At 72.2% G+C, this 57,239-nt stretch carries 47 protein-coding genes (2 of these 47 only partly in view); 25 read left to right on the forward strand and 22 right to left on the reverse strand.

Annotated elements, in window-relative coordinates; genetic code table 11:
• The 9 genes in view from LCN96_RS36450 to argC are tightly spaced (at most 32 nt apart) and all read right to left on the reverse strand, a layout consistent with a single transcriptional unit that may run on beyond the window.
• On the reverse strand, positions 1-331 hold the beginning of the coding sequence (locus tag LCN96_RS36450; protein WP_225266964.1) for a DNA-3-methyladenine glycosylase. It extends 491 nt beyond the left edge of the window; only the first 331 of its 822 coding nucleotides appear in the window; it begins with the start codon at positions 329-331; its stop codon lies off the left edge, out of view.
• Complete coding sequence (argH, locus tag LCN96_RS36455) at positions 313-1,734, reverse strand: argininosuccinate lyase (RefSeq protein ID WP_225266965.1); 1,422 nt, start codon at positions 1,732-1,734, stop codon at positions 313-315. The genes LCN96_RS36450 and argH overlap by 19 nt, the downstream gene beginning before the upstream one ends.
• Positions 1,735-1,766: 32 nt before the next feature.
• On the reverse strand, positions 1,767-2,966 hold the full coding sequence (locus LCN96_RS36460; protein WP_225266966.1) for an argininosuccinate synthase: 1,200 nt from the start codon (positions 2,964-2,966) through the stop codon (positions 1,767-1,769).
• A 20-nt stretch (positions 2,967-2,986) separates the two neighbouring features.
• Positions 2,987-3,493, reverse strand: coding sequence for an arginine repressor (locus tag LCN96_RS36465; RefSeq protein ID WP_225266967.1), 507 nt, complete (start codon positions 3,491-3,493; stop codon positions 2,987-2,989).
• Positions 3,490-4,413 carry an ornithine carbamoyltransferase gene (gene argF, locus LCN96_RS36470; RefSeq protein ID WP_225266968.1) on the reverse strand — a complete coding sequence of 308 codons (924 nt, stop codon included), beginning with the start codon at positions 4,411-4,413 and terminating at the stop codon, positions 3,490-3,492. Before argF ends, LCN96_RS36465 begins: the two co-directional genes overlap by 4 nt.
• Positions 4,410-5,576 (reverse strand): acetylornithine transaminase, encoded by a 1,167-nt coding sequence (locus LCN96_RS36475; protein WP_225266969.1) that lies wholly within the window; start codon positions 5,574-5,576, stop codon positions 4,410-4,412. Before LCN96_RS36475 ends, argF begins: the two co-directional genes overlap by 4 nt.
• Positions 5,573-6,448 (reverse strand): acetylglutamate kinase, encoded by an 876-nt coding sequence (argB, locus tag LCN96_RS36480; RefSeq protein ID WP_225266970.1) that lies wholly within the window; start codon positions 6,446-6,448, stop codon positions 5,573-5,575. Before argB ends, LCN96_RS36475 begins: the two co-directional genes overlap by 4 nt.
• Positions 6,445-7,596: a bifunctional glutamate N-acetyltransferase/amino-acid acetyltransferase ArgJ gene (argJ, locus tag LCN96_RS36485; RefSeq protein ID WP_225266971.1), complete on the reverse strand. Its 1,152-nt coding sequence runs from the start codon at positions 7,594-7,596 to the stop codon at positions 6,445-6,447. Before argJ ends, argB begins: the two co-directional genes overlap by 4 nt.
• Positions 7,593-8,630 carry an N-acetyl-gamma-glutamyl-phosphate reductase gene (argC, locus tag LCN96_RS36490; protein ID WP_225266972.1) on the reverse strand — a complete coding sequence of 346 codons (1,038 nt, stop codon included), beginning with the start codon at positions 8,628-8,630 and terminating at the stop codon, positions 7,593-7,595. The genes argJ and argC overlap by 4 nt, the downstream gene beginning before the upstream one ends.
• Before the next feature lie 212 nt (positions 8,631-8,842).
• Between argC and LCN96_RS36495 the strand changes: the two genes are divergently transcribed.
• Positions 8,843-9,307 (forward strand): hypothetical protein, encoded by a 465-nt coding sequence (locus LCN96_RS36495; protein WP_225266973.1) that lies wholly within the window; start codon positions 8,843-8,845, stop codon positions 9,305-9,307.
• On the opposite strand, the gene LCN96_RS36500 is transcribed toward LCN96_RS36495, so the two are convergent.
• The 4 genes from LCN96_RS36500 to LCN96_RS36515 all read right to left on the reverse strand — a co-directional run bounded on the left by LCN96_RS36500 (position 9,308) and on the right by LCN96_RS36515 (position 14,895).
• Positions 9,308-11,350: a bifunctional aldolase/short-chain dehydrogenase gene (locus tag LCN96_RS36500; RefSeq protein ID WP_225266974.1), complete on the reverse strand. Its 2,043-nt coding sequence runs from the start codon at positions 11,348-11,350 to the stop codon at positions 9,308-9,310.
• Positions 11,351-11,356: 6 nt separating this feature from the next.
• A complete protein-coding gene (gene rhaI / locus LCN96_RS36505) occupies positions 11,357-12,508 on the reverse strand; it encodes an L-rhamnose isomerase (protein WP_225266975.1) in 1,152 nt (383 codons plus the stop codon).
• 10 nt (positions 12,509-12,518) lie between these two features.
• Positions 12,519-12,836, reverse strand: a complete 318-nt coding sequence (locus tag LCN96_RS36510) for an L-rhamnose mutarotase (RefSeq protein WP_225266976.1) — start codon at positions 12,834-12,836, stop codon at positions 12,519-12,521.
• Between the two features lie 130 nt (positions 12,837-12,966).
• Positions 12,967-14,895 carry a beta-galactosidase gene (locus LCN96_RS36515; protein WP_225266977.1) on the reverse strand — a complete coding sequence of 643 codons (1,929 nt, stop codon included), beginning with the start codon at positions 14,893-14,895 and terminating at the stop codon, positions 12,967-12,969.
• Positions 14,896-15,297: 402 nt separating this feature from the next.
• Between LCN96_RS36515 and LCN96_RS36520 the strand changes: the two genes are divergently transcribed.
• The 6 genes from LCN96_RS36520 (at position 15,298) to LCN96_RS36545 (ending at position 23,494) form a co-directional block, all read left to right on the forward strand.
• The gene (locus LCN96_RS36520; RefSeq protein ID WP_225266978.1) at positions 15,298-16,299 is read left to right on the forward strand and encodes a LacI family DNA-binding transcriptional regulator; all 1,002 of its coding nucleotides are present in this window, start codon (positions 15,298-15,300) and stop codon (positions 16,297-16,299) included.
• Positions 16,296-17,711: a rhamnulokinase gene (locus LCN96_RS36525; protein WP_225266979.1), complete on the forward strand. Its 1,416-nt coding sequence runs from the start codon at positions 16,296-16,298 to the stop codon at positions 17,709-17,711. Before LCN96_RS36520 ends, LCN96_RS36525 begins: the two co-directional genes overlap by 4 nt.
• Before the next feature lie 62 nt (positions 17,712-17,773).
• Complete coding sequence (gene fdh, locus LCN96_RS36530) at positions 17,774-21,001, forward strand: formate dehydrogenase (RefSeq protein ID WP_225266980.1); 3,228 nt, start codon at positions 17,774-17,776, stop codon at positions 20,999-21,001.
• On the forward strand, positions 21,001-21,822 hold the full coding sequence (locus tag LCN96_RS36535) for a 4Fe-4S dicluster domain-containing protein (RefSeq protein ID WP_225266981.1): 822 nt from the start codon (positions 21,001-21,003) through the stop codon (positions 21,820-21,822). Before fdh ends, LCN96_RS36535 begins: the two co-directional genes overlap by 1 nt.
• Positions 21,819-22,823, forward strand: coding sequence for an NrfD/PsrC family molybdoenzyme membrane anchor subunit (gene nrfD, locus LCN96_RS36540; protein ID WP_397351777.1), 1,005 nt, complete (start codon positions 21,819-21,821; stop codon positions 22,821-22,823). Before LCN96_RS36535 ends, nrfD begins: the two co-directional genes overlap by 4 nt.
• Before the next feature lie 134 nt (positions 22,824-22,957).
• Entirely contained in the window at positions 22,958-23,494 is a 537-nt protein-coding gene (locus LCN96_RS36545) for an NUDIX hydrolase family protein (RefSeq protein ID WP_225266982.1), read from the forward strand.
• A 10-nt stretch (positions 23,495-23,504) separates the two neighbouring features.
• On the opposite strand, the gene LCN96_RS36550 is transcribed toward LCN96_RS36545, so the two are convergent.
• The 3 genes from LCN96_RS36550 to LCN96_RS36560 form a co-directional block, all read right to left on the reverse strand.
• The gene (locus tag LCN96_RS36550) at positions 23,505-24,023 is read right to left on the reverse strand and encodes a peptidoglycan recognition protein family protein (protein ID WP_225266983.1); all 519 of its coding nucleotides are present in this window, start codon (positions 24,021-24,023) and stop codon (positions 23,505-23,507) included.
• A 121-nt stretch (positions 24,024-24,144) separates the two neighbouring features.
• Positions 24,145-25,722, reverse strand: a complete 1,578-nt coding sequence (locus LCN96_RS36555) for an arylsulfatase (RefSeq protein ID WP_225266984.1) — start codon at positions 25,720-25,722, stop codon at positions 24,145-24,147.
• A 157-nt stretch (positions 25,723-25,879) separates the two neighbouring features.
• Positions 25,880-26,773, reverse strand: a complete 894-nt coding sequence (locus tag LCN96_RS36560; RefSeq protein ID WP_225266985.1) for a sulfotransferase family protein — start codon at positions 26,771-26,773, stop codon at positions 25,880-25,882.
• 161 nt (positions 26,774-26,934) lie between these two features.
• Here LCN96_RS36560 and LCN96_RS36565 point away from each other — a divergent pair, with 161 nt between their 5' ends.
• Positions 26,935-27,795, forward strand: a complete 861-nt coding sequence (locus LCN96_RS36565) for a hypothetical protein (protein WP_225266986.1) — start codon at positions 26,935-26,937, stop codon at positions 27,793-27,795.
• On the opposite strand, the gene LCN96_RS36570 is transcribed toward LCN96_RS36565, so the two are convergent.
• A complete protein-coding gene (locus LCN96_RS36570) occupies positions 27,792-28,673 on the reverse strand; it encodes a MurR/RpiR family transcriptional regulator (RefSeq protein ID WP_225266987.1) in 882 nt (293 codons plus the stop codon). The genes LCN96_RS36565 and LCN96_RS36570 overlap by 4 nt on opposite strands.
• An 80-nt stretch (positions 28,674-28,753) precedes the next feature.
• Between LCN96_RS36570 and LCN96_RS36575 the strand changes: the two genes are divergently transcribed.
• The 12 genes from LCN96_RS36575 to LCN96_RS56865 all read left to right on the forward strand — a co-directional run bounded on the left by LCN96_RS36575 (position 28,754) and on the right by LCN96_RS56865 (position 43,422).
• Complete coding sequence (locus LCN96_RS36575) at positions 28,754-30,301, forward strand: ABC transporter substrate-binding protein (protein WP_225266988.1); 1,548 nt, start codon at positions 28,754-28,756, stop codon at positions 30,299-30,301.
• Complete coding sequence (locus LCN96_RS36580; protein ID WP_225266989.1) at positions 30,298-31,263, forward strand: ABC transporter permease; 966 nt, start codon at positions 30,298-30,300, stop codon at positions 31,261-31,263. The genes LCN96_RS36575 and LCN96_RS36580 overlap by 4 nt, the downstream gene beginning before the upstream one ends.
• Positions 31,260-32,078: an ABC transporter permease gene (locus tag LCN96_RS36585; RefSeq protein ID WP_225266990.1), complete on the forward strand. Its 819-nt coding sequence runs from the start codon at positions 31,260-31,262 to the stop codon at positions 32,076-32,078. Before LCN96_RS36580 ends, LCN96_RS36585 begins: the two co-directional genes overlap by 4 nt.
• Positions 32,075-32,974 carry an N-acetylmuramic acid 6-phosphate etherase gene (gene murQ, locus LCN96_RS36590; RefSeq protein ID WP_225266991.1) on the forward strand — a complete coding sequence of 300 codons (900 nt, stop codon included), beginning with the start codon at positions 32,075-32,077 and terminating at the stop codon, positions 32,972-32,974. The genes LCN96_RS36585 and murQ overlap by 4 nt, the downstream gene beginning before the upstream one ends.
• Positions 32,971-34,131: an anhydro-N-acetylmuramic acid kinase gene (locus LCN96_RS36595; RefSeq protein WP_225266992.1), complete on the forward strand. Its 1,161-nt coding sequence runs from the start codon at positions 32,971-32,973 to the stop codon at positions 34,129-34,131. The genes murQ and LCN96_RS36595 overlap by 4 nt, the downstream gene beginning before the upstream one ends.
• The gene (locus LCN96_RS36600) at positions 34,128-35,147 is read left to right on the forward strand and encodes a serine hydrolase domain-containing protein (protein ID WP_225266993.1); all 1,020 of its coding nucleotides are present in this window, start codon (positions 34,128-34,130) and stop codon (positions 35,145-35,147) included. The genes LCN96_RS36595 and LCN96_RS36600 overlap by 4 nt, the downstream gene beginning before the upstream one ends.
• Positions 35,144-36,736: an ABC transporter ATP-binding protein gene (locus LCN96_RS36605; protein WP_225266994.1), complete on the forward strand. Its 1,593-nt coding sequence runs from the start codon at positions 35,144-35,146 to the stop codon at positions 36,734-36,736. The genes LCN96_RS36600 and LCN96_RS36605 overlap by 4 nt, the downstream gene beginning before the upstream one ends.
• Positions 36,737-36,740: 4 nt before the next feature.
• Entirely contained in the window at positions 36,741-37,475 is a 735-nt protein-coding gene (locus tag LCN96_RS36610; protein WP_225266995.1) for a carbon-nitrogen hydrolase family protein, read from the forward strand.
• 72 nt (positions 37,476-37,547) lie between these two features.
• Positions 37,548-38,240, forward strand: a complete 693-nt coding sequence (locus LCN96_RS36615; protein ID WP_225266996.1) for a sensor domain-containing protein — start codon at positions 37,548-37,550, stop codon at positions 38,238-38,240.
• 47 nt (positions 38,241-38,287) lie between these two features.
• Positions 38,288-39,388, forward strand: a complete 1,101-nt coding sequence (locus LCN96_RS36620; RefSeq protein WP_225266997.1) for an endonuclease domain-containing protein — start codon at positions 38,288-38,290, stop codon at positions 39,386-39,388.
• 3 nt (positions 39,389-39,391) lie between these two features.
• Positions 39,392-40,099, forward strand: a complete 708-nt coding sequence (locus tag LCN96_RS36625; RefSeq protein ID WP_225266998.1) for a hypothetical protein — start codon at positions 39,392-39,394, stop codon at positions 40,097-40,099.
• Entirely contained in the window at positions 40,096-43,422 is a 3,327-nt protein-coding gene (locus LCN96_RS56865) for an ATP-binding protein (protein ID WP_263657367.1), read from the forward strand. Before LCN96_RS36625 ends, LCN96_RS56865 begins: the two co-directional genes overlap by 4 nt.
• Before the next feature lie 41 nt (positions 43,423-43,463).
• Here the strand turns inward: LCN96_RS56865 and LCN96_RS36635 are convergent, their stop codons facing one another.
• Positions 43,464-47,144, reverse strand: a complete 3,681-nt coding sequence (locus LCN96_RS36635) for a S8 family peptidase (protein ID WP_225266999.1) — start codon at positions 47,142-47,144, stop codon at positions 43,464-43,466.
• A 169-nt stretch (positions 47,145-47,313) separates the two neighbouring features.
• On the opposite strand from LCN96_RS36635, the gene LCN96_RS36640 reads away from it, so the two are divergent.
• Positions 47,314-48,108: an alpha/beta fold hydrolase gene (locus tag LCN96_RS36640; RefSeq protein ID WP_225267000.1), complete on the forward strand. Its 795-nt coding sequence runs from the start codon at positions 47,314-47,316 to the stop codon at positions 48,106-48,108.
• Positions 48,109-48,130: 22 nt separating this feature from the next.
• On the opposite strand, the gene LCN96_RS36645 is transcribed toward LCN96_RS36640, so the two are convergent.
• Positions 48,131-48,736, reverse strand: coding sequence for a VOC family protein (locus tag LCN96_RS36645; protein ID WP_225267001.1), 606 nt, complete (start codon positions 48,734-48,736; stop codon positions 48,131-48,133).
• Between the two features lie 309 nt (positions 48,737-49,045).
• Between LCN96_RS36645 and LCN96_RS36650 the strand changes: the two genes are divergently transcribed.
• Complete coding sequence (locus LCN96_RS36650; RefSeq protein ID WP_225267002.1) at positions 49,046-52,036, forward strand: alpha-mannosidase; 2,991 nt, start codon at positions 49,046-49,048, stop codon at positions 52,034-52,036.
• A gap of 34 nt (positions 52,037-52,070) precedes the next feature.
• Here LCN96_RS36650 and LCN96_RS36655 read toward each other — a convergent pair whose 3' ends face one another.
• Positions 52,071-53,252, reverse strand: coding sequence for an ROK family transcriptional regulator (locus tag LCN96_RS36655; protein ID WP_225267003.1), 1,182 nt, complete (start codon positions 53,250-53,252; stop codon positions 52,071-52,073).
• Between the two features lie 77 nt (positions 53,253-53,329).
• Here LCN96_RS36655 and LCN96_RS36660 point away from each other — a divergent pair, with 77 nt between their 5' ends.
• The 3 genes from LCN96_RS36660 to LCN96_RS36670 are packed head-to-tail and all read left to right on the forward strand — an operon-like array spanning position 53,330 to position 56,423.
• Positions 53,330-54,691, forward strand: coding sequence for an extracellular solute-binding protein (locus tag LCN96_RS36660; protein ID WP_225267004.1), 1,362 nt, complete (start codon positions 53,330-53,332; stop codon positions 54,689-54,691).
• Positions 54,688-55,605: a carbohydrate ABC transporter permease gene (locus LCN96_RS36665; protein ID WP_225267005.1), complete on the forward strand. Its 918-nt coding sequence runs from the start codon at positions 54,688-54,690 to the stop codon at positions 55,603-55,605. Before LCN96_RS36660 ends, LCN96_RS36665 begins: the two co-directional genes overlap by 4 nt.
• The gene (locus LCN96_RS36670) at positions 55,602-56,423 is read left to right on the forward strand and encodes a carbohydrate ABC transporter permease (RefSeq protein WP_225267006.1); all 822 of its coding nucleotides are present in this window, start codon (positions 55,602-55,604) and stop codon (positions 56,421-56,423) included. The genes LCN96_RS36665 and LCN96_RS36670 overlap by 4 nt, the downstream gene beginning before the upstream one ends.
• A gap of 18 nt (positions 56,424-56,441) precedes the next feature.
• Here LCN96_RS36670 and LCN96_RS36675 read toward each other — a convergent pair whose 3' ends face one another.
• Together LCN96_RS36675 and LCN96_RS36680 are read right to left on the reverse strand one after the other, a co-directional pair.
• Complete coding sequence (locus LCN96_RS36675; protein ID WP_225267007.1) at positions 56,442-56,642, reverse strand: hypothetical protein; 201 nt, start codon at positions 56,640-56,642, stop codon at positions 56,442-56,444.
• Between the two features lie 520 nt (positions 56,643-57,162).
• On the reverse strand, positions 57,163-57,239 hold the 3' portion of the coding sequence (locus LCN96_RS36680) for a hypothetical protein (RefSeq protein WP_225267008.1). 973 nt of this gene lie beyond the right edge of the window; the window shows 77 of its 1,050 coding nt (coding positions 974-1,050); the start codon falls outside the window, past its right edge — the gene reads right to left on this strand; its stop codon occupies positions 57,163-57,165.

The raw sequence follows: 57,239 nt of genomic DNA on the forward strand, positions 1-57,239 counted from the left end.
GCAACACCGCGGAGCCCGAGCCCTCCGGCAGGCAGACGAGGTTCGCGCAGAAGTGCATCCCGTAGGTGAAGTACACGTACAGATGCCCCGGCGCCCCGAACATGACCGCGTTGCGAGGCGTCTTGCCCCGGTACGTATGCGCCGCCGGATCCTCGCCCGGCCCGCCGTACGCCTCGACCTCGGTCAGGCGTACGGCGACGGGCCCGTGCACGAGCACCCGCCCGAGCAGGTCGGGTGCCACCTCGTGGGACGGCCGGTCGAAGAAGCTCCGCGGCAGCGGCGCCGGGCTGAGCGACCCGCCGCGCTCGAAGCTCAGCTCCCCGCGGCCCATGCCGCCTGCGCGTCGACCGCCTCGCGCAGCGCGATGAGCTGGTCGCGGACGCGGTCGGGCGCGGTGCCGCCGTGGGCCTTGCGGGCGGCCAGGGCGCCGGGCACGCTGAGGACGTCGCGCACGTCGGGCGTCAGGTGCGGCGAGACCTTGGCCAGCTCGTCGTCGGTGAGCTCGCCGAGGTCCTTGTCGTTGACCTGGCACCACACGACGAGGTGGCCGACGGCCTCGTGCGCGTCGCGGAACGGCACCCCGCGCCGGACGAGCAGCTCGGCCAGGTCGGTGGCCAGGGCGTAGCCGTCGGGGGCCGAGGCCTCCATGCGCGCGGTGTTGACCCGCATGGTGGCGACCAGCCCGGCCATCGCGGGCAGGACGAGCAGCAGCGTGTCGACCGCGTCGAACACCGGCTCCTTGTCCTCCTGGAGGTCGCGGTTGTAGGTCAGCGGCAGGCCCTTGAGCGTGGTCAGCAGCGCCATCAGGTTGCCGATGAGCCGCCCGGACTTGCCGCGGGCCAGCTCGGCCACGTCGGGGTTCTTCTTCTGCGGCATGATCGAGGAGCCGGTGGAGTAGGCGTCGTCCATCTCGATCCAGCGGAACTCCTGCGAGGCCCACAGGACGATCTCCTCGCCCAGCCGCGACAGGTGCACGCCGATCATGGCCGCGTCGAACAGGAACTCGGCGGCGAAGTCGCGGTCGGCGACGGCGTCCATCGAGTTGGGCGCGGCGGCGGAGAAGCCCAGCTCCTGCGCGACGGCCTGCGGGTCGAGCGGCAGCGAGGAGCCCGCCAGGGCGCCGGAGCCGAGCGGGGAGATCGCGGCGCGCTTGTCCCAGTCGGTGATCCGGTCGATGTCGCGGGCGAAGGCGTGCACGTGGGCCAGCAACTGATGACCGAACGAGACCGGCTGCGCGTGCTGCAGGTGGGTCATGCCGGGCGCGGCCGTCTCGGCGTGCTGCTCGGCCTGCGTCATCAGCGCGGTCTCCAGCTCGACCAGCCGGGAGACGACGCTGCGCGCGTGGTCACGCAGGTACAGGCGCAGGTCGGTGGCGATCTGGTCGTTGCGCGAGCGGCCGGCGCGCAGCTTGCCGCCGAGCGAGCCGAGCCGCTCCAGCAGGCCGCGCTCCAGCGCGGTGTGCACGTCCTCGTCGGCGACCGTCGGCCGGAACTCGCCCGCCTTGCAGGCCTGCTCCAGGTCGTCGAGCGCGCCGATCATGCGCTCGAGCTCGTCGGCGGTGAGCAGCCCCGCTCTGTGCAGCACGCGGGCGTGCGCCCTGGACGCCGCCAGGTCGTACGGCACCAGCCGCCAGTCGAAGTGCACACTCACCGACAGCCGGGCCAGCGCGTCGGACGGGCCGCTCTCGAAGCGCCCGCCCCACAGCCGCATCGGCTTGCCATCACTCACCGTCATCTCCTTCGCGTCCCCCGAGACCATAGTGCAACTCAGCCCTTCCTCGTGTCCCGGGCCGCCGCGATCTTAGCGGGGAGGGAGAACAGCTGGACGAAGCCCTTCGCCAGGGATTGGTCGAAGGTGTCGCCCGTGTCGTACGTGGCGAGCGAGAAGTCGTACAGGGAGTCCACGGAGCGGCGGCCGGTCACGGTCGCCCTGCCGCCGTGGAGCGTCATCCTGATGTCGCCGTTGACGTGCTGCTGCGCGTCGGCGATGAGCGCGTCGAGCGCGCTCTTGAGCGGGGAGAACCACAGGCCGTCGTAGACGAGCTCGCTCCAGCGCTGGTCCACGCCGCGCTTGAAGCGGGCCAGGTCGCGCTCGACGGTGACGTTCTCCAGCTCCATGTGCGCGGCGATGAGAGCGATGGCGCCCGGCGCCTCGTACACCTCGCGCGACTTGATGCCCACCAGGCGATCCTCGACCATGTCGATGCGGCCGACGCCCTGCGCGCCGGCGCGCCGGTTGAGCTCCTCGACGACCTGGTACGGCGTGAGCGTCCGCCCGTCGAGCTGTACGGGCACGCCCCGCTCGAAGGTGATCACCACTTCGTCGGGCTCGCGCGGCTGCGCCGGGTCGGCGGTGTAGGAGTAGACCTCTTCGGTGGGGCCGTTCCAGATGTCCTCCAGGAAGCCGGTCTCGACGGCGCGGCCCCAGAGGTTCTGGTCGATGGAGAACGGGTTCCGCTTCGAGGTCTCGATGGGCAGGCCCTTGGCCTCGGCGTACTCGATGGCCTTGTCACGCGTCCAGGCGAAGTCCCTGGCGGGGGCGATGACCCGCAGGTCGGGGGCGAGGGCGGCCAGGCCGGCCTCGAAGCGCACCTGGTCGTTGCCCTTGCCGGTGCAGCCGTGGGAGACGATCGTGCCGCCGAACCGCTTGGCCGCCGAGACCAGGTGCTTGACGATCAGCGGGCGCGACAGCGAGGAGACCAGCGGGTAGCGGTCCATGTAGAGGGCGTTGGCCTGCAGGGCGGGCACGCAGAAGTCGGCGGCGAACTCGTCCTTGGCGTCCACCACGACGGACTCGACGGCGCCGCAGTCGAGTGCACGCTTCTGGATGACGTCCATCTCCTCGCCGCCCTGGCCGAGGTCCACGGCGACGGCCACGACCTCGGCGTTCATCTTCTCGGCGAGGTACGGGATGGCTACCGAGGTGTCGAGGCCGCCTGAGTAGGCGAGCACCACTCTTTCGGGCATTTTCCCATCTCCAAAGTCTTCTAGCTTCGCCGGTCGGCGATCTTCAGCAGCGCCTCGGCCAGCGCCTGACCACCCGTCGGGTCGCGGCTGATCACCAGGATGGTGTCGTCGCCCGCGACCGTGCCGAGGATCGACTCCCAGTCGGCGTGGTCGATGGCCGAGGCGAGGAACTGCGCCGCGCCCGGCGGTGTCCGTACGATGACCAGGTTGGCCGAGGCCTCCGCGCCGACGAGCAGCTCCTCCGCGATGCGGTGCAGGCGGGCGGCCGGGCTCTCGCCGCTGCCCAGGCGGGTCAGCGGGATGCGGCCGCCGCCCTCGCCGGGCAGCGCGTACACCAGGGAGCCGTCGTCGGCGCGCAGCTTGAGCGCGCCGAGCTCGTCGAGGTCACGCGAGAGCGTGGCCTGGGTGACCTCCACCCCGCTCTCGGCGAGCAGCTTGGCCAGCTCGGGCTGGGAGCGCACGGCCTTCCGCTGCAGCAGGTCGGTGATCTTCGCCTGCCGCGCGGCCTTGGTCATCGGGATCATCATGGCCGTGAGACTAGCCAGTGCAGCAGGGCCTTCTGAGCGTGCAACCGGTTCTCCGCCTGGTCCCACACCACGCTCCGGGGCCCGTCGAGCACCTCGGGGGTGATCTCGTAGCCGCGGTAGGCGGGCAGGCAGTGCAGCACGATCGCCTCGGGCGCGGCGTGCCCGAGCAACTCGGAGTTCACCTGGTACGGCATGAGCGCGGCCACCCTCTCCTCCTTGCCGTCCTGGCCCATCGAAACCCAGGTGTCGGTGGCGATCACGTGCGCGCCCTCGGCGGCGGCGGCCGGGTCGGACAGCGCCACCACCGAGCCGCCCGTCCTGGCGGCGATGGCGGCGGCCTGGTCGAGGATGACCGCGTCGGGCTGGTAGCCGGCCGGGGCGGCGATGCGTACGTGCATGCCGGCCGTGGCGCCGCCGAGCAGGTAGGAGTGGGCCATGTTGTTGGCGCCGTCGCCGACGTAGGTGAGCGTCAGCCCGGCGGTGCGGCCCAGCCGCTCCTGGACGGTCTGCAGGTCGGCCAGGATCTGGCAGGGGTGGAACTCGTCGGTGAGCGCGTTGACGACCGGCACCCGGGAGTGGGCGGCCATCTCGTCGATCAGCTCCTGGCCGGTGGTGCGCCAGACGATGGCGGCCACCTGCCGGTCGAGCACCCGGGCGAGGTCGGCGGTGGGCTCGCCGCGGCCCATGAGGACCGAGACGTTGTCCACGATCAGCGGCAGGCCGCCGAGCTCGCCGATGCCGGTGTGGAAGGAGACGCGGGTCCTGGCCGACGGCTTGTCGAACAGGACGGCGACGCTCTGCGGGCCCTCGAAGGGCCGGTAGCCGAACCGGTCCTTCTTCATGGCGGCGGCGAGGTCGAGCACCTCCCCCTGCTCGGCGGGCGTGAGGTCGTCGTCCCTCAGGAAGTGTCTGACGGTCATTTGGCTGCCTCCGACAGGATCGCGGGGAAGGCGGACACGAACGCGTCCACTTCTTCGGCCGTCACGACGAGCGGGGGGGCGATGCGCACGGCGTCCGGTTGCAGGGCGTTGACCAGGAAGCCGGCGTTCGCTGCGGCCTGCTGAACCTCGGCGGAGCGGGGCTCGGCCAGCACCGCGGCCAGCCACAGGCCGCGCCCGCGCACGCCCTTCAGCAGCGGGTGCGAGACCGCCTCCAGCCCGCCGCGCAGCCGCGCGGCGACCGTCCTGACGTGGTCGAGGTCGAGGTTGTCGAGCACGGCCAGCGCCGCGGCGCAGGAGACCGGGTTGCCGCCGAAGGTCGAGCCGTGGTCGCCCTTCTCGAACAGCCTGCCCACGTCGCCGAAGCCGACGCAGGCGCCGATCGGCAGGCCGCCGCCCAAGCCCTTGGCCAGCGTGAGGATGTCGGGGGTGACGCCGTCGGCCTGGTGCGCGAACCAGTGCCCCGAGCGGCCGATGGCCGACTGGATCTCGTCGGCGACCAGCAGCGCGCCGGTGGAGTCGCAGATCTCGCGGGCGGCCTCGAAGTAGCCGTCGGGCGGCGGCACCACGCCGGCCTCGCCCTGGGTGGGCTCCAGGAAGAGCGCGATGCAGTCGCCGGTCACGGCCTCCTTGAGCGCGTCGGCGTCGCCGTAAGGGACGAACCGGACAGGCACCGGGAACGGGCCGAACTGGTCGCGGATGGACTTCTTGCCCGTCAGGGACAGGGCGCCGATCGTGCGGCCGTGGAAGCCGTTCTCGGCGGCCACGAAGTAGGAGCGGCCCTCGCGCCTGCCGTACTTGAGGGCGAGCTTGTAGGCGGCCTCGTTGGCCTCGGTGCCGGAGTTGGCGAGGAACACCCTGGCGGGGGCGTCGAGCAGGGTGCGCAGCCGCTCGGCCAGCAGCACCTCGGGCTCGTGCAGGAACAGGTTGCTGGTGTGCGCGATGGTGGCGACCTGCTTGGAGACGGCCTCGACCAGGGCCGGGTGGGCGTGGCCGAGCGAGCTGGTCGCGATGCCGGCGATGAAGTCGAGGTACTCCTTGCCGTCCACGTCCCACACGCGGGAGCCCTCGCCTCGTGCCAGGGCGACCGGGGGGACGCCGTAGTTGGGCATGAAGACGTCTTCGAACCTTTCGAACAGGCTCATGAGGGCATCACCATCGTTCCGATTCCTTCATTGGTGAAGATCTCCAGCAGCAGGGAGTGCGGCACGCGGCCGTCGAGGACGTGGGCCTGCGGCACCCCGCCCTGCACGGCCGTGAGGCACGCCTCCATCTTCGGCACCATGCCGCTGGACAGGGTGGGCATCATCGCTTCGAGCTCGTCGGCGGTGAGCAGGTCGATCACGTCGGTGTCGTCGGGCCAGCCGGCGTACAGGCCCTCGACGTCGGTCAGCACGATCAGCTTCTGCGCCTGGAGCGCCACGGCCAGCGCGGCGGCGGCGGTGTCGGCGTTGACGTTGTAGATCTCTCCGTCGTCGCTCCTGGCGACGCTGGAGATGACCGGGATGCGGCCGTTGTCGAGCAGGGCGTGCACGGCGCCGGGGTCGACCTTGATGATCTCGCCGACCTGGCCGATGTCGACCGGCTCGCCGTCCACGACGGCGTGCTTGCGCACGGCCGTGAACAGGTGGGCGTCCTCGCCTGACATGCCGACGGCGAACGGGCCGTGCCGGTTGACCAGGCCCACGATGTCGCGGTTGACCTGGCCGGTGAGCACCATCCGGACGATCTGCATGGCCTCGGGCGTGGTGACCCGCAGGCCGGCGGTGAAGGTGGACTCGATGCCGGCCTTGTCGAGGGCGTCGCTGATCTGCGGGCCGCCGCCGTGCACGACGACGGGGCGCAGCCCGGCCTGGTGCAGGAAGACGACGTCCTCGGCGAAGCCAGCCTTGAGGTTCTCCTCGGTCATGGCGTTGCCACCGTACTTGATGACGACGGTCGCGCCGTGGAAGCGCGTCAGCCAGGGCAGCGCTTCAATCAGCGCCTCGGCCTTGGTCTGCGCGGTGGTCAGCCTCATGAGGAGTACGCCGAGTTCTCGTGCACGTAGTCGGCGGTGAGGTCGGTGGTGTGCACGGTCGCGGTGTGCGGGCCGGCCGACAGGTCGATGGTGATCGTCACGTCGCGGGGGCGCATGTCCACCTTGGCGCGGTCGTCGCCGACGGCGCCGCCGCGGCAGATCCAGATGCCGTTGATGGCGACGTTGAGCCGGTCGGGCTCGAACACCGCGTCGGTGGTGCCGACGGCGGCCAGGACGCGGCCCCAGTTGGGGTCCTCGCCGTGGATGGCGCACTTGAGCAGGTTGGAGCGGGCCACGGAGCGGCCGACCTTGACCGCGTCGGCCTCGGAGGCGGCGCCGACCACCTCGATGGCGATGGCCTTGGAGGCGCCCTCGGCGTCCACCAGGAGCTGCCTGGCCAGGTCGGCGCAGACCTCGGTCACCCGCTGCTCGAACTCGGCCAGGTCGGGCTGGACGCCGGCGGCGCCGCTGGCCAGCAGCAGCACGGTGTCGTTGGTGGACATGCAGCCGTCGGTGTCGAGCCGGTCGAAGGTCACCGAGGTGGCCCGGCGCAGCACCGCGTCGAGCTGCTCGCCGGTCAGGTCGGCGTCGGTGGTGATCACGCACAGCATGGTGGCCAGCGCGGGGGCGAGCATGCCCGCGCCCTTGGCCATGCCGCCGACCATGTAGCCGGTGCCGCGCTTGAAGGAGATCTTGGAGACGGTGTCGGTGGTGCGGATGGCGTCGGCGGCGGCCAGGCCGCCGTCGCGGGAGAGCTGGCCCGCCGCGGTCTCGACGCCGGACAGCAGCTCGTCCATCGGCAGCCGCTCACCGATCAGGCCGGTGGAGCAGACCGCGATCTCGCCCGCGGAGTCCTCCAGCGCCGCGGCGACCTTCTCCGCGGTGGCGTGGGTGTCCTGGAAGCCCTCGGGCCCGGTGCAGGCGTTGGCTCCGCCGGAGTTGAGCACCACGGCTCGCAGCCGCCCGCCCGCGAGAACCTGCTGCGACCACAACACGGGGGCGGCCTTCACGCGGTTGGCGGTGAAGACGCCCGCGGCGGCGCGGCTGGGCCCGTCGTTGACGACGAGGGCCAGGTCGCGGGCGCCGCCGGATTTGATCCCGGCGGCGACACCCGCGGCCCGGAAGCCCAGGGGGGCGGTAACACTCATGGAGCAACTCCTGTCGTGGGGAGGCCGAGCTCTTCCGGCAGGCCGAGGGCGAGGTTCACGCTCTGCAGGGCGCCCCCGGCGGTGCCCTTGGTGAGGTTGTCGATGGCGATGACGGCGACCACGCGGTTCGCGCGCGGGTCGAGCGTCACCTGCAGCGCCGCGGTGTTGGCGCCGTAGGTCATGGAGGTGGCGGGCCACAGGCCCTCGGGCAGGAGCCGGACGAACGGCTCGTCCTTCAGCGCGACCTCGTACGCCGACCGCAGCGACTCCCGGGTGAGGCCGGGAGCGGCGGGGGCGGAGCAGGTGGCCAGGATGCCGCGGCTCATGGGCGCCAGGGTCGGGGTGAACGACACCCGGACGGGCGTGCCGGCGACGGCCGACAGGCCCTGCTCCATCTCGGGGGTGTGCCGGTGCACGCCGCCGACGCCGTACGCGCTGACCGAGCCCATGACCTCGCTGCCCAGCAGGTTGGGCTTGAGCGACTTGCCGGCGCCGCTCGTGCCGCTGGCGGCCACCACGACCACGTCGGGCCCGGCCAGGCCGGCGGCGAACGCGGGCGTCAGGGCGAGCAGCACGGAGGTCGGGTAGCAGCCGGGCACGGCGATGCGCTTGGCGCCCTTGAGCACCTCGCGCTGGCCGGGCAGCTCGGGCAGGCCGTAGGGCCAGGTGCCGGCGTGCTCGCCGCCGTAGAACTCCTGCCAGGCGGCCGGGTCGCTGAGCCGGTGGTCGGCGCCGCAGTCGACCACCACCGTGTCCTCACCGAGCTGGGCGGCGACGGCGCCGGAGTGGCCGTGCGGCAGCGCCAGGAAGACCACGTCGTGGCCGGCGAGAGCCGCTGCCGTGGTGTCCTCGATCACCCGGCCGGCGAGCTGCGGCAGGTGGGGCTGGTGGGCGCCGAGGCGGCTGCCGGCGCTGGAGGCGGCGGTGAGCGCGCCGATCTCGAACTCGGGGTGCGCGAGCAGGAGGCGGAGCAGCTCCCCTCCCGCGTAGCCGCTGGCTCCCGCGACCGCTGCCCTCAATGCGACCCCCTGCATAGTTATGCATCAACACTCATGACCTTGCTTGTGAAGATGATGCACTCTAGAGGATGAACATGCAAGCCAGAGCGGCTGCGATGCCCGCATCGTGAGACTTGTCACCTGCAGGTGAGCTCCAAGATCGGCACATCAGGATGGCGGCCATGACGGAGTTCTTGTCCGAAATCCGGCCTGCCACACGTGGAAGGGGACCCGGCCCCTGGGGACGGGTGATCCTCGTCCTGCTCTGGCTCGCGGTCTGCCTGATGCCGGTGCCGCTCGCCGTGCGGAGCCTGGAGCTGGCCACCGGGCAGGTGGGCACGCCGGGCACGCTGCGCGTGGTCTGGTGCGAGGCGCTGGGCGAGGGACGATACGACTGCCGTGGCTGGTTCACGCCGGACAGGGGCGGCCCGGCCGTGGAGGTGGCGGCCTCGCCCGACTCCGAGCCAGGGGACGTGCGGCGGGCGCAGCTCACGCCGGAGGGCGACCGGGCCGTGCAGGCCGGGCCGAAGGGGGTGCTGGCGGCGCTGTCGCTGCCGGGGATGGGGCTGGCCGGGCTGGGGTTCCTGCCGTACGTGGTCATGTACTGGCTCGAAGCGCGCAGGGGACGCCGGGCCGCCGTGACCGGAGGGGTCCTGGTCACGGCGGCCGGGACGGTGCTGATGGTCGCCGGGCTGGTGGCCGCCTACTCCTGACTAACGCAGGAAGGCGGCGGCCACGCCGGCGTCCACCGGGACGTGCAGGCCCGTGGTGTGGGTCAGGTCGCTGCCGGTGAGGGCGAAGACCGCGTTGGCCACGTGCTCGGGCAGCACCTCCCGCTTGAGCAGGGTCCGCTGGGCGTAGAACTCGCCGAGTTTCTCCTCCTCGACCCCGTACACGGCCGCGCGGTTGGCGCCCCAGCCTGAGGCGAAGATGCCGGAGCCGCGCACGACGCCGTCGGGGTTGACGCCGTTCACCCGGATGCCGTGGGCGCCCAGCTCGGCCGCCAGCAGGCGCACCTGGTGGGCCTGGTCGGCCTTGGCGGCGCCGTAGGCGACGTTGTTCGGGCCGGCGAAGACGGAGTTCTTGGAGGAGATGTAGACGATGTCGCCGCCCATGGCCTGGTCGATCATGACCTTGGCCGTCTCGCGGGAGACCAGGAACGAGCCGCGCGCCATCACGTCGTGCTGCAGGTCCCAGTCGGCCAGCGTGGTCTCCAGCAGCGCGCGCGACAGCGACAGGCCGGCGTTGTTGACGACGAGGTCCACGCCGCCGAACGCGAGCACGCCCGCGCGTACCGCGGCGACGATCTGCTCCTCCGACGTGACGTCCACCGCGACCGCCACGGCGACGTCCGAGACGCGGTAGGCGTTCGCGCCGAGCTCGGCGGCCACCTTCTCCGCCGCACCCAGGTCGCGGTCGGCCACGATCACGCACGCGCCCTCGGCGGCCAGCCGGCGGGCGGTGGCCGCGCCGATGCCCGAGCCGCCGCCGGTGACCAGCGCGACCCTGGTGGCCAGGGCCTTGGGCTTGGGCATGCGGCGCAGCTTGGCCTCCTCCAGCTCCCAGTACTCGATGCGGAACTTCTCCGACTCGGGGATGGGGGCGTAGGTGGAGACGGACTCGGCGCCGCGCATGACGTTGATGGCGTTGACGTAGAACTCGCCGGCCACGCGCGCGGTCTGCTTGTCCTTGCCGAAGGAGAACATGCCGACGCCCGGCACCAGCACGATCGCCGGGTCCGCGCCGCGGATGGCCGGGGAGTCGGGGGTGGCGTGCCGCTCGTAGTAGGCGGTGTAGTCGGCGCGGTAGGCGGCGTGCAGCTCGCGCAGCCGCTCGGCGGCCTGCTCCAGCGGGGCGTCCGGCGGCAGGTCCAGCACCAGCGGGGCGACCTTGGTGCGCAGGAAGTGGTCGGGGCAGGACGTGCCCAGCGCGGCGAGCCTGGGGTGCTCGGCGCGGGAGACGAAGTCGAGCACCTCGGGGGTGTCGGTGTAGTGGCCGACCACCCGCACGTCGGTCGAGGCCAGGCCGCGGATCAGCGGGAACAGCGCGGCGGCCCGCTCGTGCCGCTCCGCCTCGGGCAGCGTGTCGTACACGACGGCGCCGAACGGGTCGGGGCGGCCGTGCTCGGCCAGGTACGCCTCCGCGGTGCGGATGATCTCCAGCGAGCGGGCCTCGCACTCCTCGGACGTCTCGCCCCAGGCCGTGATGCCGTGGCCGCCCAGGACGCAGCCGATGGCCTGCGGGTTGGCCTCCTTGATGGCGGCGATGTCCAGGCCGAGCTGGAAGCCGGGACGGCGCCACGGCACCCACACGACCCGGTCGCCGAACACGCGCCCGGTCAGCTCCTCGCCGTCGGCGGCGGTGGCGATCGCGATGCCCGCGTCGGGGTGCAGGTGGTCCACGTGGCCGGCCTCGACCAGGCCGTGCATGGCGGTGTCGATGGACGGCGCGGCGCCGCCCTTGCCGTGCAGGCAGTAGTCGAAGGCCGCGACCATCTCGTCCTCGCGCTCGACGCCCGGGTAGACGCCCTTGAGCGCGCGCAGCCGGTCGAGGCGGAGCACGGCGAGGCCGGCCTGCTTGAGGGTGCCGAGGTCGCCGCCGGAGCCCTTGACCCACAGCAGCTCGACGTCCTGCCCCGTCACGGGGTCGGGCTCGGTGCCCTTGGCCGAGGTGTTGCCGCCCGCGAAGTTGGTGTTGCGCGGGTCGGCGCCCAGGCGGTGGGAGCGTTCGAGGAGTTCGTTGATGACGTTGGACATGGTGGTTCAGGCCCCCCAGCCGGCCTGCCGGCCGCCGACACGCTCGGCGGCGATCTTCTCGAAGTATCCGGACTTGGCGTAGGCGGCCATCGGGTCGGGCGCCAGGCCCTGCTCCTCGCGCAGCTCGGCGAGCAGCGGCCGCACGTCGGTGTTGTAGGCGTCCATGAGCACCGCGTTGGCGCCCAGCACGTCACCCTCGCGCTGCGCGGCGGCCAGCGCGTCACGGTCCACGAGCAGCGCCTTGGCGGTGGCCTCCTGCACGTTCATGACCGAGCGGATCTGGCCCGGGATCTTGGGCTCGATGTTGTGGCACTGGTCGAGCATGAACGCCACCTCGTCGGTGAACCCGCCGCCCCTGATCACCTCGTACATGATCCGGAAGAGCTGGAACGGGTCCGCGGCGCCCACCATCAGGTCGTCGTCGGCGTAGAAGCGGGAGTTGAAGTCGAAGCCGCCCAGCTTGCCCTCGCGCAGCAGGAACGCCACGATGAACTCGATGTTGGTGCCCGGCGCGTGGTGCCCGGTGTCCACCACGACCTGCGCCTTGGGGCCCAGCTTCACGCAGTGGGCGTAGGCGGTGCCCCAGTCGGGCACGTCGGTGGCGTAGAAGGCGGGCTCGAACAGCTTGTACTCCAGCAGGAAACGCTGGCCCTCGCCCAGGCGGTCGTAGACCTCGGCCAGCGACTCGGCCAGCCGGTCCTGGCGGGACCTGATGTCGTCCTGGCCCGGGTAGTTGATGCCGTCGGAGAACCACAGCTTCAGGGTGTCGGAGCCGGTGGCGTCCATGATGTCCACGCACTCGAGCAGGTGGTCGGTGGCCTTGCGGCGGACCCGCGCGTCGGGGTGGGTGACGCTGCCCAGCTTGTAGTCGTCGTCCTGGAAGACGTTGGAGTTGATCGCGCCGATCGCCACCCCGAGGTCGCGGGCGTGGCGGGCCAGGTCGGCGTAGTCGTCCACCTTGTCCCACGGGATGTGCAGGGCGACCGTGGGCGCGATCCCGGTGTAGGCGTGCACCTGGGCGGCGTCGCTCAGCTTCTCGTACGGGTCGCGCGGCACGCCCTGCTGCGCGAACACCTTGAACCGGGTGCCGCTGTTGCCGTAGGCCCAGGACGGCGTCTCGATGCGCTGCGAGCGCAGCGCGGCCTTGATGTCAGTCATTACTCCCCGATCAATCCAGGTGGAACACTTCGGTCAGCGGGACCATGCCCTCGTCGGGGCGGCCGTCGAGGCCCTCGAAGAACGGCGCCATCTCGGCCTGCCAGCGGGCGTTGACCTCGGTCTCGGCCATCGCCTGCTGCGCGGCCTCGAAGTCCTCGGTCTCCAGGTAGCCCACGAGCAGGCCGTCGTCCCTGAGGAAGAGCGAGTAGTTGTGCCAGCCGGTGCGCGACAGCGCCTCTCGCATCTCCGGCCAGACGTCGCGGTGGCGTTCGCGGTACTCCGCCAGCCGCTCTGGGCGGACTTTCAGCAGGAAGCAGACGCGTTGCACTGACACTCCTTTCAAAAACGTTTTAATCCTCCGTGCAGGAAACTATGATTCCTGGTGCTCGCTGTCAATGGAGCAGCGGCCTCCGATCCGGCCACCGAACCGGATCGGAGGGATGACACGTTTTAACAGGTCAGCCGGGGATCACCACGGCGTCGCCGGCCGCGACGGTGACGGTCCGGCCGCCGTCGAGGGTGACGTCGGCGTCCTCGGCCGTGTGGTTGATCGCGAACAGGAACGAGCGCCCGTCGGGGTGCGAGCGCCGCACGACCTCCAGCCCCGGCACGCCGGCCGCCGCCGCTGCCACGCCCGCCTCGCGGCAGGCCGTGGCGAGCACCTCGGCCAGGGCGGCGTCGTCGAGCAGCGTGGTCAGGTAGTGGGCGAAGCCGTCGCCGAACTCGTTGCGGGTCCAGGCGGGCTCGCCCGTGGCGTACGTGTCGAGCACCTTGGCGGTGGTGACCCGCGCCGCCTCGCTCCACACGCTGCCCGTCGCGCCCGAGGCCAGCCTGATCGGCGCGTCGAGGGGCAGGAACTCCTCGACGCTCACCCCCAGCAGGTCCCGCCAGGCGCCCGGGTAGCCGCCCAGCCGGACGCGGTCGTGCTCGTCCACGATCCCGCTGTACGGGCCCACGACCACGGCCCCGCCCCGCCGGGCGAACTCCTCCAGGTTGGCCGCACCCTCGTCGCTCACCAGGTAGAGCTGGGGCACCACGACCAGGCGGTAGCCGCTCAGGTCGCCCTCGGGGTGGGCCAGGTCGCAGGTGACGCCCGCCCGCCACAGCGCGGCGTGCCAGCGCTTGGCCTCCTCCACCGGGTCCAGCTCGGCGGTGGGCTGGGCGGGGTGGTCCTGGGCCCACACGCTGGAGTGGTCGAGCAGGAGGGCGACGTCGGCCGTGACCGTGCTGCCCGCGACGTCGCCGAGGCCGGCCAGCTCGGCGCCGAGCGCCACCACCTCGCGCCAGATCTTGGTGTCGGTGCCGGCGTGCGGCAGCATCGCCGAATGCCACTTCTCGGCGCCCGCCCGCGACTGGCGCCACTGGAAGAACATGATCCCGTCGGCGCCCCTGGCCAGGTGCGACAGGGAGTTGCGGCGCAGCTCACCGGGGGCCTTGGCGAGGTTGCGCGGCTGCCAGTTGACGGCGCTGGTGGAGTGCTCCATGAGCAGCCACGGCCGGCCGCCGTTGAGCGAGCGGGCGTAGTCGGCGGCGAAGGCCAGGTCGATGTGGCGCTCGCGGCGGGCGCCGATCAGGTAGTGGTCGGTGGAGACCACGTCCAGCTCGGCGGCGAAGGCCCAGCAGTCCATGTCCCAGTGCGCGCCGGCCATGAGGTTGGTGGTGGCGGGCACGTCCGGGGTGAGCTGCCTGAGCAGGTCGCGTTCCGCGCGGTAGAGCTCGACGAGCGCGTCGGAGCTGAACCTGCGGAAGTCGAGCTGCTGGCCCGGGTTGGGGAAGCTCGGGGTGGCGCGGGGCGGCAGGATCTGCGCCCAGTCGCTGTAGCGCTGGGACCAGAACGCGGTGCCCCACGCCTCGTTGAGCGCGTCGAGGGTGTCGTAGCGGGCACGCAGCCAGGCGCGGAAGGCCGCCGCCGAGGTGTCGCAGTAGCAGCGGGCGTTGTGGCAGCCGTACTCGTTGTGCACGTGCCACAGGGCCAGCGCCGGGTGGTCGCGGTAGCGCAGGGCCACCTGCTCGGCGATGCGCAGCGCCTTCTCGCGGTAGATCGGCGAGCTGGGGCAGAAGCCCTGCCTGCTGCCGTGGTGGAGGCGCCGCCCGTCGGCGTCCACGGGCAGCGCCTGCGGGTAGGCGTCGGAGAACCACGGGGGCGGCGAGGCGGTGGGGGTGGCCAGGTTGGCGCCGATCCCGTTCTCGGCCAGCAGGTCCATCACCCGGTCGAACCAGCCGAAGTCGAACACGCCCTCGACGGGCTCGAGCGACGACCAGGAGAAGATCCCGACGCTGACCCGGTTGACGCCGGCCTCGCGCATGAGCGCGACGTCCTGCTCCCACGTCTCCTCGGACCACTGCTCGGGATTCCAGTCCCCGCCGTACGCGATGCCATCCGGCATGAATGTCTGCCTTTCGAGATAACTGTTAGCGCTCACAGTCCGTTACGCCTACGTTTACGGGGGATTAAAACGTTCTGGCCACCCGGCGCACAAGACCTGCGCTGCCTGACCTTGGCGTTCTCCCAGTTCAGCGCGCAGGGGGTCGCACGAGGGCCGAGGCGGGCCCGGCCTCCGGCCGTCAGCCGGAGGGCGGAGGCGGGCAAGAACGATTCAATGCGACGCGCCGCTGGTGGGCGGCGACGGCGCCTGCCGCTACGATGGCAGCACGGAGCGCGAGCCGGCGGGCCGATAGAAACGTTTTACTACGCGCGGGCGATCGCCGCCGGAGCGTCAGCAGGGTTTCGCGGTCCGACCGGTACCGCGACTGGCGCGCTGTCCGTTAGTACGTTTTAATTTGTCCTCATGGCCATGGTCAGCATCAAGGACGTCGCCGCGCACGCCGGCGTCTCCCCCGGCACGGTCTCCAACGTACTGAACCGGCCCGGCAAGGTCGCCCCCGCGACACGCGAACGGGTGGAGGCCGCCATCAACGAGCTGGGGTTCGTCCGCCACGGCTCGGCTTCCACGCTGCGCGCGGGGCACAGCAGGACGATCGGCCTGAGCGTGATCGACATAGGCAACCCGTTCTTCACCGAGGTCGCCGCCGGGGTCGAGGACGTGGCCAGCGAGCTGGGCTACGCCGTGATCCTCGGCAACTCCGCGGGCTCGCAGGACAAGGAGGACCGCAACCTGCGGGTGCTGGCCGAGCACCGGGTGCGCGGCGTGCTGATCACCCCGTCGGGCGAGGACCCCGGCAGGCTCGACCGGCTGCGCGAGCACGGCATCAGCGTGGTGCTGGTGGACCATCCCGCGCACCGGCCCGACCAGTGCGCGGTCGCCGTGGACGACGTCGCGGGCGGCCGGGCCGCCGTGGCGCACCTCCTGTCCAGGGGCGCGCGCAGCGTCGCGTACGTGACGGGGCCGCTGACCATCCGCCAGTGCGTGGAGCGGTGCGAGGGCGCCAGGGCCGCGATGCGCGCGGTCGGGCTGGACCCGGCCGACCTGCGGGTGGCCGAGACCGCGACGATGACGGCCCGCGCGGGCGAGAAGGCCGCCGCCGACCTGATCGCCGGCGGCCTGCCCGAGGCGGTGTTCTGCGCCAACGACCTGCTCGCGCTGGGCGTGCTGCGCGCCCTGCTGCGCTCGGGGGTGCGGGTGCCCGAGGACGTGGCGCTGATCGGCTACGACGACATCGACTTCGCCGCCGCCTCGACCGTGTCGCTCAGCTCGATGCGCCAGCCGACCTACCAGCTCGGCCGGATCGCCACCGAGCTGCTGCTGGACGAGTGCGGCAACCCCGACACGCACGCGCACCAGCACATCATGTTCCAGCCCGAGCTCGTCGCCAGGGAGTCGACCGCATGAGCCGCCGTTTCGCCGCCGTGGACCTGGGCGCCTCCAGCGGCCGGGTGATGCTGGCCGACCTGTCCGACGGGCTGAGCCTGACCGAGGCGCACCGCTTCCCGAACGGCCCGGTCCGCGTCAACGACCGCCTCTACTGGGACGTCCTCGGCCTCTACCGCGAGATCCTCACCGGGCTGCGCGCGGCGGGCCCGGTCTCCGCCATCGGCGTGGACTCCTGGGCGGTGGACTACGCGCTGCTCGACGAGTCGGGCGCGATGCTGGGCAATCCGGTGCACTACCGCGACGAGCGCACGGCCGGCGTGGCCGAGCGGGTGGCGGCCTCGGTCGGCGCGGAAACCCTGTACGACGTGTCGGGCCTGCAGGTCCTGCCCTTCAACACCCTTTACCAGCTGCTCGCGGAGCCACGACTCGGCGACGCTGCCACGATGCTGCTGATCCCCGACCTGATCGGCTACTGGCTGACCGGCGAGGCGGGCGCGGAGGTGACCAACGCCTCCACCACCGGCCTGCTCGACGTGCGCACGCGCGAGTGGGCCTTACCGCTGATCAAGCAGCTCGGGCTGCCGCCTGGCCTGTTCCCCGCACTGCGGCAGCCCGGCGACCTGGTCGGCGGCCTGCGCAGGGACGTGGCGGGCGAGATCGGCTGGTCGGCGCCCGTGCGGGCGGTGGGCTCGCACGACACCGCCTCGGCGGTGGCCGCGGTGCCCGCCACCGGCCCGGCCTTCGCCTACGTCTCGTGCGGCACCTGGTCGCTGGCCGGGGTGGAGCTGCCCGGCCCGGTGCTCACCCCCGAGAGCCGCGCCGCGAACTTCACCAACGAGGCCGGCATCGACGGCACCGTCCGCTACCTGCGCAACGTCATGGGCCTGTGGCTGCTGCAGGAGTGCCTGCGCGCCTGGCCCGGCTCCGACCTGGGCGAGCTGCTGAAGGCCGCGGCGGCCGAGCGGCCGTTCGCCGCCGTGGTGAACCCGGACGAGCCCGTCTTCCTGCCGCCGGGTGACATGCCGGCCAGGATCGCCGCCGAGTGCCGCCGCACCGGCCAGCGCCCGCCCGCCTCCCCCGCCGCGTACGTGCGGTGCGTGCTGGAGAGCCTGGCCCTCGGCCACCGGCTGGCCGTGCGGCAGGCGATGGAGCTGTCGGGCCGCGACGTCGAGGTGGTCCACCTGGTGGGCGGCGGGTCGCGCAACGAGCTGCTGTGCCGGCTGACCGCCGACGCCTGCGGGCTGCCGGTGGTGGCCGGACCGGGCGAGGCGACCACGTTCGGCAACGTGCTGGTGCAGGCGCGGGCGGCCGGGTTGGTGTCGGACCTGGCGCAGATGCGCGCGCTGGTCGCCTCCTCGCAGCCGCTGCGCCGCTACGAGCCGTCCGGTGACCGCCACGCCTGGGACGAGGCCGCCTCCAGAGTGTTCTGACCTGCCGGTTTTCCCCCGGCCCGGCCAGGGCAGGACTCGGGCCGGGGGCATCGGGGGGTGTCATGGAGTTCGGGTGGCCGCTGTTGCGGCAGCTCACGGGCGCGGACCGGACAGCGCGGGGCGCGGCGGCGAAATCGGCGCGGACGGCCGGGTTGCGGGCGCGCACGTCCACCGCCGACCGGGTGGTGAAGTCGGTGTGCCCGTACTGCGCGGTGGGCTGCGGCCAGAACGTGTTCGTGCGGGACGAGCGGGTCGTCCAGATCGAGGGCGACCCCGACTCGCCCATCAGCCGCGGCAGGCTGTGCCCGAAGGGCGCGGCCAGCCTGCAGCTCACCACCGACTCCGGCCGCCGGCAGCAGGCGCTCTACCGGCCGCCCGGCGCGGCCGACTGGCAGGAGATCGACCTCGGCACGGCGATGGACATGATCGCCGACCGGGTCATCGAGACCCGGCGCGCGACCTGGGAGCAGGAGCGTGACGGCCTGCGCACCGCCAGGACGATGGGGATCGCCAGCCTGGGCGGCGCCACGCTCGACAACGAGGAGAACTACCTCATCAAGAAGCTGCTGACGGCGCTGGGCGTGGTGCAGATCGAGAACCAGGCCCGCGTCTGCCACAGCTCGACCGTGGTGGGCCTCGGCACCTCGTTCGGACGGGGCGGCGCGACCACGTTCATGCAGGACCTGCAGCACTCCGACTGCGTGATCATCGAGGGCTCCAACTTCGCCGAGGCGCATCCCGTGGGCTTCCAGTGGGTGATGGAGGCCAAGGCGCGCGGCGCGGTGATCATCCACGTGGACCCGCGCTTCACCCGTACCAGCGCGCTGGCCGACCTGCACGTGCCCATCAGGGCCGGCTCCGACGTGGCCTTCCTCGGCGCGATCATCAACCACGTACTGGAGAATGAGAAGTACTTCCACGAGTACGTGGTCAACTACACCAACGCGGCCACGATCCTGCGCGAGGACTTCCGCGGCGCCGAGGACCTGGACGGCCTGTTCTCCGGCTTCGACGCCGAGGGCCGCGCGTACGACGTGGACTCCTGGCAGTACGAGGGCATGACGACGGTCGCCGCCTCGGGCGAGCGGGACCAGGAGTACGGCGAGCGGACGGGCGGCCCCCCGCCGGGCCGCCCGGAGGTGCAGGGCGGCACCGGGGCGCCGCTGGACGGCCAGGCGCAGCGGGACGAGACGCTGCGCCATCCGCGCTGCGTGCTGCAGGTGCTGCGCCGCCACTACGCCCGCTACACGCCCGAGATGGTCGAGCGGGTGTGCGGCGTGCCACGGCACCTGTTCGAGGAGGTGTGCCGTCACCTGACGGAGAACTCGGGACCGGACAAGACGGCCGAGTTCGTCTACGCGGTCGGCTGGACCCAGCACAGTGACGGCTCCCAGTTCATCCGGGCGGCCTGCATCCTGCAACTGCTGCTGGGCAACATCGGCAGGCCGGGCGGCGGCATCCAGGCGCTGCGCGGCCACGCCAGCATCCAGGGCTCCAGCGACATCCCCACGCTGTTCAACCTGCTGCCCGGCTACATCCCGATGCCGCACGCGCACGAGAACGAGCGGCTGCGCGACTTCCTGCTGGGCGACGCGCCTGGCCGGGGCTTCTGGGCGAACATGCCCGCCTACCTGATCAGCCTGCTCAAGGCGTGGTGGGGCGAGTCCGCGCAGCCGGACAACGACTACCGCTTCGGCTGGCTGCCGCGGCTGACGGGCTCGCACAGCACCTACGACACCGTGCTGGCGCAGCTCGACGGCACCTGCAAGGGCTACTTCCTGCTCGGCGAGAACCCGGCGGTCGGCTCGGCCAACGCCAGGATGCAGCGGCTGGGCATGGCCAACCTCGACTGGCTGGTCGTGCGCGACCTCAACCTGATCGAGAGCGCCACCTGGTGGAAGGACGGCCCGGAGATCGAGACCGGCGAGCTGAGCACCGCCGACATCCGGACCGAGGTGTTCTTCCTGCCCGCGGCCTGCCACACGGAGAAGAACGGCAGCTTCACCAACACCAACCGGCTGCTGCAGTGGCACCACCAGGCGGTCGAGCCGCGCGGCGACGCCCGCAGCGACCTGTGGTTCATGTACCACCTGGGCCGCATCATCCGCGAGAAGCTGGCCGGCTCCCAGGACCCGGCCGACGCGCCCGTGCTCGACCTGACGTGGGACTACCCGGTGAGCGGCGAGACGGCCGAGCCGTCGGCGGAGGCGGTGCTGGCCGAGATCAACGGCTGGGACGCCGACGGCCGCCCGCTGCCCGGCTACCAGGCGCTCAAAGCCGACGGCTCCACCGCCTGCGGCTGCTGGATCTACTGCGGCGTGTACGCCGACGGCGTCAACCAGGCCGCCCGCCGCAAGCCGGGCTCCGAGCAGGACTGGATCGCGGCCGAGTGGGCGTGGGCCTGGCCCGCGAACCGGCGCGTGCTGTACAACCGGGCCTCGGCCAGGCCCGACGGCAGCCCGTGGAGCGAGCGCAAGCGGCTGGTCTGGTGGGACGCCGGCGCGGGCCGCTGGACCGGGCACGACGTGCCCGACTTCGAGGCCGGCAAGGACCCCGGCTACCGGCCGCCGCCCGGCGCCTCGGGGGTGGCGGCGCTGTCGGGCATCGATCCGTTCATCATGCAGGCCGACGGCAAGGGCTGGCTGTTCGCGCCCGCCGGCGTGGTGGACGGGCCGCTGCCCACCCACTACGAGCCGCAGGACTCGCCGGTGGCCAACCCGCTGTACGGGCACCAGCGCAACCCGGTGCGCAAGCTCTACCCGCACGAGCACAACCGGTACCAGCCCAGCGGCGACGAGCCGGGGGCGTCGGTCTACCCGTACGTGGTGACGACGTACCGGCTGACCGAGCACTTCACGGCGGGCGGCATGAGCCGGTTCACGCCGTACCTGGCGGAGCTGCAGCCGGAGATGTTCTGCGAGGTCTCCCCCGCGCTGGCGGCCGAGCGGGGGCTGGTGCACGGCGACTGGGCCACGATCGTCACCGCGCGCAACGCCATCGAGGCGCGGGTGCTGGTCACCGACCGCATCCCGCCGCTGCACCTGGACGGGCGCACGCTGCACCAGATCGGGCTGCCGTTCCACTTCGGCCCGAACGGGCTGGCCAGGGGCGACGCGGCCAACGAGCTGTCGTCGATCTCGCTGGACCCCAACTCGCACATCCAGGAGGTCAAGGCCCTGTCGGCGGACATCCGGCCGGGCCGGCGGCCACGCGGCCCCGCCCTGCCCGAGCTGGTCAGGGCCTACCAGCGGCGCGCCGGTGTGGGCGCGGGCACCGGAATGGAGGCGTGATGGCCTTCGACCTGGACGAGCGGCTCGACGAGGGCCGCCGGGTGGGCTTCTTCACCGACACCAGCATCTGCATCGGCTGCAAGGCGTGCGAGGTGGCGTGCAAGGAGTGGAACCACGTCCCCGACGACGGGCTGAACTTCACCGGCTGGTCCTACGACAACACGATGAAGCTGAGCGCCGACACCTGGCGGCACGTGGCGTTCGTCGAGCAGCGGCGGCCTCTGGGGCACCAGGAGCCCGGGGTCGGCGACATGGACTTCCGCTGGCTGATGGCCTCCGACGTGTGCAAGCACTGCACGCACGCGGCCTGCCTGGACGTGTGCCCGACGGGCTCGCTGTTCCGCACCGAGTTCGGCACGGTCGTGGTGCAGGAGGACATCTGCAACGGCTGCGGCTACTGCGTGCCCGCCTGCCCGTTCGGGGTGATCGGCAAGCGGGAGACGAGCGGCACGGCGGCCAAGTGCACGATGTGCTACGACCGCCTCGGCGCCGGGGAGGAGCCGGCCTGCGCCAAGACGTGCCCGACCGACTCGATCCAGTTCGGCGACCTGGAGGAGCTGCGCGAGCGGGCCGAGCGGCGGCTGGAGCAGGTACGCGCGGCCGGGGTGGGCTCGGCCCGCCTGTACGGGCACGACCCCGGCGACGGCGTGGGCGGGACGGGCGCGTTCTTCCTGCTGCTGGACGAGCCCGAGGTGTACGGCCTGCCGCCGGACCCGGTGGTGACGACCAGGGACCTGCCGTCGATGTGGCGGCACGTGGGGGTGGCGGCCGTGGCGTTGCTGGCGGGCGTGGCGGCCACGGCGTGGCGGAGGCGGCGATGAAGAGCCAGACCGATGTGCGGATGGACGGCTCCCCCGAGCTGCGCGGCGAGCGGCAGGCCACGCCGGGCTCGGCGGGCCGCCGGCGCGAGCGGCTGATGGTGCCCAAGGCGGACTTCGACTCCTACTACGGCCGGCCGGTGCTGAACGAGCCGACCTGGCAGGCGCCCGACATCGCCGGCTACCTGTTCCTGGGCGGCCTGGCGGGCGCGTCGTCCACGCTGGCCGCCGCCGCCGAGCTGACCGGCAGGCCGCGCCTGGCCAGGGCGGCCAAGGTGGGCGCGCTGGGCGCGCTGGGCGGCTCCCTCTACGCGCTGATCCACGACCTGGGCCGGCCGGAGCGGTTCGTCAACATGTTGCGGGTGTTCAAGGTGACCTCGCCGATGAGCGTCGGCACGTGGATCCTCACCTGTTACGGCCCGCAGGCCGGCGCCGCGGCGGCCACGGACGTGACCGGGTTGTTCCCCGGGCTGGGCCGCGCCGCCACCGTGGGGGCCGGGGTCACGGGGACGGCGGTGGCCACGTACACGGCGGCGCTGATCTGCGACACGGCCGTGCCGGTCTGGCACGAGGCGTACCGGGAGATGCCGTTCCTGTTCGCCGGGTCGGCGGCGGCGTCGGCGGGCGGGCTGGGCATGCTGGCCGCGCCGGTCTCGGAGGCGGGCCCGGCGCGGCGGGCGGCGCTGGTGGGCGCGGTGGTGGAGGTCGCGGCGGCGACGCGGATGGAGCGGCGGCTGGGGCCGCTGGCCGAGCCGCTCAAACGCAGCCGGCTGCTGCGCCTGGGTGAGGCGCTGTCGCTGGCGGGCGCGCTGGCCGGCGCCACGGTGGGCCGGCGCAGCAGGGTCGCGGCCGCCGTGGCGGGCGCGGCCCTGCTGGCCGGGTCGGCGTGCACCAGGTTCGGGATCTTCCAGGCCGGCATGGAGTCGGCCAACGATCCCCGGCACACCGTCCAGCCGCAACGCAGGCGGCTGGCGCAGGAGAGAGCGGAGCGTGATCTGGGATGAAGCGCAAGATCGTGGAGTATCTGCCGTTCGTCGGCATCGTGCTGTTCATCTGCACGGCGTCGTGGGTCGCGGGGCGTACGCCTCCTGACCGGACTCTGGCGCACCGCTGACCTCGCGCGCCGTACGATCAGCAGATGACCGAAAAGACCGAAACCACGCCTGCTTGGCTCGCACCGGAAGAACTGGAATCGGTGCGGGGCCGGATGCCGATCCTCTACATCGACGCGGTGCCGGTGCGCGTCGATGACACCGGCGTGGTCACCCGCGTCGGCCTGCTGCTGCGCATGTTGCCGGACGGCACGGTCAGCCGGGCGCTGGTCTCGGGGCGGGTGCTGCACCACGAGCGGATCCGCGACGCGCTGCTGCGGCACCTGGAGAAGGATCTCGGGCCCGTGGCGCTGCCTCGCATCCCCGTCTCGCCGCAGCCCTTCACCGTCGCCGAGTACTTTCCCACGCCCGGCGTCACGCCCTACCACGATCCGCGCCAGCACGCCGTGTCGCTGGCCTACATCGTGCCCGTCGCCGGTGACTGCCGGCCCCGGCAGGACGCGCTCGACCTGGTGTGGTTCACGCCGGAGGAGGCCGCCTCGCCGATGGTGCAGGACGAGATGGCCGGTGGGCAGGGTGTGCTGCTGAAGCAGGCGCTGGCCCACGTCGGCTGCCTGCCCTGACGGGCGCGGGTCAGGGGCGGCCGGCGCCGTCGCGGACCCAGCGGTAGAGGGGGTCGCCGGGGCAGGAGGTGTCGTAGCCGTCCCGGTGGCCCTTGACCTCGCGGCCCGCGTCGCCGTGCTCGCGCAGGTACTCGATGGCGTCGACCAGGGCGTTGAGCAGGTCGTCGTTCGGCTCCGTCAGCCCCGAGCTGCCGACCAGCGCGAGCACCGCGTAGTGGCCGGAGTTGAGGCCCGCGCCGTTGGCGGCGGGCAGGGCGTGGGGGCCGCGGCCCATGAAGGTGCGCCGGTGCGGGCAGCACACCATGTTGTAGCCCAGGTCGATGTACTTCTCGCCGCGGCCTCCTGACATGTGCATGCGCTGGATGTCCTGGACGAGGTCGACGCAGCGGTCGTGGTTGCCCGGCTCGGCGAGGTCGGCGGGCACCTTTCCGCCCGTGTAGTGGATCTTGATGCCCTGGGTGGACGACAGCCGGACGTAGCGGCTGGTCGGCTTCTTCGCTTCCCACTCCGCGCGGGTGACCAGGTTCATGGGTTCCTCTCCTCGTAGGAATGCTCCTGGTCATCAGAGTGTCAACTTTCGGTAGCCGTGTCATCACTCTTTGTCACTAGAGTGAGGTGCCGCCGGGGTGAGAGTTCCCTGCAGTGCGGCCCTAGCCCGTTGAGGTCAGTGTGACCGGCGACTCCCCGCCCCTGTGCACCCGGCGGAAGACGTGCGGCCTGCCGCTCGCGCGGAAGTCGGCCCTGGCCGTGATCCGGCCGGTGGACGGCACGGGGAAGCCGACCGAGATGGCCATACCGGGGTCCACCCGGGCGACCGTCTGCGCCCGCGACCGGCGCTTGCCGTCGAGGCCCAGCTCGACCTGGGTCCACGGCACGCTGGAGCCGTTGTGCAAGGTCACCACGACCTGCCCGGCGGTCAGCTCCGTGCGCAGCCCGTACGGCAGGCGCGGGTCCTCCCCGATCGAGCCGTCGAGCAGCTCCATCAGCTCCTGGGTGATCTGCGGCCTGGCGGCGGACAGGTCGCGGCTCTCCCCCGGGTCCTTGGTCAGGTCGTACAGCTCGACGCGGCCCTCCGGCCCGGCGCCGGCGATGTTCGGGTCGAACCTGACGAGCTTCCACCGGCCGCGGCGGATGGCCTGGGCCTTGCGCGGCCGGTTCCAGACCAGGTGGGAGTGCTTGGGGGCGCCCTCTCCGGTGAGCAGGCCGCGGAAGGACAGGCCGTCGAGGTTGGCGGGGACGGGCGTGTCCGCCAGGTCGGCCAGCGTGGGCAGGATGTCCCAGGCCGCCACCGGCTGCCGCTCCACCCTCGGGCGCAGCCCCGGCGACCAGGCGATCAGCGGCACCCGGATGCCGCCCTCGTACACGTCGCGCTTGTCGGCCCGGTAGGGGCCGTTGGAGTCGAACAGCCAGGGCGTCACGCCCTTCTCCCGGTGGGGGCCGTTGTCGCTGGTGAACAGCACCAGGGTGTCCTCGGCCACGCCCGCGTCGCGCAGGGCCCTGATCAGCGCGGCGACGTCGGTGTCGAGCCTGGCCACCTGGGCGGCGTGGCGGCGGTTGGGACCGCTCCACGGCTTGTTCTCGTACTCGCCGGCGTCACCCTGGATGACGCTGGGCGAGTGCGGCAGGGTGCTGGCATAGAAGAGCAGGAACGGCTTGCCGCTGTCGTCGCCGATGAAGTCGACGGCTCGCTGCCTGAACAGGTGCGGCGCGTACTTGCTGCCGTCGAGCTGCACCTTCTGCCCGTTGTGCCACAGGTACTTGGGGAAGTACTGGTGCGCGTGCCTGTGACCGATGTAGCCGAAGAACTCGTCGAAGCCGCGCAGGTTCGGGTGCGAGGCCTGGCCGGGCTCCTCGGGGCCGAAGCCCCACTTGCCGATGCAGGCGGTCCGGTAGCCCGACAGCTGCAGCACCTCGGCGAAGGTGAGGTCCGCGTCGGTGAGCGAGTGCTGCGGGCCGCCCTCCGGGTTCTCCCGTACGGTGCTGTGGCCGGCGTGCAGCCCGGTGAGCAGCGAGCAGCGCGACGGCGCGCAGAGCGGCGCCCCGGAGTAGGCCGACTTGAACTGCACGCCCTCGGCCGCCAGCCGGTCCAGGTTCGGCGTGTCGATCAGCCGCTGCCCGTTGCTGCCTATCTCGCCCCAGCCGAGGTCGTCGGCCAGGATGAGCAGGATGTTCGGCCGCCTGGGCAGGCTGCCACGACGTGCGGTGGCCTCGGCGCCCGCGGGAGTCACCGCGGGCAGGGCGAGGCCGGCGAAGGTACCGGCGAGTAAAGCTCGGCGCGAAGGCCCGTTGATCACGAAGGGCAACATATCGGAGCCTCGGGCGAATGGCGGGCAAATCGCAAGCGAACTCTGTCACAGAGTGGCAACCGACGGAGGGTGCCGCCCATCAGGCGAGATAGTCCCACGTCCGGCAGATGTCGTGCAGCTCGGCGGGGATCTCCTCGGGCGTCGGCAGCGGCCTGCCGGCCACCACGGTGCCGGTGCGGATCTTGTCGCGCCAGTCGCCGATGCCCTTGACGAAGCCGCCGTGGTCTTTCCTGCCGTACTCCAGCATGATCTGCTCGAACTCCACGCCGAGGTACAGGCAGATCCGGCGGAGCTGACCCTCCGGGTCGGCCGTCAGCTCCTCGTACCGCACGGTCAGCCCCTCCAGATGGGTGCGCGCCTCCTCCAGGTACTTCATGTAGTTGAGCGTGCGCGGCACGGCCTCGCTCATCGGCCGCTTGACCGGGTCGGCCTCGTGCCAGGACTGCACGATCGACATCGGATGACGCAGCAGGAAGACGAAGCGCGCGTCTGGCCAGCAGGTGGCGATGCGCCGCCAGACGAAGACGTTGCTGGGCGTCTTCTCACACATGATCGACTTGCCGCTGCGGGTCAGCTCGCGGTGCAGCAGCCGGTCCCAGACGAGGTGCTCGATGTCGCTGTGGGTGTGGCCGAGCAGCTCCATGGCCTGGCGTACGGGGTCGGTGCCCAGGCCGATGGTGACCCGCCTGAAATGCGTCTCGATCGGCGAGTGGATCCGGGAGTGGCTGTTGAGCATGACGCGCAGCAGCGTGGAGCCGGACCGTACGGACGACAGCAGGAAGACGGGCTCGCGCAGCAGCCGGTCGTGCGCGGGGTCCACGGGCGGGCGGACCTTGTCGCCGGGCAGCCGCTGCAGCTCCAGCGGCACCTTGGGCGGCGGTGGCGGTTTGGGCGGCTCCTTCTGCAGCTTGCGCGTCAACGAGTATCCCGTCAGGCCCTCGAGTGTGGCGTTGGCCCGGTACCTCCAGCTCATGGGGCTACAAGGTAGGGCCGGTCAGTGAACCGCAGGTGAATCCGGCCTGTGAAGATGTTGCGAGGATGACAGCTCGTTCGCGCACAAAGACGCAGAGCAGAACAAAATTCCGTTCCACCATGGGGCCTGTCAAAGTTTCAAGCACTCCATGAGGAGGAGTCATGCACCCGCTCAAGCGTCGAGCCCTGCACCTCTCGTTACTCGGCGGCCTGGCCGTCGGCGCCCTGGCCGCGCTCCCCGCCGCCGGTCACGCCGCGTCCGCGGGCACCTCGTCCGCCTCCGTCCGGGTGGTCAGCGGCGGCCTGCTGCAGCTCGACTACGTCGGCTCGGCCGACTCGAACAAGGTCCTGATCACCCTCGAGTCGGGCACCAACGTGCTGCGGATCAGCGACTCGGTGAACATCACGCCCGGCGCCGGCTGCGTCTCGGCCCCGGGGGACCTGACGACCGCGCGCTGCTCGGCCGGCATCACGCGGATCTCCGCCCGGCTGGGTGAGGGCGCCGACAGGTTCACCTCGCTCGTCCCGCTGCAGGGCTACGTCGAGGGTGACGGCGGCGACGACGTCTTCCGTCCCGGCCAGTCCAAGGGCAGCGTGGGCGCGGCGACCAGCCGGATCATGTACTTCGGCGGTCTCGGCGTGGACACCGCCGACTACCAGGGCGTGCCGGCCACCGGCCCGACCGGGACCGACGGCGTCAACGTGAGCCTGGACTTCCGCTACAACGACGGGCGCGCGGCCGACGGCGCCCGCCCCGCCGACGAGGACAACGTCCAGACCGAGAACGTGGTCGGCGGCTCGTTCGGCGACAGGCTCACCGGCGACGACCTGAACAACCGGCTCACCGGGGGCAACGGGCGGGACCTGCTGTCCTCGGGCCGCGGCGACGACGTGATCGACCTGCGGGACGACACCGGCGACCAGTCGTCGTCCTGCGGCGAGGGCACCGACGTGGCTTTGATCGACGCCGGGGCGCGCGACCGGGTCAGCGTGGACTGCGAGACGGTCCAGAGCCCCGGCTAGGCGCGTTTGACCCTGCGGTCGTGGATCACCGCGTACGTGTTGCGCAGCGCCTCCATCGAAGCGTCGTAGGAGGCCTGCGCGACCCCCGTGAACAGGCAGTCCACCACCATGAGCTGGGCGATGCGGCTGCCCAGCGCCCCCGAGCGGAACCGGGTCTCCCGCGCGGCCGTCGTGAGCGTCACGTCGGCCGCGCGGGCCAGCGGCGACTCGCGGAAGTTCGTGATCGCCACGGTGGCGGCGCCGGCCTTGCGGGCGATGGCCAGGAACTCGACGGTGTCCACGGTGGCGCCGCTGTGCGAGACCGCCACCGCCACGCAGCCGGGGTCGAGCGTGGCCGCCGAGGTCCAGGCCGAGTGGGAGTCGTGCCAGTTGATCGCGGTGCGGCCGATGCGGGACAGCTTCTGCTGCAGGTCCAGCCCGACCAGCGCGCTCGCGCCCACCCCGAAGGTGTCGATCCTGCGCGCGGCCAGCAGCCGCGCCACCGCCTCGCCCAGCGCCTCCATGTCGAGCATGCGGGCGGTGTCGGCGATGGAGAGCGTCTCGTTCATCGCCACCTTGGAGACGATGCCCTCCAGGCTGTCGTTCCTGTCGATGTCGCCCGACACCTCCGGCAGGCTGGCGGCGGCCAGCTCCTCCCTGGCCACGGCCCTGGTCAGGTCGATGCGGAAGTGCTTGTAGTGGGCGTAGCCCATGCGCTGGTAGAAGCGCACCACAGAGGTCGTCGAGGTCTCGCAGCGGGCGGCCAGCTCGGCGATGGACAGGTTGGCGGCGGTGGACGGGTCGCCGACGAACAACTCGGCGATGCGCCGCTCGGACGGCCGCAGGGCCGGCATGGCCGCGCGGATGCGGATGAGCAGCGTCTCGGCTTGTTCGGCCATCGTCACCCCGTCGCTGGAAAGAAAATACCCCGGTGGTAGGGTCTGCGTAATTTTATGACCTACTGCCCGAAGGAGACCACATGCCCCGTGGCGCCTTCTCCGCGGCCGGCCTCGCCGCCGCGTTGTCCCTCGCCCTGACCGCCTGTTCGTCCTCCTCCGGGCCAGCCGCCAGCAGCACCCCTGCCGGTCAGGCGGGCGGCTCGCTGGTGGTCGGCGTGACCTCCGACCCCGACACGCTCTTCCCCTGGAAGGCCACCCAGTTCACGGCCGTCAACGTGCTGCAGAACCTGTACGGCACGCTCACCGAGTTCGACAAGGACCTGAACGTGGTGCCCGGCCTGGCCGAGTCGTGGCAGGCCGCCGAGGACGGCAAGCAGCTGACGCTCAAGCTCCGGCAGGGCGTCACGTTCGCCGACGGCAGCACGTTCGACTCCAAGGACGTCAAGTCGTCCCTCGACAAGATCATGGACGAGAAGACGGCGGCCGTGGCCCGGGCGTCGCTGGCGTCGGTGAAGTCCGTCGAGGCGCCCGACGCGAGCACGGTGGTGCTGGAGCTGACCGGCCCCGACGCCGCGCTGCCCGCCAACCTGGCCACCGTCAACATGGCCATCCTCTCCTCCGACGACACCGAGGAGAAGCTCAACGCCACGCCCAACGGCACCGGGCCGTTCACGCTGGGCAAGCGGGTGGCCAGCCAGTCGATCACGCTCAACAGGAACGACAAGTACTGGGGCGCGGAGAAGCCGAAGGTGGGCTCCGTCGAGTTCCGGGTGATCCCCGACGAGTCGTCCATCGTCTCGGCCATGCAGTCGGGCAACGTGCAGCTCGCCGTCTTCAACGACCCGCTCGTCGCGCAGACCGCCGAGGGCGGCGGCACGATCACCGTGGCCAAGACGCCGCAGCTCAACTACCACGCGCTGCAGCTCAACGCGCAGCGCGGCGACCTCAAGGACGTCAACGTGCGGCTGGCGATCCAGTGCGCGATCGACCGTAAGCAGGTGCTCGACACCGCCGCGCTCGGCGAGGGCGAGGTGACCGGGCCGATCACCGCCCCGGCGTTCAAGTCGGACCCGAACAAGCGCCCCTGCCCGAACCGCGACCTGGCCAAGGCCGCGGAGTACCTCGGCAAGGCCGGCAAGTCCGGCGGCGTGACGGTCAAGACCATCGTCTCGCAGGGCGAGTACGCCACCTCCGTCAACGAGGCGCAGAACCTCAAGGCCCAGCTCGCCGAGGCGAAGATCAACCTGGAGCTGGAGGTGCTGGAGTCGGGCGCGTTCGTGGACCGCTGGGTGGCGGCCGACTTCGACGCGGCCGTCGCGCTCAACGGCGGGCGGCCCGACCCCGACGGCTCCTACGGCCGCTACTTCACCAGCGAGGGCAACCTGAACAAGGTCGCCGGCTACAGCTCCCCCGAGCTGGACAAGCTGTTCGCGCAGGGCAAGGCCACCAGCGACCAGGCCGCGCGCAAGGCGATCTACGACCAGGTGGGCGCGCACCTGGAGGACAACGCCGCCTGGATCTGGCTGTTCTCCGGCTACACCTACACCGCGACGACGGCGAACGTGACCGGCTTCACGCCGATGGCCAGCGGCTCGCTGCAGTACCTGCGGACCACCGCGGTCGGATGAGGCTGCTGCGCAACCGGCCGCTGCGGCGCGTCGCGGAGACGATCGGCATCCTGTTCGGGGTGGCCGTGGTCGTCTTCGTGATGCTGCGGGCGCTGCCGGGCGACCAGATCACGGCCGGGCTGGGCACGGAGGCCGCCGCGCTCACCCCGGCCCAGCGGCAGGCCCTGGAGCAGTACTACGGCCTGGACCAGCCGCTGGTCGCCCAGTTCTTCTCGTGGCTGGGCAACATGTTCACCGGCAACTTCGGCTACTCGGCCCGCTCCCAGCAGAGCGTGCTGGAGCTGACCCTGCACGCGCTGCCGGTGACGTTCGAGCTGGCCGTGCTGTCGATCGTGCTGGCGCTGCTGATCGGGGTGCCGCTGGGCACGCTGGCCGCCTCCAGGACGAACTCGGCCAGGGACGCCGCCGGCCAGGTCGTGAGCCTGGCCGGGCTGTCGATCCCGGCGTTCCTGCTGGCCACGACGCTGCTGTCGATCTTCGCCGCGTCGTTCGGGTTCAACCCCAACGGGCAGGGCTTCGCCACGCTCACCGAGGACCCGCTGCTCAACCTGCAGCAGATGCTGCTGCCCGCGCTGGTGCTGGGCTTCGGCATCGCGGCGCCGATCCTGCGCACCACCCGCACGGCCGTGCTGGAGGTGCGCTCGAACGACTTCGTGCGCACCGCCCGCGCCAAGGGCGTGCCGGAGCGGCGGCTGCAGGTGCGGCACGTGCTGGGCAACGCGCTGGTGCCGATCGTGACCATGACCGGGCTGCAGTTCGGCTACCTGCTGGGCGGCGCGGTCGTGGTCGAGCAGATCTTCTCCGTGCCGGGCATCGGGCGGCAGGTGCTGCTCGGCATCCAGCAGAAGGAGTACGCGGTGGTACAGAGCACGGTGCTGGTGATCGCGCTGGCGTTCGTGCTGGTCAACCTGCTGACCGACCTGCTCTACCGGGTGATCGACCCGCGGGTGAGGGCGTCGTGAGGCGCAGCCCCGCCGCGCTGGCGGGCATCGTGATCCTCGTGCTGCTGGCGGTCGTGGCGGTGCTGTCGTACCTGGGGCTGCTGCCGTACGACCCGATCGCGCAACATCCGCCCTCGCGCTTCCAGGCGCCGTCGGGCGCGCACCTGTTCGGCACCGACCAGTTCGGCCGGGACGTCTTCTCCCGGGTGGCGGCCGGGGTCGGCAACTCGGCGCTGATCGCGGTGGTCGCGGTGGCGTTCGCGACCGTGGTGGGCACGCTGGGCGGGCTGGTGTCCGGCTTCTACCGCGGCCTGGCCGACGGCGCGATCGGCGGGGTGACGAACGTGCTGTTCGCCTTCCCGCCGCTGCTGCTGGCGCTGTCGCTGGCCTCGGTGCTGGATCGCAACTGGTTCACGATCGCCGTGGCCATCGCCATCGTGTACGTGCCGATCTTCATCCGCGTCACGCGCGGCCCGGTGCTCTCGCTCAGGGAGATCGAGTACGTGAAGGCGGCCGTCTCCACCGGCCAGAGCCGCTGGCAGATCATGTTGCGCCACGTGCTGCCCAACATCACCTCGATCATCGTCGTCCAGGTGGCGCTGTCGCTGTCGTGGGCGGTGCTGACCGAGGCGTCGCTGAGCTTCCTGGGCCTGGGCACCCCGCCGCCGGCGCCGTCGCTCGGCTCGATGATCTTCGAGGCGCGCAGCCTGGTGTTCATCGCGCCGTGGACGCTGATCGCGCCCGGCGTGGTCGTCGTGCTGCTCGTGGTGGGGCTCAACCTGCTCGGCGACGGCCTGCGTGACACTCTCGACCCCCGGAACCGAGGTAACCGGTGAACCTGTCAGAACTGACCACCGAGTCGGCCGATCCGCGCTTCGCCGGCATCGACACGATGAGCGTGGGCGAGCTGGCGGCGGCCATGAACGCGGCCGACACCACCGTGCCCGCCGCCGTCGCCGCCGCGCTGCCGGACATCACGGCGGCGATCGAGGCCACGGCCGCGCGCATGGAGGCCGGCGGCCGGCTCGTCTACGTGGGCGCGGGCACGCCGGGACGGCTGGGCGTGCTGGACGCCTCCGAGTGCCCGCCGACGTTCTCCACGCCGCCCGAGCAGGTCTTCGCGATCATCGCGGGCGGCGAGAGCGCGATCGTCTCCCCCTGCGAGGGGGCCGAGGACGACGAGCTTGCGGGGGCCGCCGCCGTGGACGCCGCCCTGATCGGGCCGCTGGACACCGTGGTGGGCGTCGCCTCCAGCGGGCGCACGCCGTACGTGCTGGCCGCCGTGCGGCGGGCGCGCGAGCACGGCGCGCTGACCGTCGGCCTGTCGTGCAACGCGGGCACGCCGCTCAGCGCGGCGGCGGAGCACGCCATCGAGGTGCTGGTCGGGCCCGAGGTGATCAGCGGCTCGACCCGGCTCAAGGCGGGCACGGCGCAGAAGCTCGTGCTCAACATGTTCTCCACGATCGTGATGGTGCGGCTGGGCAAGACGTACGGCAACCTCATGGTCGATGTGAAGGCCAGCAACGGCAAGCTGCGCGAGCGGGCCGTGCGCATGGTACGCACGATCACCGGGAGCGGGCGCGAGGAGGCGCTGGCGGCCCTGGACGCGAACGGGTTCAACGTCAAGCAGGCGGTCGTGGCCACGCGCTTCGACCTGTCGCCGCAGGACGCGGCGGCCCGGCTGGCCGCGGCCGGCGGGCGGCTGCGCGCGGCTCTGGGGGAGCTGTCATGAGGGTTCTCGGGATGATCTCCGGCACCTCGCACGACGGGATCGACGTGGCCGTGGTGGACTTCGAGCTGGTCGGGAGCGTGCTCGAAGGCCGGGTCAGGCACACCGCGAGCACGCCGTACCCGGCGGAGCTGCGGGCGCGGCTGATCGCGGCGCTGCCGCCCGCGCCGGCGACGCTGGCGGAGGTGTGCGTGCTCGACACGCTCATCGGGCAGAGCTTCGCCGGGGCGGCGGCCGCGGCCATCGAGGCGGGCGGGCCGGTCGACCTGGTCGTCTCGCACGGGCAGACCGTCTACCACTGGGTGGAGGGCGCGCACGCGCTCGGCACCCTGCAGATCGGGCAGCCCGCCTGGATCGCCGAGCGGACCGGCGCGCCCGTGCTGTCGGACGTGCGGATCAGGGACATCACGGCCGGCGGGCACGGGGCGCCGCTGGTGTCGGTGCTGGACGGGCTGCTGCTCGGCGCGTACGAGGGCGGCGCCGCGGCGCTCAACCTGGGCGGCATCGCGAACATGACCGTGGTGCGCGGCGACACCCTGTACGCCTACGACATCGGCCCGGCCAACGCGCTGATCGACGCCGTGGTGACGAGCCGGGGGCTGCATCCGCGCGGCTTCGACGAGGACGGGCGGATCGCGGCGTCGGGCCGGGTGTCCGAGCGCCTGCTGGCGGTGCTGCTGGACGAGCCGTACTACCGGCTGGCCGCGCCGAAGAGCACCGGCAAGGAGCTGTTCCACCTCGAGTACGTGGACGCGGCCCTGGCCAGGGCCGGTGTGAGCGCCGGGGACGCCGATCTGGTGGCGACGCTGACCGAGCTGACCGTGCGCACGGTCGCGCACGACGTGCGGGCGGCCGGGGTGGGCACGCTGGTCGTCTCCGGCGGCGGGTGCCGCAACCCGGTCGTCATGGCCGGGCTGCGGGCCGCGCTGCCCGGCGTGACCGTGTCGCCGTCCGACGACTTCGGCGCGCCCGCCGACGACAAGGAGGCGATCGCGTTCGCGCTGATCGGCTGGCTCACCGCGCACGGCCTGCCCGGCACGGTCCCCGGCGGGACGGGCGCGGCGGGCGCCCGCATCCTGGGCACGCTGACCCCGGGCGCAGGGCCGCTGGTGCTGCCCGCCCCGGCCACCGCGCCGCCCCGGTCGCTGAGGCTGGCATGAACGCGCCACCCGGCCTGATCATGGCGGCCCGCACACCCTGGTTCGACCTCGACGAGTGCCGCGGCCACCGGACGGTGCCGGCCGGGGACGCGGCGCCGATGACCATGGACACCTACCACGACCTCGCCTCGGTGACCAAGGTGGTGGCCACCACCACGATGCTGATCCGGCTGGTGTCCGACCGGCTGGTGGACCTGGACGCGCCGCTGAGCGCGTACCTGCCGAAGTCGTACGAGGCGATCACCGTGCGGGACCTGCTGCTGCACCGCGGCGGCCTGTGGGAGTGGTGGCCGCTGTACATCCAGCCGCAGCTCCCGCCGCCCCGCTACCGTCCCGGGCGCGCACGCCACTACTCCGACCTGGGTTTCATCCTGCTGGGCAGGATCGTCACGCAGGTGACGGGGCTGCGCCTGGACCGGGCGCTGGCCGAGCTGGTCACCCGGCCGCTGGGCCTGACCTCCACCACCTACGCCCGCCCGGCCGGCTCCGAGGTGGCCATGAGCGCGCTGGACGACCGGGCCGAGATGACCATGCTCGACACCGGCCGCCCGTACCCGGTGCCCTACCGCAGCGGCGACTTCGCCCGCTGGCGGGCCGAGCCGGTGCTCGGGCAGGTCGCCGACGGCAACGCCTACCACGCGCTCGACGGCGTCGCGGGGCACGCGGGCCTGTTCTCGACGGTGTCCGACCTGCTGCGCTACGGCCTGGTCATGTCCAGGTACGAGGAGTACGACCACCTGTGGCGGCCGGAGGTCGTCAGGGAGTTCCTCGCCCCCGGCCCCGACCAGGAGCAGGCGCTCGGCTTCCGCAGGTACGCGCTGGAGCTGCCCGGCGAGACCGTCACCGTGCTCGGGCACCCGGGCTACGTGGGCTGCGCGGTCGGCTTCGTGCCCGGCCGTGACATCGCGCTGGCGCTGGCGAGCAACCGCCTGCTCGTCGAGGGCGCGCCGACGCCCACGGACGACCTCTGGACCGCCCTGCTGCAGGACATCGCACACCGATCGGAAACCGCATGAGCGCGCTCCTGGAGATCCGCGACCTCTCGGTCGCCTTCCGCACCCGCAAGCGGGACGTCACCGTCGTCAGGAACGTCTCGATGGAGATCCAGCCGGGCCAGACCGTCGCCGTGGTCGGCGAGTCGGGCTCCGGCAAGTCCACCACGGCCGCCGCGGTCAACCGGCTGCTGCCCGACAACGGCCGCATCACCGGCGGCCAGGTGCTGTTCGAGGGCCGGGACCTGGCCACGGCGAGCCGGCGCGAGCTGACCGCGATCCGCGGCGCGGGCATCGGCCTGGTGCCGCAGGACCCGATGTCGAACCTCAACCCGCTGATGCGCGTCGGCGACCAGATCGCCGAGGCGCTGGAGGTGCACGGGGTGGCCACGGGCCGGGCGGCGCGGGCCCGCGTGCTCGAACTGCTCGACATGGTGGGCATCCCGGACGCGGAGCGGCGGATCGGGCAGTACCCGCACGAGTTCTCCGGCGGCATGCGGCAGCGGGTGCTGATCGCCATGGGGCTGGCCTGCCGGCCCAGGCTGCTCATCGCCGACGAGCCGACCTCCGCCCTGGACGTGACCGTGCAGCGGCGCATCCTGGACCAGCTCGCGCAGCTGACCGCCGAGATGGGCACGGCCGTCTTCCTCATCACGCACGACCTGGCGCTGGCGGCCGAGCGGGCCGACGTGGTGGCCGTCATGTACCAGGGCGAGATCGTCGAGACCGGCCCTGCCGCCGGGATCCTGTCCGACCCCGCGCACGAGTACACCCGGCGGCTGCTGCGGGCCGTGCCGAGCCTGTCGTCGGTCCGCGTCAGCGCGCCGCCCTCCACCGAGCCCGACCTGGTGGTGGTGGACGGGCTGCGCAAGGTGTTCCCTGTCAGGGGCACCGGGGAGGAGTTCACGGCGGTGGACGGGGTGTCGTTCGCCATCCCGCGCGGCCGTACCGTCTCGATCGTGGGCGAGTCGGGCTCCGGCAAGTCGACGACCGCGAACCTGCTGCTCGGCCTGGACGCGCCCACCGCGGGCGGCATCCGCTTCGACGGCACGGACCTGACCGCGCTGGGCAGGAAGGAGCTGTTCGCCTTCCGCCGCCGGGTGCAGCCGGTCTTCCAGAACCCGTACGCCTCGCTCGACCCCCGTTACACGGTGGCCAAGTCCATCACCGAGCCGCTGCGCGTGCACGGCGTCGGCAGCGCGGCCGAGCGCGGGAAGGCGGCGGCCGAGCTGCTGGAGAAGGTGTCGCTGCCCGCGTCGCTGGCCGGGCGGCTGCCGCACGAGCTGTCCGGCGGCCAGCGCCAGCGGGTGGCCATCGCCCGCGCACTGGCCCTGTCGCCGGAGCTGGTCGTGCTCGACGAGGCCGTCTCGGCGCTGGACGTGCTGGTGCAGGCGCAGATCCTGGAGCTGCTCGCCGAGCTGCAGCGGGAGCTGGGGCTCAGCTACCTGTTCATCAGCCACGACCTGGCCGTCGTACGGATGATCTCGCACGCGGTGCACGTCATGCGCGGCGGCCGGATCGTGGAGAGCGGCACCGCCGAGGAGATCTTCGACCATCCGTCCGACGACTACACCCGCGAGTTGCTCGCCGCCATCCCGGGCCGGTCACAGTAGAGACGTGAAGATCCTCCTGGTTCAACCCCCGCACTGGTCCCCCGACGGTCACGCGAACTTCGACGCCGTCGAGGAGCTGCTCGGCTCCCGTTCCGGGGACGTGATGCTGCTGCCCGAGCTGGCCGGCTCCAGCCTGCCCCGCGCCGACTACCTGGCCAGGGTCCGCGCGCTGGCCGAGGGCTCCGGCATGACGGTCGTCGGGGGCTCGCACTACGACGGCCCCGTCAACCGGGGCGCGGTCTTCGGCCCGGACGGCACGCTGCTGCTGGAGTACGACAAGGTGCACCCGTACGGGCTGGAGCTGCGCTCCGGCGTGCGGCCCGGCCGGCCGAGCGCGGGCTTCGAGCTGGACGGCCGCCGCCTGCACGTGCTGCTCTGCGCCGACCTGTGGTACTCGGGCGGCCTGGCCGGGCACGACAGGCTCGACGCGGTGCTGGTGCCCGCCTTCTCCGTGACCCGCTGGGACGGGCCCGCCCCGGCGCGGGAGTTGTGGCAGCACATGAGCGTGGCGCGGGCCTACGAGTTCATGACGTACGTGGCGGTCAGCGACTGGCACCACGAGACCACCTACCTCGGCCATCCGTGCGCCGGGGTCACCGGCTTCGCCAACCCCTGCCCGCGCACGCACACCGGCTTCTTCACCGGCCCGCCCGACGCGCCCGTCTCGCTGCACGAGCTGGACTTCGACCGCCTGGACGCCTTCCGCCGCGACCGCGACGAGCGCGGCTTCCGCCAGTAGTGCCGGCCCTACCCCTCATTGGGCCGCACGCGGGATCGAGCGGGCCACGGGCGCGCCCGTAGCGTCGTCCCCATGACAACCCTCCGGCACAGCCCCGCCACCGACACCCGCCTCAGCCTCTGGCACCGCCTCGCCACCGACACCCGTTACACCCTGCTCGGCCTGCCGGCGGCCCTCCTGCACTTCGCCGTCGTGGTGGCCGGAGTCTCGGCCGGGCTCGGCACCGCGGTCGTTTTCGTCGGCCTGCCGATCCTGGCCGCCACCGCCGCGGCGGCCAGGAACCTGGCCGACTTCGAGCGCGTGGCCCTGCCCGGCGTGCTCGGCCGCCCCGTGGCCCGCCCGCCCTACCCGCCGGCCCCGGCGTGGGCGGGCTGGTTCCGCCGCACGATGAACCCGCTGACCAGCGGGCAGGCCGTGCTCGACCTGCTCTACGGCATCGTCGCCTTCCCGATCTCGCTGGCCGCCTCCGTCGTCACCGCCGTCTGGTGGGCCGGCACGCTGGCCGGCCTCACCTTCCCCCTGTACGGGTGGATCATCGCCGCCCTGCCCGGCGTGAACCTGACGCTGCCCGAGCTGCTCGGCCTCGGCGGCGGCGACACGACGTTCGTCGTCTTCAACACCGCGATCGGCGTGCTGTTCGCGCTGACCCTGGTCCCGGTGGTGCGCGGCGCGGCCCTGGTCAAGGCGAGCCTGGCCCAGGCCATGCTGACCCGCGCCCCGCTGGCCGCCCCCGCGCCGATGCCGGCCGGGATGACAGCCGGCTGAAGGGCCTATAACGTCACAGATGTTGATCATCAGGTCCATCTGGGGCGGTGCTCGTGCGGTCGTGGTCGCAGCTTCCTGCCGGCCGGGTGGTCCGGCTGGTCGCGGACGCCGAGGCCGTGGCCTTGAGCATCGACCCGCTGCCGCCGGACGCCCCGGCCATCCTCACCTACCTTCCCGGCGAGGTGCGATCGCTCACCGGCATGGTCGCCTCGGTCCTGCGCGAGCTGGACGAGGCGGCCATCGCGCTGTTCCCTGCCTGGCTGCCGGAGGCCTCCGGGATCGAGGGCGCCGGGGGTGCGAACGTGGCGGCCGTCCGGTCGCTGGCGCTGCGCAGGGCGGCGGCCAGCGAGCACTACGGCCCGTTCCTCGCCGAACTAGCGGCGAGGGCACTGGCGGCGCGGGCACTGGCGGACTCAGCAGGGCGGGCGCCGACCGGCTCGGCAGCACGGGCGCAGGCTGACTCGCCGGTGCGGGCGCAGGCCGGGTCGGCCGGCGGGTTCGGGCCGGAGGTGCGGGTGGCGGGCCTGGCCAGGGTGCTGGCCGACAGCTTCGGCAGGGCCGGGCTGGCCGTCGTGGTCCGCGTGCCCGCGGGGCTGGCGCCGGCCGCACAGGAGGTGCTCGTCGCGGGTTGTGAATGGCTGGCCCACCGGGCGCCGGCCGGGGTGTGGCTCACGGGCGCCCCGCTGGACGCCGTCGACCGGGTGGAGACGGTGCAGCCGCGGCTCCCCCGGCCAGGGCTCGCCACCCCGCCCGCCGACCCCGGCGGCACGCCGCCCCGCATGCTCTACCCGGCGATAGCAGGCAGGCCGCACCCCGGCAGCCCCAGCGAGCAGGCCCTGGAAGCGGCGCTCGCCGGATGCGCGTGGGCGTCAGGCCGCGCCTGGAACCAGGCGTACCAGCCGCACCCCCTGGCCACCCCCGTTCGCCTGGACCTGCTCTGGGAGAAGGAACGGTGCGTGGTGGAGATCGACGGGCCCGACCACCGCGGCGCCGCCAAGTTCGCCGCCGACCGGCAGCGCGACGTGCGCCTCCAGCTCGATGGTTACGCCGTCCTGCGCTTCCTCGATGTTCAGGTACTGACCGACACGGAAACCGTGATCCGCCAGATCGCACAGTTCCTGCGGAGCCGCCGCAGGACGGAAGGATAAGAGATGCCGCACAACGGGCTTTCACTCCCCGACTTCTCGGCCATGGTGGTGCTGGCCGTCGAGGCCCGTGAGATCTCCAACACCGAGCTCAAGCAACGACACAGACTGACGATCGACGGCCAGAAGCGGCATCGGCTCAACGCCTTGAAGCTGGTCGAGAGCAGGAAGCCCGGCCGGGTGTTCCTGCACGTGCTCACGGACGCCGGCTGGGCACGGCTGGCGGAGGACCTGCGCACGGGCAACATCCCGCCGCAGACGGGCTCGTCCGGGGCGATGGCGCGGGCGCTGCTGGACTGGCTGCCCCGCTACATGCGGCGCACGGACCAGAGCCTCGCCGAGGTCTTCCAGCCGGACGACGAAAGCGGCGAGACGGACGACCTCCCGGCAGGCGACCTCCCGGCAGGCGACCTCCCGGCAGGCGGCCTTCCAGCGGGCGACCCGGCGGCGGGCGACCTCGAGTCACGTGTCCGCGGCGCGTACGCCGAGCTGGCCGCGAGCCCCGGCACGTGGGTGGGGCTGGCCGGCCTGCGGGAGCAGCTGGCCGACGTGCCGAGGGCGCAGGTGGACGAGACCTTGACCCGCATGGAACGGCTCCCGGACGTGAACCTCGTCCCCGAGTCGAACCAGAAGACGCTCACGCCCGCCGATCGCGAGGCCGCCGTCCTCATCGGCGGCCAGCGCAAGCACCTGCTGTGGATCGGCCCCGCATGACGGGCGGCGTGCCCGACCTGGCCGCGCTGACCTTCAACTACACCGAGAGCGCCGACGACGTGTGGCGTCATTCGGCGTACCACGTGGCGGGGTTGCACGGCGCCTCCACGAGGATCCTGCGCGACGGCCTGGCCGAGGCGGCGCACCACCCGGAGGTCAGCCCCATCGGCGTGGTCATCCAGGGGCAGCGGGGCACGGGCAAGACGCACCTGCTCGGCTGGGCCCGGGCGCAGGTGCAGAGCCAGGGCGGCTACTTCGTCCTCGTGGGGCTGCTGGACGCCAGGGGCTTCTGGGAGAGCACCATGGTGTCGATCCTGGACAGCCTGTCGCGCCGAGGGCCGGACGGCCAGGCCCAGCTCACGCTGTTCCTCGATCGCCTGGCCACGGAGACCGGCCTGACCCGCATGGCCAGGCGGGCCATCACCGGCAAGAGACCCGTCACCCGGGAGGAGCTGGACGCGTTCGTGGTGGCGCTGCGCCGCAGGGAGCCCCAGGTCGGCCGGGAGTGTCAGGACACCGTGCGGGCCCTGGTGCTGCTGGCCGGCGACGACCTCGGCCTCCAGGATCTCGGGGAGGCGTTCCTGTCGTCCGCGCCGGAGGGGGAGGCCGGCGAGCGCGCCAGGTGGGGCATCAGGCAGCTCGGCAGGTCGCCGCAGGAGATCGTCAGGGACGTCTCCCGCCTGCTGGCGCTCACCGGGCCGACGATCATCGCCGTGGACCAGATCGACCCCCTGGTGGCGCAGTCCTCGACCGCGACCGCGGGGGCCGTCCACGATCGCGGCGAGGCGCTGATGATCGAGCGCATCGCCGGCGGCCTCATGGCGCTGCGGGAGGTCACCCGCAGGACGCTGACCGTGGTGACCTGCATCCCCGCGACCTGGACGCTCATCGAGAACGTGGCGGTGGACACGGTGCGCGACCGGTTCAGGCAGGCGGTCCAGCTCAAGACCATCCCGGACGCGGAGACCGCCCGGGCCATCGTCACCAGACGCTTCGAGGTCCAGTACGGCGAGGCCGGCGTCAAGCCGCCCTACCCCACGTGGCCGGTGCGGCCCGAGGCCTTCGAGCAGGCGCCCGGCTTCACCCCGCGGGAGCTGCTCCGACGCATCGACCAGCACGTCCGCGCGTGCCTGCTGGACGAGGAGGTCAGGGAGCTCACCGGCTTCACCGCCGAGCAGGAGCCCACCACGCCCACCACGCCCACCACGCCCGCCACGCCCGCCACGCCCGCCGCGACGGCACCGCACCTGCCTCCCGAGGACCTGGGCGTGATCGACGCGCGGTTCGCGGAGCTGCGGGACGGCGGCCCGGCACCGCGCTTCGACCAGACGACCGAGGACGTGACGATGCCCGCGCTGCTGGCCGCCGGGCTGTCGGCGTGGATCGCCGAGCGCGGGGAGAGCGGCCTGGCCTTCAGCGTGGACCCGCCGCCCAGCCCGAAACCGCCGCTGCACGCCCGGCTGCGCCGCACCCTCGACGAGTCCAGGGAGGACGAGGTCCACTGGGCCTTCCGGGCGGTCTCCGCCGGGCACGGCAACGCGGCGCTGAACCGCATCCGCCGGGCGTCCGTGGCGGCGGGGCTGGATGCCGAGGTGCCGAAGCGGCGGCTGTTCCTGCTGCGGAACACGCCGTGGTCGCAGGGGGTGGCGACGCGGGCGGCCCTCAGGGAGTTCGAGCAGGCCGGCGGGAGGACTCTGCCGGTGAGCGAGAAGGATCTCCGGGTGCTCGCCGCGTTGCAGGTGCTGCTCGCGGAGAGCCCGCCGCACCTGGCGGCCTGGCTGGCCGAACGCCGGCCGACGTCCGGGGTGTGGTTCCTGCGGGAGGCGCTGGCCGAGGTGTGGAGCGTTCCTGGAGAGCGGACGACGGTCCCGCGTCCCGCGCCCGGAACCCCACAACCAGCGCCCGCGCCCGCGAACCCGCCCGCGGACCCGCCTGCGAACCCACGCTCGGCACCCTCGCCCGCAAGCCCGAAGCCGGCGCACGCGCCCGGAAGCCCGAAGCCGGCGCACGCGCCGGGAAGCCCGCAGCCGGCACCCGCGCGCTCGCCCCACTCCGGCTCGGTCGCCCCCGCGGCCCGCGCGCCGTCCCTCCCGATCGGCAGGAGGACGGCCGACGGCGCCCCCGTGACCCTGGCCCTGGAGGCACTCAGGAAACACGTCACGATCTTCGCCGGCTCGGGTTCGGGCAAGACCGTGCTCATCAGGCGCCTGATCGAGGAGTGCGCCCTGCTCGGCGTCTCCGCCATCGTCCTCGACCCGAACAACGACCTGGCCAGGCTGGGCGAGCGCTGGCCGCAGCCGCCCCCGTCCTGGGAGGACGGCGACGCCCGCCGCGCCGATGCCTACCTGAACGGCACCGACGTGGTGATCTGGACCCCCGGCAGAGCGGGCGGCCGCCCGCTGGCCTTCCAGCCGCTGCCGGACTTCAGAGGCCTGGCCGACGACCCCGACGAGTTCACCGAGGCGGTCGAGGCCGCGGTGGCGTTCATCGCGCCGCGCATCCGCCTCGACGCCAACACCGGCAAGGCGCAGCTCGGGCAGGCCGTGCTCAGGAAGGCGCTGGCGCACTACGGCCGCCGGGGCGCGACGAGCCTCAAGGGGTTCGCCGCGCTGCTGTCCGACCTGCCCGACGGCGTGAGCGAGCTGGCCAACGCCCCCCGCATCGCCGCCGAGCTGGCCCAGTCGCTGACCGCCGCCATGGACAACGATCCGCTGTTCGGCGGCGCCGGCACGCCGGTGGATCCCGGCCTGCTGGTGACCCCGCCGCCGGGCAGACGGGCGCGGGTGTCGGTGATCAGCCTGGTCGGGCTGCCCGCCGCGGAGCAGCGGCAGAGCTTCGTGAGCCAGCTGCAGATGGAGCTGTTCGTCTGGTTCAAGCGGCATCCGGCGCAGGACCGGCCGCTGGGCGCGCTGCTGGTGATGGACGAGGCGCAGACGTTCGCGCCCGCGACCGGCTCCGCGGCCTCGACCCGCAGCACCGTGCTGCTCGCCTCCCAGGCCCGCAAGTACGGCCTCGGCCTCGTCTTCGCCACCCAGGCGCCCAAGGGGCTGCACAACCACCTCCCCGGCAACTCGGCCACCCAGTTCTTCGGCCTGCTGAACGCGCCGATCCAGATCACCGCCGCCAGGGAGATGGCCCGGTCGAAGGGCGGCGACGTCCCGGACATCTCCCGGCTGCGGTCGGGCGAGTTCTACGTGGCGCGGGAAGGGAGCACGTTCGCCAGGACGCGGGTGCCCATGTGCCTGACGTGGCACCCCAGCTCCCCTCTGACGACGGAGGAGGTCATCGACAGGAGCCGGGCCGGCGAGCCACGCCGCGCGTGAGCTCGCCGGACCGGCTGACGAGTGAGACGCGCCTGCGGCGTTCAGCGCAGGGCGTAGGCGCGGATCACCTCCTGCGTCAGCGTGTTGCCGTCCGCGTCGGAGGCGTTGAGCCGCAGCGAGACGAAGCCGGAGCGCGACCGGTCGAGCGTCGTCCGGTAGGCCCCCTCACCCTGGGCCCGCAGGCGGGCCGGCCGCCAGGTGGCGCCGTCGTCGTAGGACACCTCCAGCGAGACGTCCTCGATGGCGCTCCGCCCGGCGCCCTCCTGGTGGCGCAGGGTCAGGCCCAGCGTGCGGGACCCGGCCCGGTTCGTCAGATCCACGGGCGCGTCGAACGAGGCCACCAGCAGCGGGATCACTGCGGTCTCCCGCTGCGAGGCGAACGTCCACACGGCCCTGGTGCGAGTGGACAGCTTCGCCCACGCCGACTCGTTCGCCACGTCGTACTCCATCCGGTACGTGGCCTTCTCCGGCACCAGCGTGCCCGACCCGGAGGGCAGGTAGTTCGTCTGCCAGAGCAGCGTGTCGCCCTGGTAGAGCCGGAAGTCGGTCTTCAGGCCGCGCTCGAACAGGCTGGTGTAGGCCTCGCCGAAGTTGCCCCCGGCGTCCACGAAGCCCTGCATCGACAGGCGCAGCTTGTCACCTTCCCTGCGCACCGGGTTGCGCGGGTTGACTCCCGGCAGCAGCGGCTGCTTGAACACGGTGCGGGCGACCCGCTCCCCCGCCTCGTACGAGCGCATCTCCGGCGCCGACACCGACACCCTGGCGAGCTCCTCCTGCGGCCACAGGTTGTTGTAGGCACGCTCCGGCGCCACCGCGGAGGTGCTCCACCGCAGGGCGGCGTCGGGGGTGACGTAGTCGATCCGGGTGCGCGGCGTGCGCGCCATGGGGTGGTTCGTCGAGATCGACAGGGTGTCCCAGGGCTCGAAGACGTAGCGGGCCTCGTTGACGGTCACGTCGCCGGCGAGCTGGCTGTGGTAGCCGGTCTCGATCCTGGCCTGCGACCTGGCGCGGACCACATAGGTGAGCGAGTCGCGGACCCTGCCCTGCTCACGCAGGTACAGGTCGTACACGTACGGGCTGGCCGCGATGCCCTTGGCCAGCACCGGGACCGGCAGGCGGCGCAGCCGCTCCACCAGCTTCAGCCCCTCCTCATGGGTCAGCCGCACGGTCGGCACGGCCAGCTTGACACCGTTGCCGCCGGTGGTGACGTCGGAGCCGGGCCGGTCGCTGTAGACGGCCACCATGGCCGCGCCCGCCGCGGCGGCGGCGTTCGACTGGGCGGAGACCGGCACGCCGTCGGTGCGGCGGATGACGGCGAGCTTGCCGCGCAGGTCGCGGGCCCTGATCTCGCCGGCGCTGCCCCGGCCCGCGTCCACGGCCAGCAGCAGGCGGGTGCCGTCGAGGCGCGGGTAGTCGGTGGAGAAGTCGCTGAACTGGACGGGGTTCACGTACTCGGGGGTCAGCTTCAGGCCGGGCGTGGAGAAGGCGATCTCCGGGGCCTTGAGCCGCCAGCGGGTGGCGACCACGAACGTGCCCTTGGTGACCTTCCTGGTGGGCTGGACGAACAGGCGCTCCTCGACCTGCCCGCCGGGCGTGATCGTGGTGCCGCCGCGCAGCGCGGTCCCCTGCTCGCCGGCGCGGTACCACATGAGGGCGGCGGCGGCTCCGGTGTTGCGCTTGGTCTCGTGGTCGGGGGTCTCGATCTCGACCTCGACGGCCTTGCGGGCGTCCAGCACGATCTCGGTGTTCTCAGTGATGCGCAGCTCGGGGTCGCCGAGCAGGCTCTCGTTGAGCGGGGTGCCGCCGGTGGTGCTGTCCTGCGTGGCCGGCATGGTGAAGATGTGGCCGAGCACCGAGTACGTGCCGGGCTTGACCAGCAGGCAGGTGCCGGAGCCGTACCTGGCGTCGGTGCACGGCTGGGCGGGGTCGCCGGGGAGCACGCGGCCGACCAGGGTGCCCTCGTCCAGGTTCAGCACGGTGAAGCCGCCCCGGCCGGGGCGGCCGTCCCTGGCGACGCCGCGTACGCGCAGCTCGACCCGCTTCTCCTGGACACTGGCCGTCAGCAGCGTGCGGGTGCCCGCGGCCGTCAGCTCCTGGCGCAGCGTCCCCTCCTCGCCCGCCTTGAGCGTGACCTTCGCCTCTGCGGTGCCGCCCGGGGGCACGGTGAGCGTGGCCGGCTCGACGGTGAACGCGTCGCCGGCCGTCAACGGCAGCTCGGCGGGGGTCTGGCCGAGGTTGCGGTAGCCGATGGTGAGCGTCTTCTGCTCGCCCGTGGTGAGCCGGCCGAAGTTGAGCGAGCCCGCCGAGGCCACGACCGAGCCCTTGAGGGCGGCGGCCACGTCGATCCTGCCCGCGCCCTGCGCGTCCACCGGGATGTCGCCGCCCGGCTTCGCGGTGGCCATGAGCAGGGACTTCAGCTCGTTCGCCGTGAGGCCGGGGCGGGCCTGGCGCAGCAGCGCCGCCGCGCCCGCGACGTGCGGGGTGGCCATGGAGGTGCCGGACATCGCGACCCGGCCGCCGCCCGCCTTCGCCGCGGTGATGTCCACGCCTGGGGCGGTGACGTCGGGCTTGACGGCCTGGTCGGCCACGATCGGGCCCCTGCTGGAGAAGGGAGCGAGGGCGTCCTGCTCGTCCACCGCGCCGACGGTCAGCGCCTCGGGGGCGTCGCCGGGGGCGCCCACGCACGCGTCGCAGCCGTCGTTGCCGGCGGCCACCACGAACAGCGTCCCGTACTGCTGGGTCAGCCGGGTGACGGCCTCGGTGAGCGGGCCGCCCGCCTCCGGGCCGCCCAGGCTCAGGTTGACCACCTCGGCGCGCTGCTCGCCGGCCGCCCACTCCATGCCGTCGATGATCCAGGAGAGCTGCCCGTAACCGTCGGCGCCGAGCACCCGGCCGTTGAGCAGCCTGACGCCGGGCGCCACGCCGGAGGCCGTGCCCGCCACGTGGGTGCCGTGGCCGTGGGGGTCGCCGGTGGTGTTCTCACCGGTGAAGTCGCGCTGGTCGGCGACCTTGCCCACGAGGTCGGGGTGGGTGGCGTCCACGCCGGTGTCGAGCACGGCCACGGTGGTGCCGGCGCCGTCGTACCCGGCGGCCCACGCCTCGGGCGCGCCGATCTGCGGCAGGCTCTCCTCCAGCGCCGGCTTCACCTCGCGGTCCAGCCAGATCTTCGCCACCCCGGCCAGCGGCGCCGCGGCCCGCTGCGTCGCCGGGGCGGCCAGCTTGGCCAGCTCCGCCCCGAACGCCGCCGCGTCCCTGGCCGCGACCCGCACACCGGCGCCGCCGATGCTCTCCAGCGTGCGCACCTGCTCGACGGCCGGCAGCGCGGCCTTGGCGGCGTTCGGCGAGGCGTACGTGACGATCAGCGGGATGGCCGCCCCGTAGCCCTGCTCGGCCAGCGCCGTCACGTTGAACAGCTCGGCGTCGAGCCGCTCGGGTACCAGGGAGGCGACGTCGTCGGGGACGACCGTCGTGCCCCGCCCGGTCTCCAGCACCTGGAACGTCGGCACGTACCCGCCGGCCCTGGGCGCGGGGGTGACCGTCACCGTGCTGTGCCCGCCGTCCACGGCCCGCACCCGCACCCGGTCACCGGTGATCAGGGTGATCTCACCGCCCGCCGTCTCCGCCGTGAACGGGGGTGCGACGGTGTCGGCGTACGCGCCGGGCATCGAGAGCGACGCGGCCACCATGACGGCCGCCACCATCCCCCGCCGTAAGCCACGCATGGACGACCTCCAGAGAATCGGTAAGCACGAATACCGAATTCCTAGCCACCCTGAACTGGCCCTGTCTATGACCTCGGCGTGGCCACATCCCGACTTGTCGTAAAGCCGCCATACGGGAGTTGGCTAACGAACACACCCCGTTTACAGTGAGCCCACCATGGACACAGGAATGCTCGACGTCCCCGGTGCCAGGCTCTACTACGAGGTCCGTGGCTCAGGCCCGGTTCTCCTGGTGATCCTCGGCGGCAGCACGGACCCGGCGATGGCCGCCCCGCTGGCCGAGATCCTGTCCGCCCGCTACACGGTCATCACCTACGACCGGCGCGGCTACTCCCGCAGCCCCCTGTCGCAGCCGTTCGGCGACCGTCCCGTCGAGCAGCACGCCGACGACGCGCTGCGCCTGCTGGAGGCCGCCGGCTCCGCACCCGCCCACGTCTTCGCCACCCACGCGGGCGCGCTGATCGCCTTCGACCTGATGGCCCGCCACCCCGACCGGGTGCGGCGGCTGGTGGCGCACGAGCCGCCCGTCTACGAGCTGCTGCCGGACGCGGAGCGCTGGCGCCGGATGACGGCCGAGGCACTCGACCTGTTCGAACGCGAGGGGGCGGGCGCGGCGATGCGCCGGATGGGCGAGGAGACCGGCCTGATGGCCCCCGGGCCGCCCGCTCCCGGCCTGCCGGAGTGGGTGCGGGACATGCTGACCAGGATGGCGGCCAACGCTGAGCCTAATCTTCGTTATGAGTTGCGGGGGTTCAGCGGGTTCTTGCCCGATGCGGAGGCGTTGCGTGGGGCGTCCGTTGTGGTGGGTCATGGGGCTGAGGACCGGGGCACGATCTTTCACCGCACCACGCTGGCGGTGGCCGAGCTGCTCGGCAGGCAGGCCGTGGAGCTGCCCGGGGATCACGTGGGCTATCTTCGCGATCCGGGGGCCTTCGCCGGGGCGCTGCACGCCTGCCTGACATGATCAGCCGTCGGGCAGGTGCCGGTCAGGACTCCAGGGTGATGCCCTCCCTGCGCAGGTCCTCCACGATGCCGTCCACCAGCCGGGTCGCCACCGTGTGCCGCAGCCGGCCGTGCTCGCGCAGCTCGCGTACGGCGGGCACCGGGTCGGGGTCGGCGAACAGGCGCTCGTCGGAGTAGTCCACCGGCCGGCCCGTGGGGTCGACGGTCCACCAGGAGGCCTCCAGCGCGATGCCGTTCGGGTCGCTGAAGTAGATCGAGCGCAGGAAGCCGTGGTCGATGACGTCGGTCACCTCGCAGCCGTGCGCCTTGAGCCGGTCGCGCAGCCGCAGCAGCGCGTCCTCGTCCGGCAGGTGCAGGGCCAGGTGGTCGAACTGCGCCGCCTTCGCGTACGGCACGCCGGCCGGCTTGGCGAAGCTGTCGAGCTCCTGGTCGGTGTATTCGAAGAAGGCGACGGTGTTGCCCGTGCCCACCTCGAAGAAGTAGTGCTTGAACGCGGGGACGGCCAGGGTGGTGACGAGACGGGCGTCGAGCACGCCGTGCCAGAAGCGCACGGTGGCGTCCATGTCCGCGGTCACCAGGGCGAGGTGGTGCACGCCGCGCCAGTGCACGGTTTCCGGGGTCGCAGCCATGCGTCAAACGTACGCCTTTCAACTATCCCCGTTAAGGGACACCTCCGTGCCATAGGGTCACGAGGCGTGAACCGGGATGAGTTCTGGTACGTGGTGGAGAAGGCTGGCGGCGACGGAGGGGGCGGCCGCCTGCCGGGGTGAGCTGTGGAGTGGACGAGAATCGCGAGGGGCCGTGGCCGGAGGGGCTGCCGCGCGCCCCGGCTGGCCGGGCTCTTCCTGCATCGGCTGCGGTGATCCGTTGCCCTCGCGCCGACAGCGTGCCTAACGTGCTGTTGGCCACTGCCTGACTGATATGAGGAGCCCTGCCTGATGCATGACGACCGCAACCTGGTCGAAGCCCGGCTGAAGCGCGTGCTGAACGAGCGGATCCGCCCGGCGATCCACCCGGAGTCCGTCCCCCTGGAGGTGGCCGTCTGGCACGCCCCGGACGAGCCAGTGCCGGTGGCCGAGGGCCTGGCGGCCGTGCCGGAGCCGATCGCGGTGGGTCAGGCGTGGGGCGCACCGTGGGGGACGAGCTGGTTCACCGTCACCGGCACCGTCCCGATGGAGTGGGGCGGCCGGATCGTGGAGGCGATCCTGGATCTCGGCTTCGACGAGGACAAGCCGGGCTTCCAGTGCGAGGGGCTCGTCTACCGGCCCGACGGCACGCCGGTCAAGGGGCTCAACCCGCGCAACCAGTGGGTACGGATCGGCGAGCCGGTCGAGGGCGGCGAGGAGGTGCGGCTGCACGTCGAGGCCGCGTCCAACCCGGTCATCCTGGGCCACAACGCGTTCCAGCCGACGCTGATGGGCGACAAGGAGACGGCCGGCTCCGACCCGCTGTACCGGCTGACCCGGATGGACCTGGCCGTCTTCGACAAGACGGTGTGGGAGCTGGTGATGGACCTGGAGGTGCTCGGCGAGCTGATGCTGGAGCTGCCGGTCGACAGCGGCCGCCGCTGGGAGCTGCTGCGTGCCGTGGAGCGGGCGCTGGACGCGGTGGACCTGCAGGACGTCGGCGGCACCGCGGCGGCGGCCAGGGCGGAGCTGGCCGGGGTGCTGGCCGCGCCGGCCGCGCCGTCGGCGCACCGGATCAGCGCGGTCGGGCACGCGCACATCGACTCGGCGTGGTTGTGGCCGCTGCGCGAGACCGTGCGCAAGGTGGCGCGCACGACGTCCAACATGACCGCGCTGCTGGAGGACGAGCCGGACTTCGTGTTCGCGATGTCGCAGGCCCAGCAGTGGGCGTGGGTCAAGGAGCACCGGCCCGAGGTGTGGGCGAAGGTGACCAAGGCGGTGGCGGCGGGCAGGTTCGTCCCGGCGGGCGGCATGTGGGTGGAGTCCGACACGAACATGCCCGGCTCCGAGGCCATGGCCCGGCAGTTCGTGCACGGCAAGCGGTTCTTCATCGACGAGTTCGGCGTGGACAACGAGGAGGTGTGGCTGCCCGACACGTTCGGGTTCGCGGCCGGGCTGCCGCAGATCATCAAGGCGGCCGGGTCGAAGCGGCTGCTCACGCAGAAGATCTCGTGGAGCCAGACGAACACGTTCCCGCACCACACGTTCCTGTGGGAGGGCATCGACGGGACGCGGATCTTCACCCACTTCCCGCCGGTCGACACCTACAACTGCTCGATGCAGGGCAGGGAGCTGGCGCACGCGGCCCGCAACTTCAAGGACAAGGGCGTGGCCCGCCACTCCCTGGCCCCGACGGGCTGGGGCGACGGCGGCGGTGGCACGACGCGGGAGATGATCGCCAAGGCGGCCCGGGTGCGTGACCTGGAGGGCTCCCCGATGGTCAGGTGGGAGACGCCTGCGGAGTTCTTCGCCAAGGCCGAGGCCGAGTACCCGCAGCCGCCCGTGTGGGTCGGCGAGCTGTATCTGGAGCTGCACCGCGCCACGCTGACCAGCCAGGCCAAGACCAAGCAGGGCAACCGGCGCAGCGAGTCGCTGCTGCGCGAGGCCGAGCTGTGGGCCGCGACGGCGGCGGTGCGCGCGGGCGCCCCCTACCCGTACGAGCGGCTCGACCGGATCTGGAAGACGGTGCTGCTGCACCAGTTCCACGACATCCTGCCGGGGTCGTCGATCGCCTGGGTGCACCGGGAGGCGCGCAGGACGTACGAGATGGTGGCGCGCGAGCTGAACGAGATCATCGACGGCGCCCAGCGGGCGCTGGCGGGGGACGGCCCGGGAGAGCTGGTCTTCAACGGCGCCCCGCACGCCCGCCACGGCGTCCCCGCGGGCGGCGCGGCCCTCGCCGCCCGGCGCTCCGCCACGGCGGCGCGCCCGCGCGAGGGCGGCGGCTTCGTGCTGGAGGACGAGCGGCTCCGGGTGGAGATCGACGGGCGCGGGCTGGTCGTGTCGGCCTTCGACCTGAGGGCCGGCCGCGAGACGATCGCGCCGGGACGGGCGGCGAACCTGCTCCAGCTGCACCAGGACTTCCCCAACAAGTGGGACGCCTGGGACGTGGACGAGTTCTACCGCCGCACGGTCACCGACCTCACCGAGACCGGCGGCCTCCGGCTGGACGGCGGCACGGTCGTGATCGAGCGCTCGTTCGGCCACTCGAAGGTTACCCAGCGGCTCACGCTCGGGGAGGGGCGGCTGGAGATCGACACCGAGGTCGACTGGCACGAGACGGAGAAGTTCCTCAAGCTGGCCTTCCCGCTGGACGTGCGGGCCGACCGGTACGCCGCCGAGAGCCAGTTCGGCCACGCCTTCCGCGCCACCCACACGAACACGAGCTGGGAGGCGGCCAAGTTCGAGGCGTGCAACCACCGTTTCGTGCACGTGGAGGAGCCGGGCTGGGGCGTGGCGGTGGTCAACGACTCCACCTACGGCCACGACGTGACCCGCGAGGTGGACGAGCGCGGCACGACCACGACGCTGCGCGTCTCGCTGCTGCGCGCCCCGCGCTTCCCCGACCCGGAGACCGACCAGGGCACGCACCGCTTCCGGCACGCGCTGGTGCCGGGCGCGGCGATCGGCGACGCGGTGCGCGAGGGGTACTTCATCAACCTGCCCGAACGCCGCGTCCCCGGCGCGGCCCCGGTGGAGCCGCTGGTCACGGTGGACGACGACGCCGTGGTGGTGACGGCGGTGAAGCTGGCCGACGACGAGAGCGGCGACGTGATCGTCCGCTTCCACGAGTCGCGCGGCGGCCGGGCGAAGGCGACCCTGCGGGCCGGCTTCCCCGTCGCCGAGGTCGTGCCGACGGACCTGCTGGAGCGGCCCACGGGCGAGCCGCGCGGCCAGGGAGGTGAGATCCCCGTGTCGCTGCGGCCGTTCGAGCTGGTCACGCTCCGGCTCAAGCGCGGCTGACCGCTGAGCAGCGTGCCAAGGCGAGTCCATACAGCTAGCCGCTGAGCAGCGTGCCCAGGCGGGGCGCGTAGGTGGCGTGGAAGACCAGCGAGGCCGCGCCGATCGCCGCCGCGTCGGCGGCGATCGGCGAGGTCTCCACCCGGACCCGGTGCAGCCGCCTGGCCAGCGGCCGCTCCGACACGGCCCGCGCGATCACCTCCCGGTAGATCTCCCCGACCTCCCGCAGCGCGGGCCCGCCGAGCACGAGCAGGTCGATGTCCAGCATGTTCACCACGCTCACGGCGGCGTCGGCGAGCCGCTGCGCCACCCGCTCGATCACCCGGCGGGCCGCCGGCTCGCCGCGCGCCGCCGCCGCGCAGATGGCGGCATGGTCGGCGCCGGTGCCCAGCGCGGCCTCGATGGCGCTGGGGCAGCAGACGGCCTCCACGCACCCCCGGTTGCCGCAGTAGCACGCGGGCCCCTCCGGCTCCACGGTGATGTGCCCGAACTCGGCGGCGTTGAGCGAGCTGCCCCGGTAGACCTGGTTGTCCAGGATCAGCCCGCCGCCGATCCCGGTGCCGAGGTAGAGGTAGGCCAGGCCGGGGGCGGAGCGCGCGATGCCCGCCCAGCGCTCGCCGATGGCCGCCGCCGTGGCGTCGTTGTCCACGGTCACGGGGAAGTGGGTGTACTCCTGCAGCAGCCCCTTGATCGGCACCCGGTCCCAGCCGGGCAGCCGCGGCGGCGAGACCATCACGCCGTCGGCGTCCAGCGGCCCCGGGCAGGCCAGCCCCACGCCGAGCACCTTGCCGTCGGGCACCCCTGCCTCCCGCAGGATGCCGCGCGCCGCCCCGGCCATCGTGCGGATGACCGCGTCCGGCCTGTCCTCCGGGCGCAGGGGCAGGTGCAGCCGGGCGACGGGGCTGCCCGCCAGGTCGGCGAGCACGCACGACAGCTCCTGCGGGTCGAAGTGCACGCCGACCGCGTAGCCGGCGCGGGCGTCCACGCGCAGGATCGTGCGCGGCTTGCCGCCGTTCGACGGCGCGGAGCCGTCCTCGACGACCAGGCCCTCCTCCAGCAGCCTGCGCACGATCACCGACACGGCCTGGGCGGTGAGCCCCGTCACGGCGGCGATCTGCACCCGGCTGATCCCGTCGGAGGCCTGGATGGCCTCCAGCACGACGGCGCGGTTGTAGCTGCCTACCTTGGGCAGGTTCGTGCCCTGCTGCATGTGAGCCATGTCACCACAGAGTGTTGACTTAGTAAATCAAAAAGATTTACGTTCTCGTCAACCCAAGGAAACAAGGGGAGGCAGTGATGAGAGGTGCCCTGGCCGGTTCCCTGGCGTTGTTGACAGCGCTGACAGCAGCAGGTTGCGGTGGCGGCGGCACGCAGGAGGCGTCCGGAGCCAAGGAACTCGAAGTCCTCTACAAGGTCGAGCCGACGTGGCCGCATCTGGAGAAGATGCTCGGCGACGCCAAGAAGCAGTACGAAGCCGCCCATCCCGGTGTCACCGTCAAGCTGACCCCGGTGCAGGGCAACAACGAGGCCTACTACACCAAGCTGGCGCTGCTCAACCGCTCCCCGGACTCGGCGCCCGACGTCTACCTCCACGACACCTTCCAGGTCAACGCGGACGTCGCGGCGGGCAAGCTGGCCCCGCTCGACGACTACCTGGCCAAGTGGCCCGACTGGGACAGCCAGTTCCCCGACTCGGTCAAGCAGGCCGCCAAGGGCGTCGACGGCAAGATCTACGGCGTGCCGATCAGCACCGACACGCGTGGCCTGTGGTACCACAAGGACGTCTTCGCCAAGGCCGGCCTGCCCGTCCCGTGGGAGCCGAAGACCTGGGACGACATCCTGACCGCGGCCCGGGCGATCAAGCAGAAGGTGCCGGACGCCGTCCCGTTCAGCATGTACTCCACGAAGATCCACGGCGAGGCGGCGACCATGCAGGGCTTCGAGATGCTCCTGTACGGCACCCCCGGCGGCACCCTCTACGACGAGACGCAGCAGAAGTGGGTGGCCGGCGGCAAGAACTTCACCGACGCCCTGACCTTCGTCAACACCATCTATCGCGAGGAGCTCGGCCCCAAGCAGGCCGACGCGCACAACGCCAAGCTCGCCGACAAGGTCAACCTGGAGTGGTTCCCCGCGGGCAAGGTGGGCATCTCGCTCGACGGCGCCTGGACGGCGGCGGCCTGGAAGCCGACCAGCACCAAGCCGTGGCCGCAGTGGCAGCAGAAGATCGGCTGGACGGCCATGCCCACGCAGAACGGCGAGGAGCCGGGCGCGGTGAGCATGTCGGGCGGCTGGGTGATGGCGATGAGCTCCTACGCCAAGCTCAAGCAGGAGGCGTTCGACTTCATCGCGGTGGCCACCAACAAGGAGAACTCGCTGACGTACTCCGTCAGCACCGGTGACCTCGCCCCGCGCAAGGACGTCGCGGCCGACCCGAAGTACACCGCCGACAACCCGAGCGTGAAGTTCTTCACGGACCTGGCCGAGGTGACGCACTACCGGCCGGCGTTCGAGGCGTACCCCAAGGTGTCGGCGCAGGTCCAGGAGGCCCTGGAGGCGGTCACCACCGGCTCGCGCAGCCCTGAGGAGGCCACCGCCGCCTACGCCGAGGCGCTGCCGGCGGCCGTCGGGGGCGCCGGCAAGGTCCTGGCCCGATGACGGTCGCCACTGCCCCGGCCTCCGCCGTGACGGGCACGCCGGCGGGCGGCCCGCCACGGCGGCGGCGGGTCCTGCGCTGGCTGCTGCCGATGGCCCCCGCGCTGGTGCTGCTGGCGCTCTTCCTGGCGGGGCCGATCCTGTGGAGCGTCTACATCGCCTTCACCAACGAGACCCTGACCGGCTCGGCCTCGGTGAACTCCAGCTTCGTGGGCCTGGACAACTTCGCCAGGATGTTCGGCGACCCGAACTTCGTCAACTCCTTCCTGCTCACGTTCGTCTTCGTCATCGGCTCGGCCGTGATCGGCCAGAACACCCTCGGCCTGATCATCGCCCTGCTCCAGCGGGGGCGCGGCCGGGTGACGCGCAGCGTGGTCAACGGCGTGGTCATCGGCGCCTGGGTGATGCCCGAGATCGTGGCGGCCGTCTGCTGGTTCTCCTTCCTGGCCGAGGACGGCACGCTGAACACGGTGCTCGGCATCTCGCAGGAGTGGCTCTACACCGCCCCGATGCTCGCCGTCATCCTGGCCAACGTCTGGCGCGGCACCGCGTTCTCGATGCTGGTGTACTCGGCCGCGCTGTCGGAGGTGCCGCCCGACCTGGTGGAGGCGGCGGCCGTGGACGGGGCGAGCCCGCTGCGGCGGCTGCTGCACATCACGCTGCCGCTGATCCGCCGCTCGATCATGTCCAACCTCATGCTGATCACCCTCCAGACGCTGGCCAGCTTCGGCCTCATCTACGCCCTGACCGGCGGCGGCCCCGGCACGGCCAGCCAGACCACCCCGCTCTACATGTACGAGCAGGCCTTCCGCTACTTCGAGATCGGCTACGGCTCGGCCATCGCGCTGGTCATGCTGGTCATCGGCGCCCTGTTCTCCCTCGTCTACCTGCGCCTGATCAAGGTGGAGGACGCATGACCCGGATCGCCGCCAGGGGCGCGGCCCTGCTGTCGCTGCTCGTCATCACGCTGGCCTTCCTCGGGCCTTTCCTGTGGGTGCTGATCTCCTCGGTGCAGCCGGAGGCCGCCCTCTCCGCCGCCCCGACGGCCACCTTCTCCCTGGACAACTTCAAGGCCGTGCTGACCTGGGAGACGCTCTTCCTGCCGCTGATCAACTCCATCGTCATCTCCGGCTCCACGGCCGTGCTCACAGTGCTGGTGGCGGGACTGGCCGCGTACCCGCTGTCGCGTTACCAGCTCCGCTACCGCCGCCACTTCATGCTGACCCTGCTGTTCACGACGGGCCTGCCGGTGACGGCGATCCTCGTCCCCGTCTACGCGATGTTCTTCCGGTTCAACCTGTACGGCTCCGTGCCCGCGATGGTGCTCTTCCTGACGGCCAGCTCGCTGCCGTTCTCGATCTGGATGATGAAGAACTTCATGGACGGGGTGCCGGTCAGCCTGGAGGAGGCCGCCTGGGTGGACGGCGCCGGCTGGGTGCAGTCGCTGCGGGCCGTGGTGGGGCCGCTGATGGCGCCGGGGATCGCGGTGGTGGCCATCTTCGTGTTCGTGGGGCAGTGGGGGAACTTCTTCGCGCCGTTCGTACTGCTGGACACGCCGGACAAGCAGCCGGCGGCCGTCACCATCTACACCTTCTTCTCACAGTACGGGCAGGTGGCGTACGGGCAGCTGGCCGCGTTCTCGGTGCTCTACACGGCGCCGGCGGTGGTGTTGTACGTGGCGGTCAACAAGTATCTGGCGGGGTCGTTCAACTTCGGCGGCTCGGTGAAGGGTTAGCACCGCGCCGATGGGGCTTCACCCCCGGCTTCTGTCCATCAAGCGCTGCAACGCACGGACACGGACGAGCGAGGTGGGATGGAGTTCCTCGGAGGTGGTCTGCCTGAGCCTGCCCACGACGATCCAGCAGACATTCCCCAGCCGAGCTTCGACGGTCGCCGACATGAGCATGAACTGGTCGCAGCTCACCTCATGCGCTGCCAGGCCGAACTCCTCCATGACGCCTCGCTTGGCGGCCTGGTGCAACACTTCGCCGTGGTGTCGCAGATCTGCGGGGTCGAGTCCTTCCTCAAGGGAGAGACTCCAGGTTCCCGGGTGGAAGGGGGTGTGCTGTTGCGACGGGTCAGCACGACGTCGCCGTCTCTCGTGGCCAGGCCGACATGCACGGCGGCCATGTCGGGCAGCGCCCGTCGGGCCCTTGCGCGCAGGATCGCGGCCTGGTGGGAGACGGTGCGTGCAGGATCTTCCTGAGATCGACACGAGGGACACCTTGGCGTCGTCCCGTTCGCCGGCATGGTGTCGAGCCCAGGCAACTCGAGCGTTCTCGATCTCGTCATCGTTGAGCCAGCGATGACTGACCACATCGACCGCATAGGCGCGGGGCAGGAGCCCGGCCGACTCCCAGACGGGAATGATGGGACCGCCTGTGACACCCACGGGTGCATCGTTTCATACGCGTCCGCTCGCCGCCGCGACGTGACCTCGTGCGCCCCCAGGGCGCCCGGGTGCTGGCGTCACATCAGGACTTCAGAAGTCCGCCCAGCTGCAACATGGCAGACAGATTGCCCATGTCGGCCGCCTTGTAGCTCAGGAGGA

This window comes from Nonomuraea gerenzanensis (assembly GCF_020215645.1).
Taxonomy (GTDB): Bacteria; Actinomycetota; Actinomycetes; order Streptosporangiales; family Streptosporangiaceae; genus Nonomuraea; species Nonomuraea gerenzanensis.

Coding starts and splice junctions, on each gene's coding strand:
- LCN96_RS36545 (WP_225266982.1), top strand. CDS start 22,958: ATGACCGAAAAGACCGAAACCACGCCTGCTTGGCTCGCACCGGAAGAA.
- LCN96_RS36570 (WP_225266987.1), bottom strand. CDS start 28,673: ATGGCCGAACAAGCCGAGACGCTGCTCATCCGCATCCGCGCGGCCATG.
- LCN96_RS36635 (WP_225266999.1), bottom strand. CDS start 47,144: ATGCGTGGCTTACGGCGGGGGATGGTGGCGGCCGTCATGGTGGCCGCG.
- argJ (WP_225266971.1), bottom strand. CDS start 7,596: ATGAGTGTTACCGCCCCCCTGGGCTTCCGGGCCGCGGGTGTCGCCGCC.
- LCN96_RS36655 (WP_225267003.1), bottom strand. CDS start 53,252: ATGGCTCACATGCAGCAGGGCACGAACCTGCCCAAGGTAGGCAGCTAC.
- LCN96_RS36605 (WP_225266994.1), top strand. CDS start 35,144: ATGAGCGCGCTCCTGGAGATCCGCGACCTCTCGGTCGCCTTCCGCACC.
- LCN96_RS36460 (WP_225266966.1), bottom strand. CDS start 2,966: ATGCCCGAAAGAGTGGTGCTCGCCTACTCAGGCGGCCTCGACACCTCG.
- LCN96_RS36615 (WP_225266996.1), top strand. CDS start 37,548: ATGACAACCCTCCGGCACAGCCCCGCCACCGACACCCGCCTCAGCCTC.
- LCN96_RS36550 (WP_225266983.1), bottom strand. CDS start 24,023: ATGAACCTGGTCACCCGCGCGGAGTGGGAAGCGAAGAAGCCGACCAGC.
- LCN96_RS36475 (WP_225266969.1), bottom strand. CDS start 5,576: ATGAGCCTGTTCGAAAGGTTCGAAGACGTCTTCATGCCCAACTACGGC.
- LCN96_RS36465 (WP_225266967.1), bottom strand. CDS start 3,493: ATGATGATCCCGATGACCAAGGCCGCGCGGCAGGCGAAGATCACCGAC.
- rhaI (WP_225266975.1), bottom strand. CDS start 12,508: ATGACTGACATCAAGGCCGCGCTGCGCTCGCAGCGCATCGAGACGCCG.
- LCN96_RS56865 (WP_263657367.1), top strand. CDS start 40,096: ATGACGGGCGGCGTGCCCGACCTGGCCGCGCTGACCTTCAACTACACC.
- LCN96_RS36520 (WP_225266978.1), top strand. CDS start 15,298: ATGGCCATGGTCAGCATCAAGGACGTCGCCGCGCACGCCGGCGTCTCC.
- LCN96_RS36600 (WP_225266993.1), top strand. CDS start 34,128: ATGAACGCGCCACCCGGCCTGATCATGGCGGCCCGCACACCCTGGTTC.
- LCN96_RS36625 (WP_225266998.1), top strand. CDS start 39,392: ATGCCGCACAACGGGCTTTCACTCCCCGACTTCTCGGCCATGGTGGTG.
- nrfD (WP_397351777.1), top strand. CDS start 21,819: ATGAAGAGCCAGACCGATGTGCGGATGGACGGCTCCCCCGAGCTGCGC.
- LCN96_RS36660 (WP_225267004.1), top strand. CDS start 53,330: ATGAGAGGTGCCCTGGCCGGTTCCCTGGCGTTGTTGACAGCGCTGACA.
- fdh (WP_225266980.1), top strand. CDS start 17,774: ATGGAGTTCGGGTGGCCGCTGTTGCGGCAGCTCACGGGCGCGGACCGG.
- LCN96_RS36575 (WP_225266988.1), top strand. CDS start 28,754: ATGCCCCGTGGCGCCTTCTCCGCGGCCGGCCTCGCCGCCGCGTTGTCC.
- LCN96_RS36560 (WP_225266985.1), bottom strand. CDS start 26,773: ATGAGCTGGAGGTACCGGGCCAACGCCACACTCGAGGGCCTGACGGGA.
- LCN96_RS36640 (WP_225267000.1), top strand. CDS start 47,314: ATGCTCGACGTCCCCGGTGCCAGGCTCTACTACGAGGTCCGTGGCTCA.
- LCN96_RS36650 (WP_225267002.1), top strand. CDS start 49,046: ATGCATGACGACCGCAACCTGGTCGAAGCCCGGCTGAAGCGCGTGCTG.
- LCN96_RS36675 (WP_225267007.1), bottom strand. CDS start 56,642: ATGGAGGAGTTCGGCCTGGCAGCGCATGAGGTGAGCTGCGACCAGTTC.
- argH (WP_225266965.1), bottom strand. CDS start 1,734: ATGACGGTGAGTGATGGCAAGCCGATGCGGCTGTGGGGCGGGCGCTTC.
- LCN96_RS36535 (WP_225266981.1), top strand. CDS start 21,001: ATGGCCTTCGACCTGGACGAGCGGCTCGACGAGGGCCGCCGGGTGGGC.
- LCN96_RS36580 (WP_225266989.1), top strand. CDS start 30,298: ATGAGGCTGCTGCGCAACCGGCCGCTGCGGCGCGTCGCGGAGACGATC.
- argF (WP_225266968.1), bottom strand. CDS start 4,413: ATGACCGTCAGACACTTCCTGAGGGACGACGACCTCACGCCCGCCGAG.
- LCN96_RS36565 (WP_225266986.1), top strand. CDS start 26,935: ATGCACCCGCTCAAGCGTCGAGCCCTGCACCTCTCGTTACTCGGCGGC.
- LCN96_RS36645 (WP_225267001.1), bottom strand. CDS start 48,736: ATGGCTGCGACCCCGGAAACCGTGCACTGGCGCGGCGTGCACCACCTC.
- argC (WP_225266972.1), bottom strand. CDS start 8,630: ATGCAGGGGGTCGCATTGAGGGCAGCGGTCGCGGGAGCCAGCGGCTAC.
- LCN96_RS36595 (WP_225266992.1), top strand. CDS start 32,971: ATGAGGGTTCTCGGGATGATCTCCGGCACCTCGCACGACGGGATCGAC.
- LCN96_RS36670 (WP_225267006.1), top strand. CDS start 55,602: ATGACCCGGATCGCCGCCAGGGGCGCGGCCCTGCTGTCGCTGCTCGTC.
- argB (WP_225266970.1), bottom strand. CDS start 6,448: ATGAGGCTGACCACCGCGCAGACCAAGGCCGAGGCGCTGATTGAAGCG.
- LCN96_RS36665 (WP_225267005.1), top strand. CDS start 54,688: ATGACGGTCGCCACTGCCCCGGCCTCCGCCGTGACGGGCACGCCGGCG.
- LCN96_RS36515 (WP_225266977.1), bottom strand. CDS start 14,895: ATGCCGGATGGCATCGCGTACGGCGGGGACTGGAATCCCGAGCAGTGG.
- LCN96_RS36500 (WP_225266974.1), bottom strand. CDS start 11,350: ATGTCCAACGTCATCAACGAACTCCTCGAACGCTCCCACCGCCTGGGC.
- LCN96_RS36525 (WP_225266979.1), top strand. CDS start 16,296: ATGAGCCGCCGTTTCGCCGCCGTGGACCTGGGCGCCTCCAGCGGCCGG.